The organism is Providencia sp. PROV156 (assembly GCF_028480905.1).
In the GTDB taxonomy this organism is placed as follows: Bacteria; Pseudomonadota; Gammaproteobacteria; order Enterobacterales; family Enterobacteriaceae; genus Providencia; species Providencia hangzhouensis.
On sequence record NZ_JAMPPE010000016.1, the window covers coordinates 57,672 to 115,342 of the forward strand.

Genomic DNA, 57,671 nt, shown 5'->3' on the forward strand with positions numbered 1-57,671 from the left:
TCAATAAAAAAATTAAAGCAGAAGTAAAATCGAAAACCATCAACCATAAAATAGATGGGATTGATAAATATTTTTTAGAAATTAAATCTGAAATAAAAAGTTCGCATTTTATTATGGATGCTTTATCAAATGAATTAGTTAATTCAAAATTAATTTTGATTAAATTAAATATTCGCTCTTCCGTTACGCAATGTGAATATTTTAACCTTTATGGAGAAAATAATTATGACGATTTGCTTGAACTATCGCAACGGCTTGAAAAATTAGATTGTGTCAGCTACTGCTGCATCTGCCCCAACACAACAGGCTACCACCCCCCCAAACTCCCTATAAATAGCCAAACTATTGAAGAAAAGATTAGCAGTGATGAGATAACCCCCGATTTCACCGAGTTACAAAAATATTTAGATGCACCAATGGGCATGAATGTGAGAGAGGCATGGGCAAAAAATATTGATGGCTCGCTAGCGGTTGTTCGCCATATGGATTTTGGTGTATACCAAAACCACGAAGACTTTAAAGATGCAAACCTTGCTGTGGTAAGTAGTCGGCCTGAAACGCAAGATTGTAACCATGGTACCGCTTCAACAGGTTGCATAATTGCGACTAAAAATGAATTTGGTGTCACTGGCATTGCACATGGTTGCCAATTTTATTTCTATGATACCGACGACTTGGATCAACTTACGGATGATACTCAGCCGGGTGACATTGTTAGTTTCGACCTCCAATTTCGCATTGAGAATAAATTGCTTCCTATCACATCCATCCGTAATTGGTGGGAAAGAATTAAAATTATGGTCGATAAAGGTGCAACCGTTCTTCTAGCAGCAGGGAATGGTGGCTTGGATTTAAGCAAACCCGAGGTTATGGATGATTTCGGTGACAATGGCAGCATGTTAGTAGGCGCTTGCTACCACCATACAGGGAAACGTGCGCTTTTTTCAAATTATAATCAAACAAGCTCACTGATTAATTCATGGGGAGATTGGAGTGTGACCACCACAGGCTATGGAAAACTACAAAAACACCCCGGCAATGAACGCAATTATACCGACCGTTATTCAGGAACATCGAGTGCAACACCACTATGTTCAGGTGCACTCGCATTAATTCAAAGCTATGCTAAACAGCATCAAATTATTCTGTCAGCGTGGGGAATGCGCGAACTGATAAGAAAATCGACCTATACGGAAGGTGTTAACGATGGGATAGGCTATCGGCCCAATGTAAATCAGTTATTAAACGAAATTGATAAGCTTGCCCAAATTACTGAATAATTCTGTTATCGTTAAGCCATAATGTCGGCCTATTATTTGGCTAGTGAGATAACCCGGCTACACACTTTCTCTAATAACGCTTTGTTATGGCTAAAAATAACCATTGCGAGTGGTCGCTCTTCGGATAATTTCAGTAACAACTGCCAAATTTCTTTTTGCAAATTGGCGTCTAACTGTGCGGTGATTTCATCGGCAATTAAAATTTTCGTTCGCGGGTCAAGGGCTCGCAGTAACGCAATACGAGCAAGTTCACCACCCGATAACTCACTGGGAAGCCTTTCAAGCCAAGCAGGTTTAATCGAAAAGCGCTCTAACCAATGGGTTTCTGGCTGCCAAGCATCAAATAAACTCGCCCCCACCTTGCGATAGGGGTTAAAGCTTTTTTCGGGATGTTGGGGGACTAATTGAATTGGGCAATAACCTTGTTGAGGTAACGGTTGCCCTTCAAACAAAATGGTTCCTTGGGATGCCTTTTGCCACTGAGCTAATACTCGGCCCAACGTGGTTTTCCCAAAACCACTGGGCGCAGATATCCCAAGACGTTCACCGCTAGTCAGTGATAAGCTAAAGCCATCCCACAGCCGCTGCCCACCTTGTTCAATGCATAAATTATTTACTTGTAAAATAGGTTCAGTGATACTCATTTACTTGCCATAAATTGATGTTCCGGTAACGCATTCCACAACGATTGCAGCCATTTTCCACCGCCGCCTTGTTGTAGCTTTTGGCTGCTTAACACTTCTTCCAACGCTCCGTTACGCAATAAGGCAATACGGTCAGCAAAACGTACAGCCATGGATAAATCATGGGTGACCCATAAAACACCTCGGCCATCGTGGCAAAGCGATTTAATGTTTTCGAGCAGTTGTGTAGCATGGTCATCATCCAGCCATGATGAAATTTCATCCGCTAAAATATATTGCGCGCAAGAGAGTGTCGCACTGCTGGCGAGTACCCGCTTTGCCATTCCACCGGATAACTGGTTTGGGTAGCTATCCACTAGTGAGCTTTGCAAATTATATTGCTGTAAGTGCCGTGCAACATCGTGCATTTTAATATGCTGCCCACTTAACACTGCGGCACGTTCTAATTGTGGGCCGATACGAATTAATGGGTTAAGTGCGCTAACCCCTTGAGGTATATAGCATAATGTATTACCACGGTGTTGCGCTTTGCTTTGTTCGGTCAGTTTTTTACCATTAAGGTGAATACCACCACGACAGCGCATATTATGGGGAAGTAACCCCAAAACACTCTGTAATAACAAGCTTTTACCTTCCCCGCTCCCACCCACCAGTGCAACCATCTCACCGGGCTGAATATCCAATGAAATCCCTTGTAGTAACGGAGCCCAACGCTTGCGCCCTAACCAACGAAATTGCGCGACATCCACGGTGAGATTATCAAGACTCAACATACGGCCCCCTTCAACCAAAGCTGCTGCAAGGCTTTAGCAAATTGGTCAAATAATAACACTAGCCCAACTAAGGCAATGCCTGGAAAAACCACCAGCCACCAAGCTCCTGTGCTGAGATAACGCAATGCATCGGACAATAAAATACCCAATGAGGGCTCATGGGGCGATAAACCAAAGCCTAAGAAACTTAACGCCGCACTGTGTAAAACCGCATGGGGAAACATTAACAACGTTCCTACCATCCATTGAGGCAAAATCATCGGTAAATAGTGATAACGCCAGCGATAAAACGCACTGTTACCAATACGTTGAGATAACATAATATAATCTGACTGGCTAACTCGTTGTAACTCTGAACGTAAAATTAGGGCTAATTTTGGCCAATGTGTCAGTGCAACGGCCCAAATCACCCCCATTTTTCCACCACCCAACGTAAAACAAATCAATACCAGTAATAAAAGATGTGGCAATGCCAACATGGCATCAATAACGCCACGCACTATATAGTCCATCACTTTGCTTATTGAAGATAAACCGGCCATGACAAGTGCAATAAAACCACTGGTAATCGCTGCCATAAGGCCGATTTGCAAGCTAGTTGCCACCCCTTGAAAGGTTCTGGCAAATAAATCACGCCCTAAATTATCTGTACCAAATAGATGCGCCCACGAAGGTGGCAAACGCCTATCGAGCAAATTCATTTCAATATCATTGAGGGAGAGACCAAACGCATAGATACTGACAACAACCAGCAAAAGCAACGAAAAAGCTAACTTAAATAAAGCGCGATTAGGGTTATATGTCATGACGCTCTCATCACTCCCTTATTCACTTTTTTTAGTAGGCTGTCAGCTACCGTATTGCTAAAAAATATTATCGCGGCACATAACATGACAATCCCCATCAATAACGGAATATCTCCACGCAACCCTGCATCAATCGTCGCCTGACCTAAGCCTGGATAGGCAAATACTTTTTCTGCTAATAATGCCCCACTTAGTAATTCACCAATAGAAGCAAACTGTAAACAAATTGCCGGGGTAATAGCATGTTTTAGTACATGAAACCCAATCATCGACCAACCATTATCCCCTTGAGCCTGTGCGTAATGAATAAATTCACTGCTCATCACTTCAACAACTTTGGCACGTGTATGCAATGCGATATTACCCACGCCTAACATACCCAACGCAATGACAGGTAAAACTAGGTGATGAAGTTTCTGTGAAAATGTTGCCGTTTGCTCATCCAAGCCTATCGGCCAAGCACAGCATATCGGAGCCCACTGTAATGTCACCGCAAACAAAGACAACAACAGCAAACCTACCCAAAAAACAGGAATTGAAGCCAGTAAATAGCATAATGTTGAGATGAGTTTGTCTGGCCAGCGGTTTAAATAACGCCCAGCCACTAAACCCAATGCAAAACCAACAACTCCAGAGAACAGCCAAGAACTAATAAGTAGAGCTAAAGAAGGCGCAAGGCGGTCAGCAATCACTTGAATTACTGGGGTGTTATAGAGCATGGAATAACCAAAATCCCCCTGTAACACTTGTGAAAACCAACGCCAGAACTGTACCCATAATGGCTGATCAAGCCCCCATCGCGCGGCAATTAGCGCATATTGCTCAGGGGGAACATGCAGTAAGTCATTGCCAATATAGGCTTTTATTGGGTCGATAGGCGAGTAACTCAGCAGGATAAAAATTCCCGCTGCCGTTACGGTTAATAAACAAATAAATCGCAATAAAAGCCCGAGTGCGGTTCGCATTACTGACAGGTCCACGCCCATTCATCGACATTATTTAATACTGACCAAGAACCATGAATTTCAGGGGCACTAGTACCTAAATCAACACAATTATTCAGCAAATAAATATGTTGCAGGTTCATTAACCAAGCCCATGGAGCATCACCTTTAATACCAACACCCGTGTTACCATTCCAATCCACTTGTTGCCATAATGGAATCGCTGCCTCTTGGTCAGCTTGTGCTAACGCTTTTTCGATTAGTTCATCAACTGCTGCATTTTTATAATAACCGGGGTTATAAAAACCAACACCAGCTGCTTTGCTGCTGTAATTATGGACAATTTCCATCGGGTCTAAGCTTCCCCAACCAAACAATGTTGGGTTAGCATGCATCTGTAGCTCAACGGTTTCCCAACTTCCCGATTTTAAATCCATTTCGATACCAATCGGTTTTAAGCTTGAACGGATTGCCTGAGCAAGGTCACGACGTGTGGTATCACCACTGGCATACCATAATGTCAGTTTCGCCACTTTACCATTTTTCTCACGTAGACCTTCTTTATTCAGCTTCCACCCTGCCTCTTCTAAAATAGATTTGGCTTTCTCAAGGTCACCATCTTTAAAAGCGGAGTCTGGGTTATTCCATGGCAGCCCTGCGACGCCAGTATAAGCCGGTACGGCAAAGCCTTCTAATACGGATTCTGCCAATAGTTTACGGTCAAGTGCATAGTTAATCGCTTTACGGACAGCAACATCAGAAGTGATGTCGTTACCGATAGGGTTACCTTGAGCATCTTTCTCACCCGCGGGTGGAATCGGGAAAGAGATACCGCGGTTTTCCACGCTATAGCGCTCAACCAATTTCATGTTTTTCACATCATTAGCATTCGCTGCTACTGCGGCAGGGATACGAACGATTTCCAGTTGATTGCTTTGTGCCGCAGCAAAGGCCGCATCTTCATCAAGGAAGACAAAGACCATTTTACCAAAGTCATTTTTTGGCCCTGCATAATACGGATTTTGCTCGACAATCAATTGCTGCCCCGGCTGGAATGCGACTAAGCGATAAGGGCCTGCGCCAATCGGGTTATGTGCATAGGTTTTCGCATCATATTTATCTGCACAAACAATCCCTAGCGAGCCTAGTACATTAACAAAGGTACTTTGTGGGGAAGATAACGTGATCTTCACGGTTAGCAGGTCAACTTCTTCTGCTTTGGCAAAGTTGCCCATATCCACCTTACCGCCACTTGCCGCGGCATTGTTATAAGTAAAAACCACATCTTTGGCGGTCAATGGTGAGCCATCGGAAAATTTTAAGCCTTTTTTCAGCTTAAGTGTCCACTGTTTACCATCGGCATTATGTTGATAACTTTCAAGCATATAGCTATGCCATGAGAGGTCAGCCTTTTGTTTCAATAATGGGCTATGCAACAGTAGATAGCTGCCATGGCTCCACCCAAGCATAGGGTCAAATCCTTCAGTGGGCTCTGAACCAATAGCTAAACGTAAGGTTTGTGATTGAGTAGGTTCCACGGCTTGAGCTTGCAGTGTGAGCCCCATCAGGCACATTGCTGCAACGATATTTTTAATCATACATCCCTCTATAGATAGGTTTTATTTTTATTTCAAACCACCAATGCCGTTATTTTCATTGGTGTCGCTATCGGTGAGATATTCGCTATGTGTAGAGTAACCAATATGAGTTATATTAAATTTAATGCCCTGATTGCTAGGCGCTACATCAATAGAACAGCGAATTTATTAGAGAAACCGTCAAAATTAAGTGGTTATTTGACCTATCTTAACAACTACTCATCAATTTCTTTGTCAAATTCAATTGGGTTAGATCGCAAGGACAAATTAGTAATAAAATTAGGGTCGTTCGACTGCCTTGATTGCAACCGAAACTGAGAAGGTGTCATATTATATTTTCGCTTAAAGACATCACAAAAATAAGCATTGCTACCAAAACCGCAGCGATGACTAATTTGAAAAACAGAATAATTCGAAAACGTTAAATAATTCAATGCCATCCCCATGCGAACATCTAACAATAATTGGCGAAAAGACACCCCTTCGCGGTTCAAATGGCGGCGCAACGTTGAAGGGGTCGTAAATAACGCTTTCGCAACATCGTCTAAATGCCATTTTTTTTGCGGTTCTTGGGTTATCAAATGGGTGATCGCTTGGTTTTTCGGTTCATCGTAATTGAAACGAAAAAGATTCAGAATATCGATACCTTCTTGATATATCGCCATTAAAATAAAATATAGGCTCTGTTTCATTAACAATGCTTCTTGGGATGCACTCTGTTTTTTTAATGGTAAGCATTGTTTTAGCAAACTAAAGTTATCTCTCACAGTTTCTGGGGGAGAAATATGGTAGATGGGTTGGTGGCTAGTCAGAGGCGCACCGGACTTCATCAATGTTTTCAGTAATAAAAATACCGCTTGTAATTCTTCTGCTGACATCGACAACGTGTGCAACTCAAGCGGCTGCTTCACGGTATTACACACAATATTGCAGGAAACTTGGCTGTATTTAGGAATAATTAAGGTGACATCGCTTTCAATTTCAATGGATTGGCCATTGATCACGATATTTCCTTTCGCGCCAGTTAGCATGGCTATCATCGCGCTTTCAATATAAAACGCTTTTAACACCATCTGGCTTTCTGAAAGAAAGAATTTATATTCCATAATCTCTATAAACTGCTGTTAATGTCAGAATGACTTCCCAAGAAAAGGGATTGTTGAATAGATATAAAGTAATGAAACAAAACATATCAGCTCTATATCAGTGCGGCTGAGAATATAGTCCGGTTGCGTTGAAATCGCAATATAGATATACGCTCATTTTTTACTGTTATTTTGATGGTTGTTATATTTTCTAAATAAAATGCTGTTTAATTGAAAGGCAATTTTCGATATAAGGTGTAGAATCGCGCGGCATACACATGCAGCCTACGACACTGCATAATAATAATGATTTTTGGCGTTCATTCACATCCTACCCTACTTGCATTAGCTTTTACATCACAAATACCCAATTTTGGCTGGGGTATAGCTAAACATGTTCGCGTATTTTTAGTTGACTGAGTTGCAGGAGAAAGTATGTCTGATTTTTCAGGATCAGGCTGGTTAGCTGAAATCTTCTTACGATATGAACTAAAACGTGGCGTCACCCGCTTAACGGATAAACAACATATCGGCCCTTTAATGGTTCAGCGGCCATTCTACCCCGAGCAAGGAATTGCACACACCTATTTACTTCATCCACCCGGTGGCGTTGTCGGGGGGGATAAACTCCTTATTAATATTGATGTTCAACCACACGCCCATGCGTTATTGACCACGCCCGGTGCGACAAAATTTTATCGCAGTGCGGGCGGTATTGCACGACAAGTACAAACATTAACTGTTGCGCCCAATGGGTTCTTAGAATGGCTACCTCAAGAAAATATTTTTTTCCCTGAGGCTCAAGTTCGCTTAGAGACCCACGTTCGAATCGCTAGTTCATCAAAATTTATCAGCTGGGAAATACAATGTTTAGGGCGCCCAGTATTAAACGAGCAATTCGACAACGGTGATATTCGGGGCCGCTTTCAGTTTTATATTGATGACAAACTCACCTTGGCGGAATCCATATTTATCGAAGGTTCGCAAAAACAATCAGCGGTCATGCGTGAATTTCCTATGGTCGGCTCCTTGTATATCTCCCCCGCCAGCGATGAGTTAAAAGCTGAACTTCACGAGAGTTTGGCCGTGTTTTTCTCTACGGAAGTGAGACCGCTTGAATATGGGCTAACTGATGTAGACGGCATTTTAGTATTACGGTTATTAGGTTCTCAAACCGAGCCAATGATGGCTTGCTTTGCCCATATTTGGCAGGCAACAAGACAATATTGGTTAGGTTATTGCCCAGAACCACCGCGTATTTGGGCAACTTAAACGTTTTTTAGGAGCAAAAAATGGAATTAACCCCAAGAGAAAAAGATAAATTATTGCTTTTTACAGCAGGCCTCGTTGCTGAAAGGCGTTTAGCCCGTGGGCTAAAGCTCAATTACCCTGAAGCCGTCGCGCTGATCAGTTGTGCGATTATGGAAGGCGCACGTGATGGTAAAACTGTCGCCCAATTAATGAGCGAAGGCCGAACCCTATTAACCGCAGAGCAGGTAATGGAAGGCGTGCCAGAAATGATCAAAGACATCCAAGTGGAATGTACATTTCCTGATGGCACAAAACTGGTTTCTATTCACGACCCGATTGTATAGGTAACAAAATGATCCCCGGTGAAATTAAAGTCAACCACGCTTTGGGTGATATCGAACTAAATGCAGGCCGAGAAACCCAAACGATACAAGTTGCCAACCATGGTGACCGCCCGATTCAAATTGGCTCTCACTATCATTTTTATGAAGTCAACGACGCCCTAAAATTTGAACGCGAAAATACACTCGGTTTTCGTTTGAATATCCCTGCGGGCATGGCAGTACGTTTTGAACCAGGACAAAGCCGCACAGTTGAACTCGTGGCTTTTAGCGGCAAGCGAGAAATATATGGTTTCCATGGCAAAGTCATGGGTAAATTAGAGAGTGAGAATTAATAATGAAAACAATCTCTCGTCAAGCGTATGCAGATATGTTTGGTCCAACAACAGGTGACCGTTTACGCTTAGCTGATACAGAATTATTTCTAGAGATCGAAAAAGATTTCACCACGTATGGTGAAGAGGTCAAATTTGGTGGCGGTAAAGTTATTCGTGACGGCATGGGCCAAAGCCAAGTCACCAGTGACCTGTGTGTCGATGTGCTAATCACCAACGCCATTATTTTAGACCATTGGGGCATTGTTAAAGCGGATATCGGGATCAAAAATGGCCGTATTGCGGGAATTGGTAAAGCAGGTAACCCTGATGTTCAACCCAATGTCGATATCGTTATCGGCCCCGGTACCGAAGTGGTTGCAGGCGAAGGTAAAATTATCACCGCGGGCGGCGTTGATACCCACATCCATTTTATTTGCCCACAACAAGCAGAAGAAGGTCTTGTTTCCGGTGTTACCACCTTTATAGGCGGTGGAACTGGCCCTGTGGCTGGCACTAATGCCACTACCGTCACCCCCGGTATTTGGAATATGTACCGCATGTTAGAAGCTGTTGATGAACTGCCGATCAACGTCGGGCTATTTGGTAAAGGCTGCGTCAGTAGGCCCGAAGCGATTCGCGAACAAATTGAAGCGGGTGCCATTGGCTTAAAAATTCACGAGGACTGGGGCGCTACCCCAATGGCTATTCACAACTGCTTGAATGTGGCTGATGAAATGGATGTGCAAGTGGCTATCCATTCAGATACGTTAAATGAAGGCGGTTTTTATGAAGAAACCGTGAAAGCCATTGCAGGACGAGTGATCCACGTGTTCCATACGGAAGGTGCTGGCGGTGGCCATGCCCCTGACGTCATCAAATCCGTCGGAGAACCGAATATTCTGCCTGCATCGACCAACCCAACTATGCCATACACCATCAATACCGTTGATGAGCACTTGGATATGTTAATGGTTTGCCACCATCTCGACCCATCAATTCCAGAAGATGTGGCTTTTGCGGAATCTCGTATTCGCCGTGAAACCATTGCTGCGGAAGATATTTTGCACGATATGGGCGCAATTTCTGTGATGTCTTCAGACTCACAAGCCATGGGTCGCGTTGGTGAAGTTATCACTCGCACTTGGCAGTGCGCCCATAAAATGAAATTACAGCGCGGAACTTTAGAAGGTGACACACCAGAAAGCGATAATAACCGTATCAAACGTTATGTGGCGAAATACACCATTAACCCCGCTATCGCTCACGGTATCGCCCATGAAGTCGGTTCGATAGAAATAGGCAAGTTAGCTGATATCGTATTATGGGACCCTGCATTTTTTGGCATCAAACCCGCCCTAATTATGAAAGGGGGAATGGTCGCCTATGCGCCAATGGGAGATATTAACGCCGCAATCCCAACACCACAGCCTGTACATTACCGCCCGATGTTTGGAGCGTTAGGTAAAGCGAAATACCATACCTCAATGATTTTTATGTCAAAAGCAGGTATTGAAGCAGGTGTTCCTGAAAAATTAGGCTTACAGAGCCAAATAGGCCGAGTTGAAGGCTGCCGAAATATTAGCAAAGCCTCTATGGTGCACAACAGTTATGTGCCACATATCGAACTTGACCCGCAAACTTATATCGTCAAAGCCGATGGTATCCCACTGGTATGCGAACCTGCGACTGAGTTACCGATGGCACAACGTTACTTTTTATTCTGACCCCTAATTAAAAGAGCCAGAAAATGAAAAAATTTATTAAAGTGGTTGCCCCACAACCCCATTCACCAAGTGCATTAACCCTGTGCTTAACCATGGATGAACGCACCAAAAGCCGTTTAAAAGTTACCTTAAGTGATGGGCAAGAAGCGGGGCTATTTTTGCCGCGCGGAACCATCCTGAAGGAAGGCGACGTTTTATCCACTGAAGATGGTGAGTTAGTCACAATCGAAGCCGCGAAAGAGCAAGTTTCTACCGTTTACAGCGATGACGCTCTGTTGCTCGCCCGCGTTTGCTATCACTTAGGCAACCGCCATGTTCCTTTGCAAATTGAAGCGGGTTGGTGCCGTTATTTTCATGATCATGTGTTAGATGATATGGCGCGTGGGTTAGGTGCCACGGTTAGTGTCGGTTTAGAAAAATACCAACCGGAACCGGGGGCTTATGGCGGCTCATCAGGTGGTCACCACCACCATCACGGCCACGATGATCACCATCACTAATCAGGTTCAGGGAGTGTGCCTATGTTAGCAGATCTGCGCTTATACCAGTTAGTTAGTCCTTCTTTACCTGTTGGCTCGTTTACCTATTCACAAGGCTTAGAATGGGCGATTGAAAAAGGCTGGGTAACAACACCAAATACCCTTGCAGGCTGGCTAACCGCACAAATGACGCATGCCATTGCAACATTAGAGCTTCCCGTTTTACGGCAAATTCAGACTTCCCTTTCCCTTGGTGATATTGAAGCGGTGAAATATTGGTGTGAATTTATGATTGCCAGCCGTGAAACCAAAGAACTACGCCAAGAAGAGCGGCAACGAGGAATTGCTTTTGCACGGTTGCTGCCTCAACTAGGCATTGAACTGGATGCTAACCTGCAAACCTGCGTGAAACAAACCCAGCTAATGGCCTTCGCCCTCGCCGCGGTAAATTGGCAAATTGACGTTGAAAAATTGTGCACCGCGTATGCATGGGGTTGGCTAGAAAACACGGTGATGTCAGGTGTTAAGCTTATCCCTTTAGGGCAAAGCGCGGGGCAAAATATTTTATTTACCCTTGCTGAGCGCATATCCGAAGTGGTTGCGCAATCGGCAATCTGGCCAATAGACGATATTGGTAGTTTTACACCTGCACAAATTATTGCCAGTAGTCGGCATGAAACCCAATACACACGACTTTTTCGTTCATGAGAAAATGCTATGCAAGAATATAATCAACCCTTAAGAATTGGTGTCGGTGGGCCGGTTGGCTCAGGAAAAACCGCATTATTAGAAGTGTTATGTAAAGCCATGCGCGACACTTACCAAATTGCCGTTGTCACCAATGATATTTACACCCAAGAAGATGCCAAAATTTTAACCCGTGCCGAAGCACTAGATGCAGACCGCATTATTGGTGTTGAAACTGGCGGCTGCCCTCATACCGCTATTCGTGAAGATGCATCAATGAATTTAGCGGCAGTTGAAGAGTTAGCCATCCGCCATAAAAACCTTGATATCGTATTTGTGGAAAGCGGCGGCGATAACCTCAGCGCGACGTTTAGCCCAGAGCTGGCAGACTTAACCATTTATGTTATTGATGTTGCTGAAGGCGAAAAAATTCCACGTAAAGGTGGGCCAGGGATCACCCATTCCGATTTACTGGTGATAAACAAAATTGACCTTGCTCCGTATGTCGGCGCTTCATTAGAAGTGATGGAAGCCGATACCGCAAGAATGCGACCAGTAAAGCCCTATGTGTTTACTAACTTAAAGAAAAAAGTCGGCTTAGAGACCATTATCGAATTTATCATCGATAAAGGCATGTTAAGACGTTAATAAATTTGGACGCCCTATAGGTTTTATCTATAGGGCGTTTTCAATTAACAAATACGGGGTAAAGGCTCGCTGTGAGGCAAATCTAATAACCTTGATGTACCGAAGATCCCAACTAATTTGACTTGTTTTTGCTCAGTCACACAGCCAATCGTGGCGGCATCTTTCCCTAATGGGTGTTGGTGTAGTGCAGCAAGCACTGCATTTTCCGCTTCAGGTTTCACCACAATCACTAGTTTACCTTCATTGGCAAAGTTTAACGGCTCTAAACCCAATAGCTCGCACACGCCCCTAACTGCAGAAGAAACTGGTAAATCCCCCTCATTTACGGCAATTCCATAACCACTGGCTTGGGCAAATTCATGTAGGATTGCCGTTACGCCACCACGAGTTGCGTCTCGTAATGCCCGAATGCCGTCAATTTCACGCAGCGGAGCTATCAATGGCGTTAATACCGCACAATCACTGCAAAGCTCCGCTTCTAACCCGAGTTGTTCGCGCAGGTTTAAGATAGTCGCGCCATGGTCACCCAACGTACCACTAACAATCACTTTATCCCCCGCTTGAATATGCTGAGCTCCCCACTGGATATTGCTCGGGATCACACCAATACCGGCCGTATTGATAAAGATTTTATCTGCGGCCCCGCGCTGCACTACCTTGGTATCGCCTGTCACAATATCCACACCGGCCGCTTTTGCCGTTGCCGCCATAGATTCGACAATGACCTGTAATTCAGTCAGGGAAAAACCTTCTTCCAAGATAAAACCGCAAGAAAGGTATTTTGGGGTAGCCCCACTAACTGCAACGTCATTCACTGTGCCGCAAACAGCTAATTTACCTATATTGCCTCCCGGGAAAAAAATCGGGTCGATGACATAGCTATCGGTACTAAATGCCAAACGGTCACCCAATGCGGTCATTTCCGACAAGGCAAGTCGAGCTTGGTCCTCCCTCTCATTCAACGCTGGGTTTGCAAACGCCTGCAAAAACAACTGTTCAATCAATTGCTGCATCGCCTGCCCACCACTTCCGTGGGCCATCGTCACCACATTGTTAGCATCACGACTCATTTATGCCTCCCGACGATATTGGTAATAAGCTGCACAGGCACCTTCAGAAGAAACCATTAATGCGCCAAAAGCCGTTTGTGGCGTACAACGGCGCCCAAACAACGTACATTCGTTCGGTTTACAGCGCCCTGTTAACACCTCACCGCAACGTGCTTGCGGGTCATCAGCCACTTTATGGGGTTGTACCTGAAAACGCTTCTCAGCATCAAAAAATTGGTAAGCTTGAGTTAATTGAACCCCTGAACCTGCAATTTCCCCCAACCCGCGCCATTCACTGGCTTGTTTAAGTTCAAAAACTTCCTCTAACGCTTTAAGTGCCAACAGGTTACCTTCATCGGCCACAACGCGTTTATATTGGTTTTCTACCTCACAACGACCATCAGCGATTTGGTCAACTAGCATGGCTAACGACTGCAAAATATCTAAGGGTTCGAACCCTGTGACCACCAAGGGTTTATGGAAGTCTTCGCTAATAAACTGGTAGGGATGCGCCCCGATCACCATACTCACGTGTCCCGGTGCTAAAAAGCCGTCAATACGCACATCTGGTTGTTCGAGTAAGCTGCGCAAGGTGGGAATAATCGTAATGTGTTGGCAAAATACACTAAAGTTTGTCAACTGGCGGCGCTTTGCTTGCTGCAAGGTGATTGCCGTGCTTGGCATAGTGGTTTCAAAGCCTAAGCCAAAGAAAACCACTTGGCGATGGGGATGCTGCTCTGCCAATGCCAAGGCATCTAGTGGTGAATAAACGATACGGACATCCGCTCCATTACGCTTGGCGTCAAGTAAAGAGCCCTTTTCCCCCGGAACACGCATTGCATCGCCATAAGTACAAAAGATAACCTCAGGGTGCTGTGCAATTTCAATACAACTATCAATTCGTCCCATTGGCAAAACGCACACAGGGCAACCGGGCCCATGAACAAATTCAATGTCAGCGGGTAATAACTGGTCAATACCAAATTTAAAAATCGCGTGGGTGTGGCCACCACAGACTTCCATGAGTTGTAATGGGCGTCGTTTCGCTTGGGGTATTTCATTCACCCGTTGATGAATATGCGCCAACAGCGCTTTTGCAAGAACAGGGTCGCGAAATTCATCGACGTACTGCATCTGCCGCTCCTGCATTTAAACCACTAAAATCGCTGACCTCGTGGTCTAGCTGGCTCATCGCGGTTAACGCATCCAAGGTAGATTGCGCTTCTTCTTCATTGATGATACTCATGGCAAACCCGACGTGTACCAATACCCATTGGCCTAATAAATCGGCGGTTTCCCCTTCACAAATGAGGCCAATATTCACATCGCGTTTTACACCACAAACATCCACTTGAGCGAGTTGGTGAATGTCTTCACCAACGGCAACTATTTTGCCCGGAATACCTAAGCACATAGCTGTGTCTCCAACCATGCCAGCCATGCATCCATCCCTTCGCCGCATGTCGCAGACACTTGGATAACTTGGATATTGGGGTTCACTTGCTTAGCATTGGCGATACAAGCATCAACATCAAAATTCAGGTATGGCAGTAAGTCGATTTTGTTCAATAACATGATATCTGCTGCCGCAAACATATGTGGATATTTGAGAGGTTTATCTTCCCCTTCCGTGACTGACAGTACCGCTACTTTATGGCGTTCCCCTAAGTCAAAACTGGCAGGGCACACGAGATTCCCGACATTTTCAATAAATAACAAACTGTTATCGGCTAACTCTAAACGTGCTGTTGCATCGTGGACCATTTGTGCATCTAAGTGACAGCCTTTTCCTGTGTTCACTTGAATCGCAGGCACACCCGTTTCGCGGATCCGTTGTGCATCATTAGTGGTTTGTTGGTCACCTTCAATCACTGCGCAATTAATTTTGTCACGCAGTCTTAACAACGTTTCTGTTAACAAAGTGGTTTTTCCTGAACCGGGGCTAGAAACGAGGTTTAACGCTAAAATATTCTTCTGGTTAAAATCCTCACGGTTATGTTCCGCCAGATGATTATTTTTATCTAACACATCCATCTCAATTTGTAGCATGCGTTTTTGGCTAATCCCCGGTGCATGGGTACCTGCTTCACCGTGGCCATAATCAAGGTCATGGTGTTCCCCAGCTGGTTTAAAACTTGCCTCAGCCGTTTGATAAATATGTTTATGCTTATGTTTGTGTTTATGCTTTTTAGACTTGCTTTCAGCAGGTGCGGGTTCATATTGGTGATAATGGTTGTGGACATCACCTTGATGATAATAATGGTGATGAATGATCACCGTTTGCCCATTAGGTTCATGATCATGGTGATGGTCGTGATCATGATTGTTGTGACCTTGGTGGTGATCATGGCCGTGATGGTGGTCATGGTGATGATCGTGGTCATCCCCCTCAATTTTGCGCTCTCCCGACGCACATCCACAAGTACTACACATAAGTTTCACTCCCAACCGCTAAATTGTTAAATTAGATTAATACATAGTCCATTGAGTCTAGTTGATACACCTCAAGCTCAGCTCAAAAAGCTACTCCACTTCCAACTCTTTGATGCGCAAACTATCCCCACTTTCCACTTTCAGGTTCAACCCCTGACAGCATGGACAAACCGATTGGTGGCTGTCTATTTCCACTATTTCACTGCAATCCCAACACCATGCTTGTGCGGGCTGGTAAATAATGTGGAGCTGGCAGCCTTCTGCAACCGTACCTCGGCAAACGACATCAAAACTGAAGCGAAACGCACCCTCTTCAACACAAGAGAGTGCGCCGATTTCAAGCCAAACACCGGTGACTCGGTTAACTGCATTTTTTTTCGCCTGCTGTTCAATAATTTCTATCGTACTTTGGCATAACGAAACCTCATGCATCCTGCCCCCTTAAGTGGCGGGCAAACAATGCTCTACGTTCAGGTGCTTGAGGAATATTCGGGTCACTAACTGGGAGCGATAACAATATTCGCTGGCAATCATCCGTTAGGTGAATACCTTGTTCTGGTGTCATTTTTTTTTCTAATGGCGACATTAATGAGCAAGCAAAATATTGAGTTAAGCCGTCTAATTCACCTACGGTATAAGTCATTTCACCATAGGGGAGGATTAACCCAACCTTGTCACCGACCACGCGGCGAGGCCAATATTGCTCAGGCCCCGGTAGAATAATCGCGCTGAGCATCCATGGCGTAATCACCGCACCCACCCATTGCCCTTCAAACAGGGCAAACTCACTGGCGTGCACAGGCACCGTTGGATGCAAAAATGACAAATCATGCATCGATTGTTCAGCAACGCGCGTAAATGCGGCCTCAACCTGAGGCCGAGGGTTAGTTTCATAACCTAATATGTCATCCGGCATGCAAACTCTCTTCTTTCGCTATGATTTCCAAGCCTTCGCTTCGCAAAACCTCAATAACCTTTTGTAAAGCTGGCTCTAAAGCGGCCAGCCCTGTTGCCGTCAAACCGATATGCGGCTCGAGGGATTCAGGCACAACGCCAACTAATGTTAGCCGCTGTGGGAATTCATCGGTTAAATGCAAAGCGGATAGCACATCTGATAAACCGAGTTGATGTGGGGAAATTTTACGTGTAAACAGCGCAGGGACTTCGTCATCACGCAAGACTAAAATCGAGCCAGCCTTCTGGCTCGATAACACAACATCGGCAATGATCAAATGGTCTCTATCTGCCATTGGGCCAATTAACTCCATTCCAGCAGTTCCACCATCAAGCACTTCTACGCATTCAGGTAGGTGATAGCGCTGTTCTAAAGCCTCAACGATGCGTACCCCAATCCCTTCATCGCTCAACAGTATATTGCCAACACCTAAGACTAAAATACGCATTACAGCACCTTAACCTTAGTGACTTCGCCACCTTCAGGGTCAACAATGTGCACTGCACAAGACATACAAGGGTCAAATGAGTGAATGGTCCGCACCACTTCAAGGGGTTTAGATGGGTCAGCGACAGGAGTTCCTACCAATGCTTGCTCATAAGGGCCTGGCTCATCATTGAAATTACGTGGGCCTGAATTCCAAGTAGAAGGCACTACCGCTTGGTAATTTTCAATTTTACCGTCTTTGATCACGACCCAGTGAGATAATAAACCTCGAGGTACTTCACCAAAACCGACACCTTTAATGGTGGCATTTTCTGGGAATACGGGTTTTACAAAGGTGGTGTGATCCCCTTTTGCGATGTTGTCCACCAGCGCTTGCCATTGAATTGACAAGGTTTCATTCAGTACACAACAACGAACACTACGTCCGATAATCCGCCCCAATGTGGAATGCAGTTGGTCCACACTAATACTATTACCTGTCAGTGTTTGATACAGGTTTACCACATCATTAAAGTGTTTTTCTGTCGGTTCATGTTTTGCCGCTAATTTACACAACAAATCAGCGAGCGGCCCGACCTCAACGGTTTTATCATAGAAAGTTGGTGCTTTTACCCATGAATATTTACCGTCATCATCCCAGCCGGTGTAATCCGGGTTCGTGGTGCCTTCCCACGGTGCTTGTGGCTCATTTTCTTTGTACCATGCATGTTTGCTACTTTCTTTGATACCGTTGATCAAATACTCATCTGTATGGCTAGTAATGGGGCGATAAGTACTAAAGTCACTGTTCTCTAGATACCCGCCAGGTAATAGGAAACTCCCATTTTTACCGTCCATTGGCATTTCAGGCATACACATGTAATGTTTCGCACCTTGACCGACTTCGAGCCATTCAGGGTAGCCTGCTGCAATCACCGCTGCGTCAATCTTATACACTTGCTCGATAAAATCCCCTAAACGGTCAATAAAGGATTTTACATACATCAAGCGTTCAAGGTTCAGAACCCCAACACCATCAAGGTTGATAGGGTTTGCGACACCACCAACAGCAAGGTTTTGAATATGCGGCGTTTTACCTCCTAATAACGCCACAATACGGTTAGCATCACGCTGACATTCGAGGGCTTGTAAGTAGTGAGCTACAGCAATTAAGTTCACCTCAGGCGATAGTTTCATCGCTGGGTGCCCCCAATATCCATTAGCAAAAATACCCAATTGCCCACTGGCAACCAGTTTTTTAATTTTATCTTGAACTCGCGTGAACTCTTCTGGGCTATTCAGTGGCCACGTCGAAACGCCTCTCAAAATTTCTGCTGCTTTATTTGGGTCTGCATTCAGCGCAGAGGTGATATCCACCCAATCTAACGCCGATAATTGATAAAAATGGACAATATGGTCTTGAATAGTATGCGCGGCTAAAATCATATTACGGATATACTGCGCATTCACTGGCACATCAATATTTAAGGCGCTCTCAATCGTGCGTACCGACACAATACCGTGCACGGTGGTACAAACCCCACAAATACGCTGCATGATCATCCATGCATCACGAGGGTCTTTTCCTTTGACTATCTCTTCCATACCACGCCACATCGTGCCTGAAGCCCAAGCCTTGGTGACTTTTCCATCTTCAATTTCACAATCAATGCGTAAGTGACCTTCGATACGAGTGACTGGGTCTATTGTTATACGTTGGCTCATGCTTTACCTCGGGCCTCTGAATGGCTCATCGTTGTTTTTTTCAATGCTGGAATAACAGGTAATAAGCGGATCAATAAGATATAAGCGCATACCTCTATTGCCACGAAACCTATTGAAATTAAAAGTTCTTCTGTTGTTGGGAAGTAGTCGTATCCGCCCCCTGGGTTGAATGCAACGAGGGAATAGCTCATCCGCCACATGGCAGCACCAATCAACATGCTTAAACCGCTTGCATATAACCACCGTGAATCATTCCTCAGTGATGGCATGCGGAAAATAACCAATGGGAAAACCATTAATGCGGTTTCTATCCAAAACATCATGGCGTAGAAATCGGTGTTGAAGATATGGTGCAACTTATCTCGATAAATCAGCTCACCAAAACGACAGACCAAAAACAGCACTAACAGTACCTGCAAGATCCGAGTGATACGAACAAACAGTGGTCGTTCATCAGCACCCTGCCCACGTAATGCGGCTTGAAGTAATGACCCTTCAAAAATGACGATAGAAAAGCCCATAATAAATGCGGTCAACAATGAGAGTAGAGGTAGCATTTCATAGCTTTGCCAAATAGGATGGACTTTATATCCTGCTGAAATCATCAATGACCCCATTGATGACTGGTGCATCATCGGCAATAACGCCCCTAGCGCAATGATAAAAAACATCACTTTATTTAAGCGTTTTAATGAAACCTTCCAACCAAAACGTTCACACAGTGCAGGAGCAAATTCCAGTGCCATCACACCAATATAAATCGTCATACACACTGCCGTTTCAAATAGCACCGAATTGGTGTTAAAGAAACCGGGGATGTAAAAGTAAGGCAAGTTCCAGTAACGACCTACGTCAATGGTAATGGATAAACCACCGAGGGAGTAACCGAACAAACTGGCTAATAACGCAGGGCGCACTAACGGGTGATATTCACCGCGGTTAAATACATACACCGCCCAAGCCAGCGCCCAACCGCCACAAGCAAAACCGGTACCAATTAGTAAGTCAAAAGCAATCCAGATCCCCCAAGGATAGCCACCATTTAGGTCAGAAACTGAACCTAAGCCGAAGACCAAACGTTTAACAATCAAGATGACACAAATCAGCACTAATGGCCCAAATACCATAATTGGCCAACTGACTAAACGCCCGCCTAACGGCTGCTCTTTATGATGCGTCGTCATTTGAGTCGTCTCCTTCGTGTTTATCATTCTTGGTATTGCGATACACCAAGAAACTCAACCCTGCCAACGCCGCGAGCGGCAATACCATCCCTTTATAAAGGGTGTGCTGGACATATTCAGAACGTGCCCCTGTAGACAACTGCTCCAATTCAGGCAACCCAAGATTTTGATAGGGCACACCTGAAAGAACAATGACTTGTGTGCCACCGCCTTCAAGTTCTCCATAAACATGAGACTCATATTTCGGCACTTTAATCACATTCGGGTCATTGCTATGTAAGGTTTGTCTTGGGTAACCGTACTCATCCCCCACTTTGAGTGTTAAGCGTTTTTTGGCTTCCGCGAGCAATTCTTCCCGCGTCCCGAAAATTACCGCTCCCGTTGGGCAAACTTCGACACAACCGGGCAAGCCACCCTTGTCTAAACGTTCGACACCTTTTTGGTTGCATAACTCGCATTTATGAATCGCACCAAATTTGTCATCGTAAGCATATTTCGGAATATTAAAGGGACACGCCACCATGCAATAGCGGCAGCCAGTACATACGCTGGCATCGTAATGAACAATGCCGGTTTTTGGGTCTTTTTTCAGCGCTTGAACAGGGCAAACCGACACGCAATTAGGGTCAACACAGTGCATACACTGCTTTTTAATGTAGGCATAGCCATCTTTTTCTTGGTCTTTATGAACACCTGTTCCACTACTCCAAACCTGAATAATATTGTTGGTATAAGGAGTGAGTTTGTCATTATTTGACCAAGTTTGTTCCCCGACCGGGTTACGCTCTGGGTGGTTAATATCTTGGCATTTTGTCACACACGCCTGACACCCAATACACAGGGTCGAGTCATATAGCATCCCCAAAGAATTGGGAATCGGCGGACGGTTTTCAGGCCCCGCCAAACTGGGTGAACTTCCCGCAAGTAATGCTCCCCCTGCGGAGAGTTTAAGAAAATTTCGTCTATTCACGGTTATTCTCCCCGTGAGTCAGTATCTTGTTGGCGTTTTTGACGACCTAATTCACGTACTGCCATCACGCTAACTCCAGCCACTAACCCGACAACACCACCAATTAACCCCACAGCTGTAGATGAAATTTGGCCACCTTCGCGATTATTGACATCCGGTTTATCCACCCGTGGTGTTGGGTTTTCCACGCTCGCCAACTGATGTATCGCTTTGTGAAAGCCGACATTTTCCTCATTACAGCCATAACAAGGGTGACCAATCGCCACAGGCCAAACGCCGCCGACATCACAGAATTGCAATGTGGAGCAGTTCCCGTAAGTTTCAGGCCCCTTACAGCCTAAATGGTATAAACACCAACCTTCACGATGACCATCATCACCGAACTCTTTTGCGAAGCGGCCCGCATCAAAATGAGGGCGACGCTCGCAGTGTTCATGAATTAATCGACCGTACGCGAACATTGGACGATTTTTGCTATCCAGTTTTGGTGGACGATTAAACGTAATTAAGTGCGCGACCGTCGCAAGGAAGTTATGTGGATTAGGCGGGCAACCTGGAATATTGATAACGGTTTTATCTTTAATGACTTGATCTAAACCCACGGCTCCTGTTGGGTTATCTCCTGCCGCAGCAACACCGCCCCACGAAGCACAAGAACCAATCGCAATCACGGCCGCGGCGTGTTCAGCCACTTCACGAATATGCTCAACAATCGGTTTCCCCGCCACCATGCAATAAATACCGTTATCTTTTAGTGGGATAGAACCATCGACGACTAAAACATATTTTCCTTTGTACTTTTCAATTGCATCATGTTTATTTTGCTCAACTTGCTCACCAAAGGCGGCAGACAACACCTCGTGGTATTCCAATGAAATAGTATCGAGAATTAAATTTTCCAAAGTTGGATGGGTTGAACACAGCAAAGATTCCGTACACCCCGTACACTCTTGGGCACCAATCCAAATGACAGGAGGTCGAGCTGGATCACTAATAGATTCAGCTATTTGGGCAGCAGCCTTCCCGCTTAATCCCATTGTCGCTGCTAATGCTGTACATAACTTCATAAAATCACGGCGGTTAATGCCATGCGAAGAAATAATAGAGTTATCTCCTATCATTCTTTTTTCCTATTATTATGGGTGGCTTAAAACCTATTCATTAGAAGGAAATTTTTGTTTATTATCTTAAGGTTATAAATACCACAAGGCCCTATACACAAATGATGCATACGCTTTTTGTTTGTATTTATCTATTTAAGAAGCCAACAAAACCAACTCTAATGAAATAAATTCTTATTTAAGTAACCTGATGCATAAATATAAAATAAGATCCTATTCCTACCGCTCCTAAATCATTTGATCTTCATCAATAGGCAATAAGAAATTTTATTTTTTTTATATATTTGCTAGAAAAATCGATTCAGTAACCTGTGTTAAAACAAGAGGAAAAATATAAAAAAATAGATTTGATTTTCAATACTGCGTTATACATCACATCATTTAAAATAAAAAACTATTTATTTTTCATTATGATACTTAGATTCATTGTCGTAATATAATTAATTAAGCAGAATAGGTGTATTAATAACAATCCAACTATTAATATAAAAACAAATATGTCAAATAAGAATCAATATCAAAAAGACAATATAATCTATTAAAATGAAAATCTGAAAAATAGGTAGATATACAATCCTATAAATATAATACTGCCCATCAGTAATAGATTAATTTTTCAACATCGCAGAAGCGATAGCGACTTGCCCCAATGATAGCCCACCATCTCCCATAGGAAATTGTTTTGCATATAACACATCGAACTCAGATAGATTATTCATTAATAGTTCTCGCAATAGTTGGTTATGAATCACACCACCTGACAAAACAATTTTCTTAGTACCATATTGGTTCGCTGATTTCCTTGCTAGCTCAGCAAAACCTTCCGCTAACGCTACATGAAATGCATGTGCGCGTTGTGGTTTAGGCGCACAGTACGCCATCCATTGCTGCCAAAATGTATGTAAATCTAATTGTTGACCAACTAACGGCATAGTGACCGGATGTACGCTCACGGGAGATTTCATTGCAATCGCTTCCAGTTGGCAAGCGGCCTCCCCTTCCCAACTAGTTTGTGCCGTACAAATACCTAACGCCGCAGCAACCGCATCAAAAAGCCGCCCAGTAGATGAAGCCGTTGGGCTATTAATTCCTTTATCAATCGCCTTTTGTAAGCCTTGCCAAGGAAATGACATTAAATAAGCAGCGCTCTCTTGCTTTTGCCACTGGGGGACAAATTGTAAACAATGCGCAAGGAAATTACGCCATGGCTGCCGAGAAGCTAATTCCCCTCCCGGCAGTGCAACTGGGGGCAAGCCTCCTAGGTATTGACTGGATTTATAATCCACTAGTAAGCATTCACCTCCCCATAGCCGGTGGTCATCACCATACCCCAAACCATCCAAAGCTAACCCAATGACTTTACTTCCATTTAGTGGTAAACCATGCTCAACCATTACCGCTGCGATATGCGCATGATGATGCTGCACTTTTATCAATGGGATTCGTAATTGCTGTGATAACGCCTCGCCATAGCGCATACTCACATAATTAGGATGCATATCAGAAACTATAGCGGTTGGCGTAAAACGATAAATAGATTCAAATAATGCAATCGCAGACTGGTATTGTTCAAAAATATCCATGTCATCAAGGTCGCCTAGGTGTTGGCTCATTACTGCACTTTTGTCTCGCAATAAACAAAAGGTATTTTTAAGATCCGCCCCTAAGGCCAGTATTGATGGCGAATTCTCAAACCCTTCAGGTAAGTCAATGGCATCAGGAACATAGCCCCGCGCACGGCGGAGCATTTCCGCTTGCCCATCATGATAACGCACCAGTGAGTCATCTGCGCGTTGGACAATATCACGGTTATGAGTGAGGAAAAAATCAGCAATATCCGTTAAATCAGCCAGAGCAGCTTGCTCACTCAATACAGGGGGCTTTCCTGATACATTTCCTGATGTCATCACTAATGGGCAATTAACTTGTGCCATCAATAGGTGTTGCAACGGATTAGAAGGTAACATAACACCTATTTCTGCTAGCTTTGGCGCAATATATTGGCTTAATACATGATTTTTCCAATTTTTAATCAACACAATCGGTGCGGCAGGGCTTTTCAATAATGCACATAGGCCATCACTAAGCGGCATATTGTGCAACTCTAACCAATTCAGTGATGGAACCATTACCGCAAGTGGCTTAGTTGGGCGGCATTTACGTACGCGCAAAGCTTCTACCGCCTGATCATTACTCGCATCACAAGCAAGGTGAAAACCCCCGATCCCCTTAATGGCAACAATTTTACCTGCCAATAACTGCTGAGCTGCCAAGACTAATGCGTTCTCTTTATTTGCAATCGTTTTTCCTGATGGGTCGCACAATTTAATTTCAGGGCCACACACCGCGCACGCATTAGGTTGCGCATGAAATCGTCTATCTGCGGGGGATTGATATTCCTCTAAGCAATTAGGACACAAAGGAAAATCGGCCATTGCGGTATTGGGTCTATCATAAGGCATATGACGAATAATAGTGAAACGGGGGCCGCAATGCGTACAGTTTGTAAACGGGTAATGAAAACGCCGATTTGATAGGGCAAAAAGCTCTTGTTGGCACGCATCACAAGTGGCAGCATCTGGAATGACTTGCGTGTCCATTTTACCTTCACCACTACGGCGAATAGTAAAAGCATCGGGTAATTTATCCCATTGAAAAGGTTGCGGTTCAATACTTTCTATATGGGCTAATGGCGGACAATGTTGGTACAATAACTGAGTAAATTCAGTGAGATCCGAACCAATACATAAACGCACTAGCACCCCTTCACCATCATTACAAACATCACCTAATAATTTGCATTGGTGGGCTAACTGCCAAATATAGGGGCGAAACCCCACACCTTGCACTTTCCCTTTGATGCGTAACTGTATACCACTTTTCACTGAGATATCCTCTTACCACTGTAAGGATATTTTCGCGCTAAAACATAAAAAAAGCTTCACTTGAGATCAAGAAAAGTCGTGGAAGTACAATTGACCGATTCATTTTTCAAAAACCGATTCATTAATTAGCAATACAATAATGATTACATTAAAAAATAGTGCCCATTGTTTACTAATTAAGAATTCTGAACAATCTTAAATATAAACTTAAAATCCAATTTAACTTGAATGCGTAAACAATATAACTTTCTCTATTAAATACTATTAGAATTATAGCCAGTTTGATTAATTATTTTCAGAATTATTCTCTATAAATCGACATAAATAACCTTTCTAAATCATTCACCTAGTCCATAAGAACGATAGTATCCCGTCAGACATAAACGTAGACTCATTTATATATTAACAATATAGCAACATCTTGTGATGCATGAATATTATTCATAAAAAAACTCAATCTATTAATAATATAAAGAGGTGATATTTTGATATTAAAACAACTTTTCGTTTCTCTTTCTATCGGTGCAGTACTATTTGGTGCTAGCCATCTTGCTAGTGCTGATGAAATTATTACGCTTGGAACAAAAGGCGGCCCTTCCTTATTAAATGAAAAACGCTTGCCGCAATCTACAGCATTTATCAAGAACGACAAAATATACCTATTTGATGCGGGATACGGAGCAAGTTTGCGATTAGTTCAATCAAAAGCCCCATTAAAAAACCTTGATTCTATCTTTATTACCCACCTCCACAGTGATCATGTTGCCGATTACCCAGCCCTACTGTTAAATGCATGGAACAGTGGTTTAAATCATAATATCGCTGTTTATGGCCCTGTTGGAACGGAAAGTATGACAAAAGGTGTTTGGGATACTTTTAGTCGCGATATTGATTTACGCGTTAAAGATGAAGGTAAACCTGATTTGCGTCAAATGGTTACAGCAAAAGATATTCAAGAAGGCCCTGTACTCAAAAATGATGATGTCGAAATTAGTGCCTTATTTGTTCCACACCCACCTTTTAACTCAGACGAAGCTCTCGCTTATAAAATACAATCTGGCGGAAAAACTATCGTTATTACTGGTGATATGATTGATAATAGCCAAATTATTGAATTTGCTAAAGATGCTGATTACTTAATTAGTGAAGTCGTCTTAGTCTCTGGTGTGGAAAATTTAGCCAACCGTATCGGCAACGGTTCGACGCTGGCAAAAGCGATTATTTCTCACCATACAACAGCAGAAGATGTCGGAAAAATAGCCAAGCAAGCTAATGTAAAACACCTTGTCCTAACCCACTTAGTCCCCGCGGATGACCCATCGATTACTGATGATGTGTGGATTAATGAAGTCAGAAAACAATACTCAGGTCCAGTAACGGTCAGTAAAGACTTACAACGTTTTGAGGTGAAATAAGTTATTTCAATAATAAAAAGGTATTGAATATCAATACCTTTTTATATCTATTTATTCAAATATTAGCGTACATAATAATAGTAACGAAATTTAATCACTAATAAAACCATCTTCCATACGATTAAAGTTGTAGAAGAACTCAGAAGGATCCACGACAGCTGGGTCGCTATATTTTCTGGCTTCATCCCACCACAATTGCTGTAATTCCTTCAGCTTTTCCGGGTATTTCTGCGCTAAATCCGTTGATTCAGAAAAATCTTCTGCTGTATTGAACAATTGCCATTGGTCATCATCATAGCTGGTGTTATAACGGTGCAATGCAACTGCTCTCCAGTCACCCTGAGTAATTGCTCGCTGACTACGCAGTTGAAAATACTGCACATCACGGGTTTTTGCGTCATCTGAATTTAAAGTTCCTAAGAAAGATTTACCCGCCACAGGAATTTGTTTTACTCCATCAACCTCTGTTGCAAATGACGTTCCCGCCGCATCTAAAATTGTAGGGGCAATATCAATAACACTAACATATTGAGAGCGAATACTATTTGGTTGCTGTATATGACTGGGCCATGACACAATCAGAGGAGTTCTAACACCACCTAAATAAGGCCACAGTTTATAACGCTTAAAGGGTGTTGCCCCCGCATACGCCCAAGGGCGCTGATATAACATGTCCGTTTTTGGTCCACCAGCATCATCAAGGTTATCGTACATTTCTTTAACTGTTGTTTTATCCATATATGCCGTTCTAAAACCACCGTTTACCCCGCCTTCTGGCGCAGCACCGTTATCTGACAATAAAATAATTAACGTATCATCATATTGGCCTGTTTCTTTCAAGTGTTCGACTAAACGGCCAATTTGTTCATCTGTATGAGTCATAAAACCGGCATAGGTTTCCATAAATCTCGCGTACACTTTTTTCTGCTCAGTATCGAGTGAATCCCAAGCAGCGTCCCCTTTCTCCCTTGGAGGTAAAAGGGTATTTTGCGGAATAATGCCTAACTTCTTCTGTTTTTCAAACCTATCCAAGCGAAGTTGATCCCAACCTTGGTCATATTTGCCACTGTAATTTTTAATATAGGATTGTGGCACATGATAAGGTGAATGGGCCGCACCTAAAGCCAAATAAATAAATTTCGGTTGTTCTGATTCTTGGTCAATACGTTGAATTGCATGATCAACTAAATCAACCGACAAATGATATTCAGGATTATTAGGTGGTGTAATCTTTTGATTATTTTCAACTAGTGCAGGTTTATACTGATTTGTATGGCCACTTAAAAAACCATAAAAATAATCAAATCCCCGCTGCCTTGGCCAAAAACTTTGGCTACGCGCTAAATCATCTTTATAGTTTGGTGCTAAATGCCACTTGCCTAGTGCATAGGTATCGTAGCCTGCGGACTTCAGCGCTTGAGCAATATTTTGAGCATTTTCAGGTATTTCCCCACTCGTTGCTGGCCCTGTACCATGAGGTGTTTCTTTCGATGGCGCATTCACATTATCAGGTGGCAAATCTTCCATATTGACAGTTTGATTGTTTCGTCCTGTAACGATAGCCGCTCGAGTTGGCGCACTAATCGCACTTGTATCAAAGCGGTTATAACGTACCCCGGATTCTGCCAGCGCATCAATATTTGGTGTTTTTATCTCTGAACCAAAAGATCCAAAATCAGCAAAACCAACATCATCAAGCACAATTAAGATCACGTTCGGTGGCTTTGCATTCGCCGCAGTATTGTCAGCTGCGGCATGTGTAGCAAAAGATGCCGATAGCATCAATGCGCCACTTAATGCTGTACTCATACACTGCCTAAGCAGATTTGGCTTGTGTGACAATTGTAAAAAATACCGTTTTTTAGTTTTTCTTATTTCTTTATTCGACCGCTCTTTATTAGACATAGTGCCTCGCTTATAAAATACGAGTTAGTAAAAAACAACTCACATTCCGGATTAAAAGGACAAAAACAAAAAAACCTGAGACCTATAACATCCAATGCTATAAGTCTCAGGTTTTTGCCTAGTCAAGCTAGTAACACACCTAGAATGCCACTATCTAATCAAAATAAATTAAATTCACAATCTATTATTTATATATTTGTGAACAACATCAAAACTATCATATCAACCAAATTCCCATATATTAAACAAATTCATAGTGTTGCAGTTAATTTTACTCATATCTATTTTATTTACCTCAGGAGCTCTATTTATTAAAATCAGTGGCAGCTCACAATTTCAATTATTATATATTGTAATAAAAAATAAACCCGTTTTAAATATGTAGCAACTGGTGTGTTACTAGCTTGACTAGGCAAGAACCTGAATTTTTATACGTTTTATCAAATCGTATAAAAATTCAGGTTTTTTTTTGCTTAACCCTCTTGCTCCGTAACAAAATAAAATTAAAACCATAAAAAGTAACAATTTAAATAACATTGCTAATAATCAAGAATAAAGGTTGGTATATGAAAAAAGTTAGACTACTTAATTACCTAAAAGGGTCCATGCTCATTCCTATATTATTCTCTTCTATAATAGAAGCTAGGGAATATAAATTCATTGATAGCCTAAGCAATGAACCGTTAATAAAAGACAGTAAAATGGATTTATTTCTCAGGAATAGATTAAAATATTTAAATGAAAATGAAGTTGGCCCAACCTATATACATACTGCATGGGCACAAACGATTGGATTAAATTATCAATCAGGTTTATGGAAAGAAACTCTGGGTTTTGACGTTTCTTATACGAGCGTCACCAAATTAGGAGCAAGTGATTATTTTGCAAGCCGAGATTTGCTCTGGAATGATGGTTCTGGATTTAAATCATCAAATGCGAAAGGGTTCACAAAATTTAATAACCGCTATATTAAGCTGCATTTAGGTGATGAACAAGGTCTGCAATATAATGCGAAATATGGCTGGCAAGCAGCCCATATGTATACCGTTCTAAAAAGCCCTTATGAATCATCTCAAAATAGTTATTTAGGTTATACTGGCACATTGAAATATCAAGATTTTTCAATCGATACGCTATATGTCGATAGCGTAATGGAACGATTTACACCGAATAAAGAAAAATTCCGGAGTGCAAATAAAACGCCTGTTGAATATATTGCTGCAGGTGGTATCAATTATAAAACAAAAGAACTTAATGCAAGTTATAACTATGGCTATGCAAAAGATTTTATTGACCGCCATGTGCTTGAACTAAGCTATATGCCTTATTCTAATATTACGCTTGGGTTCCAAGCCTTTGGTAATGTTCCCTTAGAGTTATATAAAGATATGCCTTCCGCACAACAAGCCGCTAATGGCAGTTCTTGGGTTTATGAAGGTACTGTTAGATGGCAACATGATACCTTAGGTATGAAACTGGGTGTTGGCTATACTGACGCATCAAAAAATGACGGGTCACTTGGCTATTTCGATAGGCACCCTTTGAGAAATGCACGTTGGCGTATAGAACCTATGTCATCTGCCGCTTATCACTATCAACGTGATGGTGAATTAGCGCTAACAGGGCTCATTGATTATAAATATGCTGAAGATTTTTACTCCGCAATACAATTAAATTACGGCCAATTTGACTTCAAAAATAACAAAATTAAAACGGGGGAAGTTAACCTTATTAATGCGTGGCAACCCAGTGATCCTCGTTTAAAAAACTTTACTGTCTTTACTAAATTAACTAAGGCCTGGCTTTATCAGACACAAGGGAATCGCGTACAACCTGTTTTTGATGATAATGGCCATTATATTCGAAGGAACTCTATCGCCGCAGATATTATTTTTGATTACAAATTTAATATCTTTTAATTTCATAAAATAATTAATTGAGGCATAAATGAAAAAAACAATTTTAGCTGTCAGCTTATTCGCTTTATTTGGGCTTCAAGCCCAAGCATCCACAGACAAAATGCGAATTTTATTGGTAAATGATGATGGTTGTGATGCATTTGGTATCGCTGAATTAAAATCACAATTAGATGCTAAAGGTTATGATGTTTGGCTTGTCGGCCCAGCAACAAATCAAAGTGGAATAGGGACTGCTATTACATTCAAAGCAGGGAAAGAATTCGATGTTAAAAAAGTCGATGAGCGTACTTATTGTTTTCCTGGTACACCGGCTGATTCTCTCGATTTCGGTTTACAGGGGTTATTACGGGAAACACCACCAGACCTTGTAATTTCAGGGGTCAACGATGGTCCAAACACCGGAACGTCACAACTTAATTCAGGAACAGTTTCAGCTGCTGCACGTGCTGTACGTCTTGGCTACCCAGCGATAGCCGCCAGTATTGGCTATATTATGAATGAAGAGGAAATGAAATCTGGCTGGCCAAGTACCCATAAGTATTGGCCTGATTCCGTTAATTATGTTGTTGAGCTAGTTGATGACCTAAATAAAAATTGGGTTTCAGGGCAAGCCGTACTCCCGGCTAAATCGGGGGTCAGTATAAATTACCCTGCTTTAGCTAAAGATAAAATTAAAGGTATTAAATTTGTGGAGAATGAATATACCGTATCCCCACAAATTTTATATGTAATAACGCCAGAAGGAAAAGCAAAACAAATTATCAATCCAGAGGCATTAAAAATAAGAAATGATGATTCTGATACAGGATATCTTGATAAAGGCTACATTACTTATACTATATTTGATGGTGACTGGAATGCTCCAGATGAAAAAGTTAAAGAGTATCAAAAAATTATTAATATAAAATAGTATTACAATTCTAATAAATAGAGGCATAAGTATGAGCAATACAAACCCAAATTTTCAATTGATGGCTAAACCTTCGAGTTCAGTATGCAATATTGATTGTACTTATTGCTTCTATTTAGAGAAATCGAAACTATACCCGAATAGAAAAAATCAATGGCGAATGAGCGATGAGGTTCTAGAACAATACATTCGCAGCAATATCGAGCAACAACCAGCGGACACAATTGAGTTTGTTTGGCAAGGTGGAGAACCCACATTACTTGGGTTAGGGTTCTATAAAAAAGCAGTCACACTTCAACAAAAATATGCAGGCAAGAAGAGAATTACAAATTCATTTCAAACTAATGCGCTAAACCTTGATGATGACTGGTGCCAATTTTTCAAAGAGCACCATTTTTTATTGGGCGTTTCAATCGATGGTGACCGCTCTGTTAATGATCAACACCGTTTAACTCGCTCAGGAAAAAGTACTTTCGAACGTTTACTGGTAAGTATTGAGCGGCTCAAAAAATACCAAGTTGATTTTAATACACTGACGGTTGTCAATAATTTCAATGTGGATAAACCGATTGAAATTTATGAATTTTTAAAAAGCATTGGTAGTTATTATATGCAGTTTATCCCTGTGGTTGAACGCCAAGCACAGCAAGCAACAACGGAGGGGCTATCATTAATTTCCCCTGAATTTAATGGAACTGCAAGGGTCACGGATTGGTCAGTCAGTGCAATAAAATATGGCCAATTTCTTAATGATATTTTTGACCATTGGCAAGAGAACGATATTGGTAAGGTATTTATCATGAATTTTGAACAGACCATGAGCCAAAGCCTTGGTTTGCCGAGTAGCTGCGTAACCAGTGAAAACTGTGGAGCTAATTTAGTTTTAGAAGCAAATGGCGATCTTTATTCTTGTGACCACTTTGTTTACCCTGAGAATAAAATTGGCAATTTGATGGTGGATGCGGTCTCTAATATGTTGGAATCAGATAATCATCAACGCTTTTCATCACTTAAAAAAGAAAAGATCAGCGCAGACTGCCTACCCTGTGAATTTAAATCGTTATGTCACGGCGGCTGCCCAAAACATCGTTTTTTACTTGATTCAAAAGGGTTACCAAGGAAAAATTATTTTTGTGATTCCTATAAAATTCACCTTTCTCACTCTTTAGGAAAAATGAAAGCTATCTTAGAAGGATTACAAAAAAACTAGTCCTCCTCTTCTATGTATTAGACAAAAAACCCAGTAAGCGCTACTGGGTAATTTAACGACTTACTTATCTTTAGGCGCTCTTATAATGCGTATTTCTCAATCGCCTTAGCGACGCCATCAGAATCATTACAACTCGTAACCCCCGTAGCACGCTGCTTTAATTCTTCCGTTGCATTCTCCATTGCAATACAAATTCCTGAGACATCAAACATAGGCAAATCATTATTTTGGTCACCAATGCACATGATTTCGTGCTTATACAAATCTAATTGTTGTGCAAGTGCTTGGATTGCTAGCCCTTTATTCGCATTTTTATTTAAAACTTCTAAAAAATAAGGCGTGCTTCTGACTAATGTATATTGCTGAAAATAATTGGATGGTATCTTTTTGATAATACTAGATAAATAGTTTTCTTCAGACGAAATCATCAATTTAGTAAATAAGATATCAGTAGGCATTTCATCCATTGGAACATAATGGATTAATGTATTCGAAAGATAAGCTTCATGTGTCGTATAAAAACCAATAACCTTATTTGCAGTGAAAATTTTATTGTCACCAAGAGCATGTAAAGAAAGAGCTAATTCTTCCGCTTGAGCATAAATTTTCTTATAGTCATCAATATCTAATAAAAAATCGATAAGATGATTGCCATTTGACGCATCATGAATAACGCTACCATTATTACTAATGCAGTAGTTTCCCGGTTTATCCAAACCCAACTGTTGTAAATAGGGTTGAATACCTGAATAAGGCCGACCAGAAGCAAGGATAATATGTATATTGTTTTCCTGTGCTTGATGAAGAACTAATTTAATATTATCGCTGATTTGATGATGCGTGTTCAATAGTGTGCCATCAAGGTCAATAGCAATTAATTTTACAGCCATACAATTTTCCTTTTCTATTCCCATTTAAAATAGCAATACAGCATTTTACAGAGGGAGAATATGACGTAGGTTAATGCCTAGTCTTGCCAGTTACACACCTATATTAAAAAAATTAAAGTAACGTTTAAACTGAGTGTAGCAGCCTTTCTATGTGTAATGCCAAATAGATAATCTCCTCACGAGAGACAGGAATAGCATATTCAGACTGTATCAATGCGGCTATTTTTTTTGCACATGCAAAATTTTTCAGTAATTCCTTTTCAACGAGTTCCTCTAGTACCGAATTAAATTGGCTACTTTTGTCATGATTTGCTTGGCAGCGGATCAATAAATATTTTAGATGGTTAATAAACCGAGAAAAACTATCGGTATCCGTATTAACTTGAATATGAAAAGAATAATTTATGATATTAATAATCTTATAAACCGTTTGCGTGAATTTTAACGTATCCCCTACGCTTTTATTATTTAACTTCGCATTGACAAAATGTAGCGCAATTAACGATGCTTCACCAGGTGGTAGGCTAACCCCTAGATTTTCATTAATATAATCAACGGCCACTTTCCCTGCAATAAATTCAAGGTGATAAAGATAGGGAACTTCATAGAGAGAGATACTCATTTCTCTATTTTTACTTCGCTCAATAGCAAATGTAATATGTTCAGATAATGTAATGACTAAACTGTCACTTAATTTTGCATTTAAAATCGGTTTACATTTATTAATCACTTCAAGTGTTAACTTTATTATCCCAATCGGAATATTATCGACAAAATTATGAATATCATAGTCATGGGGCTTACTAAAAAGCTCATCCCCCTCAGTGCAGTGGTAGTTTTGACCTGCCTTTGAATTAAACCCAATACCTTTACCAATTATAACGAATTCTTGTTGGGCATCATTATCCACAAGTATCACATTATTATTTATAACTTTTTTTATTATATACATATAGAGTACTTCCATTTTTATAAGTTATAAATGCAAAAAACCTGAAATGACATGAAGTAAACTTCAGCATCTTCAGGTTTTTGCCTAGTCGAGCTAGTAACACACCAACTACCTGTAGATATATCTTTTCTCCTTTTAAAAAGCAAGATACATCGCTGCTTTTTGTGATCGATAGCTGAGTAGAAGCCCCTAATTATTTTATAAAGATAGCTTTAACTATCAACTCGCTGTAAAGAATACCTTCATAATTAAATTTTCAGAAAAACTCAAGTTTAGATATGAGCATATCTCTGTCGCACGGATCACAAATTTATTAATCAAAGATTGTCTTTCATTCATAAAAATCTTATAACGTAATGGTAGGTCTGTAACTAGCTAGACTAGGCAATAACCTGAAACAGATTGAATTTAATTTATTCAATAGTTTCAGGTTTTTTTATTCCTAAATTTTGAGGTACAGACAACGACTTTATAAATAGTAATGATTATGAATAATAATGTTTTTTTCAGAACAAATGATAAAATTCATTATTATTTGTAAAAATGATAGAAATTAGCATTACTCATTAGGTTGTTTGTAAAAATAAAATGAGTCAGGCATAAACTTAAGCTTTAAATATAACAGGTGTGTAACTGGCAAGACTAGGCATTAACCTGAACAATACTTCCAATTAATTTTGGGGGACATTGTTCAGGTTTTTTTATAGGTATACTTATGGAAAGTAGACAAGTTGCAGAACAGATCATCACGCTTATTGGTGGTCAAAAAAATATTAGTCAGCATTGGCATTGCATTACACGCTTGCGGTTTAACCTGCACAATAATGATCTTGTCGAGATTGAAAAATTACGTGATATCCCTTGGGTATTGGGCGTTAACTTTCAAGGTAATCAACTGCAAGTCATATTGGGAAGCCACGTTACCCACGTATTTACCGAACTACATAAAATCGTTGAGCCAAATGGTTCTCCGCTCGAAGAAACTCAGCAAGAAGAAATAGTAGAACCGAAACAAAATATTATTAATACCTTTTTTGATTTTCTTTCAGGTATTTTTACCCCTATTTTACCCGCTATTATTGGAACTGGGTTATTGAAGGGATTACTTGCGCTTTTTGATATTTTTGGCTTTATACCTAATGGCAGTTCAGAATACCGAATTCTCTACACAATTTCTGATTCAGCATTTTACTTTTTACCTATTTTACTTGCATTCTCTGTTGCTAAAAAATTTAAAACTAATGAGTATATCGCCGTCACATTGGCATTCATCCTTGTTTATCCGATGTTTCAAGGCGAGCCCACAATGTCTTTCTTTGGCATTAATATCCCTAACATTACTTATAACTTCACCGTTATTCCGATTATTTTAGGTGTATGGTTATTAAGCTATATCAGTAAATGGGTTGAAAAAATAATCCCTACCAGTGTAAAAATTATTTTTGCGCCACTACTTGTTTTAATTATCTCATCAATTATCACTCTGTCATTATTAGCACCGTTGGGCTACTACATTGGCGAATATTTACAACAAACATTCTCGTATTTATTTGATGTTGCAGGGCCTATCGCTGGTTTCATCATGGGAGGATGCCTATCACTGCTAGTGATCACAGGGATGCATTATGCCTTTTTCCCAGCTACATTTTCTAATTTTAAAACATTGGGTTATGACTTTGTCTTATTACCAATTAGTTTATCCAGCAACCTCGCACAAGCAGGAGCAACATTAGCTGTCGCGATTAAGAGCAAAAATACTAAATTAAAGTCCATCGCTTACTCCTCATCCCTTTCTGCGGTTTTTGGTATCACAGAGCCTGCAATTTATGGCGTTACCATGCGTTTGAAAAAACCATTTTATGCGGCATTAATTGGAGGGGCAGTGGGAGGTGGAATTATCGGTACATTTGCAGTCAAAGCGTTTGCTTTTAGTATTCCTGGAATTACGGCCTTACCCACTTATGTTGAAGCGGGAACCAATAACTTCCTGTTTGTTTGTCTCGCTGTCATCGTCAGTTTTTCTTTAGCATTTATTATTACACTTTCATTAAAACTTGATGAAACGGGACTCTCTCCAAATAAAGAGTCGACTTCACCCCATAACCTAGTTTCATCAAATAAGAATAATAGTGAAGAAAATACTCTATCAACACACTCTCAAAGCGATAAAAAATTAATCAATCTTAACTTATTCGCGCCAATTTCAGGGGAAACACTGGCACTAGAACAAGTCCCAGATACTGTTTTTGCCAATAAAATCATTGGAGATGGTATTGCCATCCTTCCTTCAGATAACAAAGTTTATGCTCCCACGGATGGCATTATTTCCATGGTCACCCCGAGCAAACATGCCATCGGTCTAACGACCCATGAGGGGTTAGACATCCTAATTCATGTAGGTATCGATACCGTTTCATTAAATGGTGAAGGTTTCATTCTCCATGTTAATGAAAAAGACAGCGTTAAAGCTGGAGACCTACTCATCGAGTTCGATATTGAAAATATAACTAAACATTCATTATCAACAATCACCCCGGTTTTGATAACCAACTTTGACGAGTTCAGTGAATTACAGGTGACAAATCAGAAACATGTCACAAGTAATACCACAACACTGCTCACCGTTAATTGATTTAGTAAGAGGATATTATGAAATTAGATACCAAAAACATTAGCACAATTGGTTTTCCAAAAGGCTTCTTATGGGGCGGCGCAACAGCGGCTAACCAAATCGAAGGGGCTTTTGACCAAGGTGGTAAAGGATTATCAACTTCAGACGTTGCCGCCTATAAAGACCCTTATGCAGATGGTTCCGTCAATAACTTTACGTTTAACGTTACCTCAAAAGAGCTGGAAGAATATTTAAAACCCGAGTGTAAAGCCTTATTCCCGAAACGCTGGGGGATCGACTTCTATCATCGTTATGAAGAAGATATCGCATTATTTGCTGAAATGGGCTTTAAAGTATTCCGTTTATCTATTTCTTGGGCGCGTATATTTCCAAATGGAATTGATGAGCAGCCAAATGAAGAAGGTTTAGCCTTTTACGACCGCGTATTTGATGAGTTAGCGAAATATAACATCGAACCACTCGTCACACTTTCTCATTACGAAATGCCACTAACTCTGACACAAAAATTCAATGGCTGGCAAGATCGTCGCCTAATTGATTTATTCGTAAAATTCGCAACTACTTGTTATAAGCGATATGAATCAAAAGTAAAATATTGGATCACGTTCAATGAAATGAACATGAACCTGAACAGCTTATATACAGGTGCAGGTACATTACCTGATACCGTTAAAAATGTTGAAGAAGCCGCATACCAAGCGTCGCATAACCAGTTTGTTGCCAGTGCTATTTCTATCAAACTGGGTAAACAAATGATGCCTAACGCCCAAATTGGTTGCATGATTTGCCGCTTAGAAACTTACGCTGAAAGTTGCAACCCAGAAGACCAATTACAAGCGTTAAAAGAAGATCAAATCAACCTCTTCTACCCTGATGTTAGTGTTCGTGGGGAATATCCTGCCTATATGCTGCGTTATTTCGAAGAAAATAATATTAACATTCAAGTTGAACCTGAAGATTTTAAAGTATTAAAAGAAGGTATTGCTGATTTTATTTCACTTAGTTATTACATGACCTATGTCACCAAAGGGGGGCCTGACGCAAAAGAGTTATCAGGCCACTTAGTCAGTAAAATTAAAAACCCATACCTCAAATTGTCTGAATGGGGCTGGCCGATTGACCCAACTGGCCTTCGTATTACCCTGAATAAACTGTGGGATCGCTATGGTGTTCCTCTGTTTGTCGTCGAAAATGGTTTAGGGGCACGTGATACTCTAAACCCAGATGGTACGGTTTCTGACCCATATCGTATTGAGTATATTAAAGAGCACATTATTGCCATGAAAGAAGCTATTCGTGATGGAGTGCATTTAATGGGATATACCACTTGGGGCTGCATTGACCTGATCAGCTGCGGTACCTCACAAATGACCAAACGTTATGGCTTTATCTATGTAGAACAAGATGATGAAGGTAATGGCTCTTTAAAACGTATACCGAAAGAATCTTTTTACTGGTATCAGCGAGTCATTGCCTCTAATGGGGAAGACCTCGAGTAAGCCTTAAATTTAACTTATTTAACCGAATACGCCCTCGATAGCTTATCCTCTATTGAGGGCTATTTTATTGGTATGGCTGGCCTTCAACTATTTTTATTTTCTACACCAGATATGAGTGGCCACCTTAATGCCTCGCATTAACTGGTTTCTCATATGAAACCAAACTCCGCCATAACCTCGACACACCCCACATTTTGAAACGAATATTTTACATTTAACCAACATTTGATTGACTAATAATCACCCATACAATTAATCTGGTTTTAAATAAAAAACAATGTTTCGCATATGAAACAAAATGTTACAACACATTCAAAAGGAGAAAACCATGAGCTGGATTGCTGTCTGCGATGTCTCACAAGTTCAAGAAGAATTTCCTTTTTCAGCCAAAGTTGATGATGCCGAAATTGGGATCTTCTTAGTTGAAGACCAATATTATGCCTTAGAAGATGTTTGCCCACATGCCTATGCCCTGTTAAGCCAAGGTTTTGTTGAAGATGGCAAAGTGGAATGCCCATTACATGAAGCCGTTTTCGATATTAAAACGGGTAAATGTTTACGCGAACCTGGTGGGCGAGATCTCAAAACCTACCAGACACGCATTCACAACAACCGAATCGAAATCAGTTTGATTGAGGAGTAGAAATGGAACCTATTCAAAATATTAATCCGTATTTACCAGCAAATAATCAAATTATCCCAGCACGAGAAGGTGGTAAAGGCAGTATCCAAGCGCCAGGAAGTGCACCGAATATCGTTTGGCAAACACGTTCACGTATGCCTGATGAGTATGAAAACAAACTCATTTTTGCACTGGAAACGCTATTCGCTGCAGGCACTGAATCACTTGAAGAATTAGTTAGTGCATTAAATCAACAACAACTATATGACCGACAAGGGCAACCTTGGTCCACAAGCAGTTTCCGCGAATTTCTTCTCGTCAATGGTTACTAGCACATTGTCATACTAAGAAAAGAAAACAAAAACACCTTTGATAAACGGAAGCAAATGATGATGACAAATACACAACTTCAAAACTACCAAGATTATTTGGATGTCGGATTACGTGGGCAATGGTACCCCGTTTTATCCAGTTGGGAAGTCAGTAGTAACCCTATCGGTATTACTCGCTTAGAAGAACAAATCGTGCTTTGGCGTGATGATAAAGGCCAAATTCATGCTTTAGAAGATAGATGCCCTCACCGTGGTGCCCGTTTATCAATGGGTTGGAACTTAGGTGAACGCATTGCCTGCTGGTATCACGGTGTCGAAGTCGGTGGAGATGGCATCGTTAAAGATGTTCCAGCGGTCAGTCAATGCCCTCTTGAAGGTCAAAAATGTTTAAAAACCTATCCCGTTCAAGAAGTTCATGGTGCTATCTTTCTCTATTTTGCGGTAATTGATGGTGAAACACCTCCTGCCCTTGAATTCCCTGAAGAATTAGCTGATGACGAAAACCACAGCAATTTCCTCTGTACCGCATCGTGGAAGTGCAATTACCAATATGCACTCGAAAACGTGATGGACCCAATGCATGGTACCTATCTCCATTCATCATCACACTCAATGGCAGAAGGTGACAAACAATCAGAAATGATCCTAGAAGCAACAAAAAATGGCTTTATTTTCCGTAAAAATGACCAAATAGGTGTCAACTTTGACTGGGTGGAATTCGCGAGTACGGGTGCAAATTGGCTGCGTTTATCTATCCCATATCAAAAACGCTTCGGCCCTGGTGGGCACTTTTGGATTATCGGCATGGTCGTACCTGAAGACCGTCACCATACTCGTGTTTTCTTTTGGCGTATTCGCAAAGTGAAAGACTGGCAACGTGATTTATGGCGCTTTATGTACCGCAACCGCCTAGAAGGACTGCATTGGGATGTTTTAGAACAAGATCGCATTATTTTAGAAAACCTCACACCAAATGCACGCGATAAAGAATTTCTTTATCAGCACGATGTGGGTTTATCCCGCCTACGCCGCATTATGCAACGCGAAGCGAAGAAACAGTTTGACTTAATCAACAATAAGGAAACTGAAAATGCATGATATCTTGGCAGGAAAACGCATTGTAATCACAGGAGCCGCAAGAGGGCTTGGCTTGAGTTTTGCGCAAGCTGCTGCAGAACAAGGTGCTCAAGTTATCTTGTGTGACATCCTAGAGCAACGATTACAAGAAAGTGTCGAGTCCTTACAACAACAAGGGTTTGAAGCCCAAGGTGTTTCTCTCGACTTAGCGGATCCTGACTCAATCACTCATGCATTCAACAGTATTGGTCAACAAGGTGCAATTGATGGGCTGATTAATAATGCGGCTCTGGCAACCGGAGTGGGTGGGAAGCTGCTCGACGAATATGACTTGGCGCTATGGGATAAGGTCATGACAGTGAACGTCAGAGGAACGTGGCTAGTCACCAAAGCCGCTCTCCCCTTTTTAAAGCAGAGTTCCCGCGGCAAAATTATCAATATTGCCTCTGATACCGCACTTTGGGGAGCCCCTAAGCTCATGGCTTATGTCGCCAGTAAAGGCGCAATCATCAGTATGACCCGCTCAATGGCACGTGAACTCGGCGTTCACCGTATTTGTGTCAACGCGATTGCCCCTGGGCTCACTAAAGTCGAAGCGACCGAATACGTTCCCGCTGAGCGCCACCAGCTATATGAAAATGGCAGAGCATTACAAGGAGAGCAGATGCCCGAAGACGTTACGGGAACCGCTTTGTATTTGCTTTCGCCCATGGCCGATTTTGTCACAGGCCAGCTAATCCCAGTTAATGGTGGCTTTATTTTTAACTAATTTCGCCATTCAGTCGGTAAAGAGGTGAGGACCATGAATTCAACGTGTAAATATCTAGTACCCGGTTTGGAAAAAGGGCTACAGCTTCTTCTGTTACTCGCTCAACAGCATCGCGAATTGACATTTGCAGAGATCCTCCGCTTAGTCGATATGCCCAAAGCAACGGCTTACCGTGCGATCCAAACCTTAGTGCACTTGGATTTCCTCGTCCAACATCCACGTACTGGAGCATTTTCATTAGGCCGCAAAGTACTCAGCCTTGGTCTTGGCTATATTGCATCACTCGATTTAACCCAGTTAGGCCAGCCCATTATCGAGCAACTCAGAGACCGAAGCCAATGTAACAGCCATTTAGTCATTCGAGATGGTCGGGACATTATTTATATCGCCAGAGTCAGTGGCGCAGAATCAAAGATTAACCATGTTAGCGTAGGCACGCGTTTATCAGCGCACCGAACCTCACTGGGTCGAATGCTACTCAGCGGGTTAACTCGCGCTGAATTTGATGCGCTTTACCCTGATGATGAACTCCCCGATAACGCAGGCTTTAAGCAGGAATTTTGGCAAATGATCCAAGCTGACAAACTGCGAGGCTATGTGATTGGTGAATCATTTTACCGTCGGGGGATTTCATCCATTGTTTACCCTGTTTATAACCAAACGAATGGCGTAGAAGCGGTAATTAGCATCATGGTGCCAATGAGTAGCATCCCTGCACAAGAGTGCCGGCGATTACAAAATGAAGTGAGCTATGCAGCCCAAAAACTCACTGAATTTATTGGTGGTATGAGCCAAGCAAAAGCCGTTTAGCGTTAACCAAATATCATCCACACATTTTTAGGTTTATTGCCATAAGCCTCAGGTTCTTTTTGTCCAAAAAAACCTTTGGCAATAACACCAATCGATAGAGGACTTTACAATGTCAGTGATTGGAATAGAAAAATTAGAATTTGGTGTTGAAAATATCCCTAGCTGCCAGAAATTTTTACATGATTTTGGCCTCAAAGCGGCCTCTGATAACGCCTCGTTATTCACGACCTTATCTGGTGCAGAAATACAGTTATTTTCACACCAAGACCCAAATCTGCCAGCCCCTTTTGAAGCGGGTTCAACACTGCGCCGCATTACATGGGGTGTTGAAAACTCGGATAAACTCCAAGAGGTCATTGAGAAAATTAGGCCTTGTGATGGCTTTCAACTGACGCCAGATGGCGCACAATGCCGTGACCCAAATGGCATGACTGTCGCTTTCACCATCAGCAAACAAAAAACGGTTGAATTAGAAGTCACCGCTATCAACCAATGGGGGGATATTCGCCGCATTGATAAACCTAGCCCGGTTTACGAAAAAGCCCCCCCTATTAACGTCGGCCACGTGGTGTTCTTTGTTGATGACTTACCTTCTACAGAAGCGTTCTATTGCCAAAAACTGGGTTTTCAAGTTTCTGACCGTTATATCGACCGTGCCGTCTTTTTACGGACACAAATAAACGGTTGCCACCATAACCTGTTTTTGCTGAAGCTTCCTCATCGTAGCAGCGGCCTCAACCATGTCGCTTTTACGGTTCGTGATATCCATGAAGTGATTGGCGGCGGCCTAGCAATGAACCGCCATCAATGGAGCACCTTTATTGGCCCAGGCCGCCACCCTATCTCATCCGCTTACTTTTGGTATGTCAACAGCCCAACAGGTGGTGCTTTCGAATATTACACCAATGATGATTACCTTACCGATAAGTGGCACCCGCGCGAACTGGAACATTCCTTAGTTTCATTTACCGAATGGGCTGTAGAAGGCGGTCTCGATTATGAAACTCGCCGCCAAGTTAAGGAGTAACACCATGAGCTCATTAATCCAAGGCGGTATTGTCATTATCGGTGGGGGCCAGGCAGGTGGCTGGGCGGCAAAAACCCTACGAGATGAAGGCTATCAAGGCATTATTTCGGTGATTAGCGATGAAAACCATGATTTTTATGAGCGCCCACCGCTGTCTAAAGCGGCACTGACGCAGGAGAGTTTATCGTTATCACGTTTATTCAGCGAACAAGAAACTCACGCCTTAAATTTACAATGGTTTCGCCCACTACGTGCCACTAAAATTGATAGTCAAAACCAATACGTTCATTTAAGTGATGGCCGTGTCATTACGTTTGACAAATTACTGCTCGCGACAGGCGGCCGACCTCGCTACCTGTCAAGCCGCTGGCAGCAACACCCAAAAGTCTTTGCCTTACGTTCGTGGGATGACGCTCAGAAATTACGCACTGCACTACTATCAGCACAAAAAATTGCCATTATTGGTGGTGGTTGGATTGGCTTAGAAGTCGCTGCTTCCGCACGAAAAATGGGTATTGATGTCACAATTTTTGAGCGGCAAAGCCGATTGTGCGAACGCAGTGTGCCGCAAAATGTTTCAGAGGCTCTGGCACTACGTCATACACAAGCGGGCGTTCATGTCATAACCGATTGTGGAAATATCGAACTTGGCGAGCCGACAACAACTGGATTACAAATTAGTTGCCAAAAGCAGCCTTCGCAAAACTTCGATCTCGCTGTTATGGGGATTGGTGTTGAATTAAATCTCGAACTAGCCAAAGAAGCAGGGCTTGATGTCACCCACGGTATTGTGATTAATCACCAAGGGCAAACTTCTCACCCCAATATTTATGCTGCGGGGGACGTCGCTTGCCATCCCACACTGTCTTTATGTTTACAGTCATGGGCTTATGCGCAAAACCAAGCTATCACCACAGCAAAAGCCATGCTTAACCCACAATCTGAAGGGTTTAATGAACTCGCTTGGTTATGGTCAGATCAATACCAAGACAACATCCAAATTTTAGGTGTCCCAACCTCACAAAAATTAAATCATATTCAACGGCATACTCCTGATTCAGAGGTTCATTTTGCTTTAAATGAAAGCAATGAATTGGTGCAAATGATTGCATTTAATGATGCTCGTGCCATCAAGCTAGGTAAACGTTGGATACAAGGCCACCGCAAATTGAACCCTTCACAACTTGCTGATCCCACATTTTCACTAATGTCACTGAAATAGTGTTCAGCAAGGAGAAATCTCATGGCTAACCAGACTATAACCTTACGAAACTCAGAACCTGATCAAATCGAGCAAGATGTTCCTGAAAAGATCAATTGGTTGATCCCAATTGGCCTGTTTTCCTGTGTACTACTGGCTTTCTTCGATAAAATCAGTATTGCGGCTCTATTTTCTGACGAAAAATTTCAGCAAGCTCTGGGAATTGATTTTGACCCAACCCGTTTAGGGTTACTGATGAGCGCATTTTTATTCGCTTATGGTGTTTCTTCCATGCTGCTAAGCGGCATTGGTGATAAATTTCACCCCACCAAAATGCTGTTATTTATGGTCAGTAGCTGGTGTTTTCTCATGATTTTTATGGGATTCACACACCACTATGGCACGATGGTTTTTCTGCGTGTATTGCTAGGAATTGCCGAAGGGCCTTTGCTGGCAATCGCTTATGCCATTGTGCGCCGTACCTTTCCGCCAAAAATGCAAGCTCGAGCCACTATGATGTGGTTATTAGGCACACCGTTAGGCGCAGCGTTAGGCTTTCCTATCTCATTGTATTTACTTAATAACTATGGTTGGCAAAGTACATTTTTTGTCATGGCGGCCTTTACCGTTCCTGTTTGGTGGTTAGTGGTCATTGGTATCCGTCACCCTAATTTAGTCAACCGCCAAGCACAAACGAAAAATACAGCGGGTGAAGCACTGCCTGCCGAGCAACTGGCCGCGATACGAGCCCATAAAAAACGCTTATTCCAAAATAGCCATTTTTGGATTATCTGCATGTTTAATATCGCTTTTCTTATCTATCTTTGGGGGATGAATGGTTGGTTACCTAGCTATTTAATTAAAGGTAAGTCTATCCACTTGGAACATGCTGGGATCCTGTCATCCCTTCCCTTTATCGCCATGTTATTTGGTGAGGCTATCGGAGCATGGTTATCAGATCGCTACGATCGCCGCGCACTCGTTTGTTTTATTTCATTACTTGGTGCCGTCCTAGGTCTTGCTGGCGTGTTATTTCTCACTGGCACCTACAGCATCATTCTTATGATGGCGTTTAGCATGTTCATGTGGGGGGCAGGCGCACCAAATATCTTTGCCCTACTCGCAAAAGCCACACAAAAACAGGTCAGTGCATTAGCAGGCGGTATTTTCAATGGGTTAGGAAACCTGGCCGGCGCTGCTGCACCGCTGGCAATGGGAGTTCTTATTACCGTCACTCACACTATGGATAGCGGGCTGTTATTTATCGTCGTCATAGGTTTATTCGGCAGCTTATTACTAGTGCCTTTACTGAAAAAATATTAATTCATTTTTTATTGGAGATAACACCATGTCACAACCGCAAATCAAACCACAAGATATTCCAATGGCACAATGGATTGAGTCGCGCATTGCTCGCCTCGAGGGGCGTAAATATGACTGGAATGCTCTGAAATTCCAAGCGGATTACGACCCTAAATATCGCCGCGCACAAATGCGCTATATCGGCACTGGTGCGACTGGCGTTGCTAATGATGTCAACACCGTTCCCGCAGAGAACTTTACCTTCTCTACCATGGTTCTTCCTGCCAAGTGCGAAGGCCCATTACACCTGCACCCCGATGTTGAAGAAGTGTTCTTTATGTTGAAAGGCACCATCACGTTGTTTGTAAAAGATGGCAATGAGGAATATGAAACGGTTCTCAAAGAGCGTGACCTGATCTCAGTTCCTGCGGGCATTTATCGTGGCTTATTTAACCATGGGGAAGAAGAAGCCTTAATGTGCGTCATGATCGGCACACCAAAACCGGCGATCCCGACATATCCCAAAGATCACCCTTTATCAAAAGTTAAACGTAACTAACAGGAGTCGTCAGTGATGAATTTGCTCAATAAAAAACTCCCAGAACCACAGGTGGCAGACTTTGGGCCATATCGCCTAAGTTGGCGGGAAGCCGGCCAAGGGCACCCTGTCGTATTACTGCATGGTATCAGCTCTGGTTCTGCTTCATGGGTAAGCCAACTGATGAGCCCATCACTGACAGACCATTACCATCTCTATAGCTGGGATGCTCCCGGCTATTTAGAAAGCCGTGATCTAGAGACGACAACACCTACCGCAATTGATTACGCAAATGCATTAAATGCTTTTATTGATAAATTAGTCTTATCACCCATCGTGTTAGTGGGGCACTCCCTTGGCGCCATAATGGCAAGCGCTTTTGCAGCGCAATATCCCAATAAAGTGAAAGGCTTAATATTAGCGAACCCCGCACAAGGTTATGCCACAAAAAGCCCTGACCAACAAAAGCAAGTTTACCAACAGCGACAAGATATTGTTTTTAGCTCCGGTATTGAGGCATATGCGCAAAACCGTGCCGCAGCTTTGTTATCCGCCAACGCAACCACTGAAAAAGTCAATTGGGTTCAACAGAACATGAAGAAGCTAAACCCCACAGGTTTCTTAGCTGCTGCGTGGATGCTAGCTCATGATGACATCAGCCAATATTTAAATCGCTATGATGGCCCATTGGAAATACTGGTTGGCACAGAAGATACCATTACGCCACCAGCACAAGTAGAACGACTCGCACGACAAAAAAACTGCCCTTACTTTCTGATAAACCAAGCGGGACACGCCAGTTATTTAGATGCGCCAGACGCCTTTAACCACCACTTACAACAATTTTTAGAGACGCTCTATTGCCAAGCCGAATAAAGGAAGACTCATGAATTTACAGTTAAATAACCGTGTTGCTGTCGTGACAGGAGGAAGCTCCGGCATCGGCTTTGCAACCGTCAAACTCTTACTGGATGAAGGCTGTAAAGTGGCATTCTGCGGCCGTGATCAAGACAAACTCCAGCAAGCACTCACAACATTACAAGAGCTCTACCCCCAAGGGCATTTTATCGCACACTCTTGTGATGTTCTTGATAAAACACAAACCGAAGCCTTCGCAAAACAGGTTCATCAGCAATATGGCCAAGTCGATATATTGATTAACAACGCAGGACAAGGCTATGTCGCAAGCTATGCAGATACCCCTGAAGAAGCGTGGTTACATGAAGCCCAACTCAAACTATTTGGAGTCATTAACCCGGTGAATGCGTTTTTATCATTCTTAGAGCAATCCAATATTGCATCAATTACCTGCGTTAACTCGCTATTAGCATTACAGCCTGAGCCGCATATGGTCGCCACCTCGGCAGCTCGAGCTGCACTATTAAACATGACACTAAACTTGTCGAAAACACTGTTACCTAAAGGGATCCGCGTGAACTCTATTTTACTTGGCATGGTGGAGTCCGACCAATGGCGACGTCGCTTCGAAAATCGCACTGACAAGAATCTCGATTGGGAACAATGGATTGGCGATATCGCTAAAAAAAGAGGCATACCAATGCAACGTTTAGGAAAACCCGAAGAGCCCGCGCGTGCCTTAGTCTTTCTAGCCTCTCCCATGGCGTCGTTTACCTCGGGTGCCGCTTTAGATGTTTCAGGTGGCTTTAGCCATCATATTTAAAGGACTTAATGATGAAAACACTCATGTTGATTGGTTATGGTGCAATGGCGCAAGAAGTGATTACTCGCTTACCTGATGAGATAACACTGCGCTACATTATTGCTCGGCCTCATCACCACCAAGCTATCTTGGAACGCTTTAAAGGGGCTGTCACACCTATCGATAGCCTTGATAATAATATCGTTCCCCCTGATTTAGTGTTGGAGTGCGCGGGGCACCAAGCCGTTAAGCAATATGCACCAACGGTACTAGAAAGAGGCTGGACACTGGCCATTATCTCTACAGGTGCACTTGCAGACACGGACTTTGAACAACACTTGGTCGCCTTAACCCAACGCCACCACAGCCAGTTGATCCCACTGACTGGCGCTGTTGCAGGGCTTGATGGCTTACGTGCGGCAAAAGAAGCCAATATCACTCAGGTGACCTACCAGTCACGTAAAAGCCCCGCAAGTTGGCGCAATGGCGCGGCTGAGCGTTATGTCGATTTGTCACAAGTGACACAGCCTACGGTGTTCTTTAGTGGCAGTGCTCGTGAAGCAGCTCTGAATTTTCCCGCAAATGCCAATGTCGCTGCCACTGTCGCGCTGTATGGCATTGGGATGGATGCCACACAAGTTCAATTAGTTGTTGACCCAAACACCACACACAATTCACATCGCATTGATGTTACGGGTGATTTTGGCCATTTCTATATTGAACTCAATGGAAATCCTCTCCCTTCCAACCCAAAAACATCGATGTTAGCGGCCTTAAGTGCTGTTGAAATTTGTCGCCGTGTCGCTGGGCAGCAAGCTATTTAATAGGAGCCAAATAATGAACAACATGGATATTTTTGTTGGTGGCCAATGGCAGCAAGGTCGCGGGCCTGAAATGCAGTCGCGTTTTCCGGGAAATAACCAAGTGGTTGCCACCCTCAACAGTGCAAGTTTGGAAGATGTCGAAGACGCCGTGATTGCAGCCGATAAGGCCTGGCGAATGCCTTCTTGGCGCAACCTTCCCGCTCACCAACGGGCGGCTATCTTATACAAGGTTAGTCGCTTAATTGATGAAAACTGCGAAGCATTAACCCAATTACAAACCTTGGATAACGGTAAACCTTGGGCAGAAGCGCGTGGCTTAGTAATGAGCGCAGCAGCAACTGCTCGCTACTTTGCCGCGGTTTGTGAAATCTCAGGTGGCGAGCTTCCGCCTCGCCGCCAGCCAGAACTGATGACCATAAGTACTTACCAACCCATTGGCGTGATCGCCGCAATCACGCCATGGAACTCCCCAATTGCCAGTGATATGCAAAAAATTGCCCCAGCAATTGCTGCCGGTAACGCAGTCATCTTAAAACCTGCGGAAGCCACACCTCTAATTTCATTAAAATTAGCTGAGCTATTTGAGCAAGCAGGTTTACCCAGCGGCCTATTGAGCGTGCTCCCGGGTAAGGGGTCGATTGTCGGTGATGCACTGGTTCGCCACCCTCTGGTGAAAAAAATCTCCTTTACGGGTGGCACTAACACCGGACGACAACTGGCTCACATTGCGGCAGATAAACTTATCACCACGTCACTCGAACTTGGGGGTAAATCCCCAACTATCGTGTTGTCAGACGCTGACCTTGATATTGCTGCACACGGTGTTTGCTACGGTATCTTTAGTTCGATGGGGCAAGCCTGCATCGCGGGTTCGCGCCTGTTTGTGGCTAAAGATATCTACTCATCTTTTATGGAAAAATTAACGCAACTGACCCGCAACCTGATTATTGGTGACCCAAGGCAAGAGCGCGTTCATTTGGGGCCATTAATCTCCCCTTCGCACCGAGACAGCGTCAGAAACTATGTCGAACAAGCCGTACAACAAGGCGGGAAGATCCGTATTGGTGGAACTGCACCGGCTGACCCTGTACTCCAAGATGGCAACTATTTTTTACCGACGATTATCGAAGGCTTAAATAACCAATCTACTGTTTGCCAAGAAGAAATTTTCGGTCCCGTACTCGTCGTTATGCCATTTGATGATGAAGACGATTTAATTCAACAAGCTAATGATTCTGTTTATGGGCTTGCAGCAGGCATTTGGACAAAAGATTACACCCGGGCGTTTAAGCTCGCCGATGCGCTTGATGTCGGTACCGTTTGGGTTAATACCTATAAAGTTTTTTCTATTTCAACGCCATTTGGCGGCTTTAAAGAAAGTGGCATCGGTCGTGAAAAAGGCATTGAAAGCCTCAAAGCCTATATGCAACAAAAAAGCCTATTTCTAGCACTTAACCCACAACCAAACCGTTGGTGTGAATAGCAAATCCGTCACCGGATTATGACAGCATTGAGGAGAATAAAATGTCTGAAATGATTACAGTTGGCGAAGCTATCGCCAGAACACTCGAACAATACCAAGTCACAACGGTTTATGGGGTTATTTCAATTCATAATTTACCCATAGCAGATGCTATCGGGCGCCGAAAAGTGATTGATTTTACGCCAAGTCGTGGAGAGGCAGGAGCCGTTACCATGGCGGATGCACATAGCCGTTTTACTGGATTAGGGGTAGCGTTAACCAGTACGGGAGCAGGAGCTGGGAATGCTGTTGGCTCAATGATTGAAGCCATGAATGCATGCTCCCCCATGATCCATATTACTGGGCAAGTTGAAAAAGCTTATCTGGATATGGACGCAGGGTTTATTCATGAAACCCATGACCAACTCGGTTTTTTACGTTCGAGTTCTAAGCAAGCTTTTCGTGTTCATACCCCCGAACAAGCCGTTGCCACTCTACATAAAGCCATTCAGGTTGCTCAAACGATACCTTGCGGCCCTGTCTCTATCGAAATTCCAATTGATATTCAAAGTACGCAAGTGCCATTATCTGTGCTCAGTGTGCCACTTCCCCCTTCTACGCTGCCTGACTGTTGTACATCGCTAGTCAATGCAATTTGGGATAAACTTCAACATGCTACACAGCCTCTATTATGGGTTGGCGCAGGTGCTCTACAAGCAAAAGATGCTGTCAAACGCCTTGCTGATGCGGGGATTGCCGTCATCAGCAGCACCCATGGGCGAGGTATTCTATCGGATGACCACCCATTCAGCTTACGTGCTTTTCATAATGCAGATTCCATTGATGCATTACTGCGTTCATGCGATTTAACTATCGTCGCTGGCTCGCGTTTACGCAGTAATGAAACCAAAACATGGTCATTACCTTTGCCACATCCCATCATACAAATCGATATAAATCCACTCGCAGCCAATCGCAACTATTTAGCCGACTTAACCGTAACTGGGGATTGCAAAAGTTTACTTGAAGCACTTGCCGATAAAATCGAACAAGCCAAGCGCCCTATCTCTACTCAGTGGAAAAAACAAGTGCAAGAGGCCGTACAGCAGGCTGAAGAGCAACTCAGGCAACAATGTGGCCCTTATAGCCAACTCAGTGATGCCGTGGAGCAAGTCTTACCGAGTAACGGTATTTTTGTCCGAGACATTACGGTATCAGGGAGTTTATGGGGAAGCCGTTTACTCAAAGCTACCCAACCAATGCACAACATTCACTCATTAGCCGGTGCAATTGGTCTAGGACTCGCCATGGCAATTGGCAGTGCCAAAGCAAACCCGAATATGCCTATTATTGGCTTAGTGGGTGATGGTGGGTTAATGTTAGGCATAGGTGAATTGGCCACCATGGCACAAGAGCAGCTCCCCATTGTTCTGATTATTATGAATGACCAAGGTTATGGCGTAATGCGAGGTATTCAGGAAAAATATTTTTCAGACCGCCAATACTATAATGAGTTACTCACGCCTTCATTTAGCCAACTCGCTCAATCTATGGGGATTCAGGCATTTACGATAGATAAAGCTACAGATTTCGAATCAACACTACGCCAAGCCGTCGATTTGAAGCAACCTGTTGTCGTTGAAGTGTTAATGAATAGCATTGGCAAAATGAATTTCTCAGGCCCACCACAGAAAAAATTATTTTAACTTTCAAACTAATACGGGTGGCACAAGCCACCCTACTTCATTGATAGATAATGATGCAGTCAAGGCTATAAATTTGGCTTAAAATATTGCGTATAAATAGAAATAGCTTGCTCTTTTAAGACGCCTTTAACCACTTCAGGTTTAAAGGGGCTTTTGGCAAAAATCTCATCACTACCTAACATAATATTAAAACCTGCAATCTCTGCGAGTTCATCGTGAGAAAGGCTATAAACCATCCGACCTAATTGGCTCCATACCATTGCACCGGAACACATACAACATGGCTCACAGCTGGTATACAGCGTATAATCTGATAAATTCATGACTTTATGTTCAGAGCAATACTGGCGTATGAGACCTAACTCCGCATGATAGGTCGGGTCACTTTCAGTATGGATATGATTTTCACCTGTCATAACGACTTGGTTATTTTTAACCAATACCGCACCAAAGGGTTCATTACCATTTTTCGCCGCATCCGTAGCCAAAGCTAAAGCCTGAGTCATAAACTGAATATCCAATTCAAACTGTTGCGCATTGTTTTTCGATTTATTTTCCATATACACTACCTTCATGTGTGGATTTATATAATTTACAAATGGTTTAAATAGATATATCAAGTTTACTGGGCGAGTAAAACATAAAAAATGGCCATTCTCATTAATGCTAAAAAAACTGAGCTATTAGAGAGTCAACGTTAAAGAATGTACCTACTCTAATTTTCAAGTCAGATATTTAGTTTATCACTAACTGCAACTTTATATAAAACAGCTAATTATTGGTAAGAATATGTTAAGCCAATCATTGCATTTGCTGTTCCCGTTTTGAATTCTTCTTCTGGCTTACGTACATAGCCAAAACCCAAGCTAAAACTAATTGGGTTATTTTTTTCAGCGGTACCAGAACGCTGAATATAATATTTCTGTTGGCCTGGAATATTTGGAGCAGAGCCATCTGGGCCAAATTGTAATCGTTGTCCGCTTAAACCTATTACAGCATATCCAACACCTGATGCAGAAGAATCAGCTGTTAGCGTTGAAACCGTAGTTTTATTTGTTGTATCAGATAAATCAACAATTGATACATATACATTTATATTAGGGTCACATTGTAGTGAAAATGATTGTCTTTTTAGGCTTATATTTTCTGATGCGTCTGCCTTTTCAATAATACTTGCTGGAATTTTTTCCATTTCAACAGAGACAATTTTATTTGTTGGTGCACAGCTAGAAACAGTAGCATTAACAGTTATTGGGTTATATTGTACATTAACTATCTCTTGCAGATTTCCAACATCATCATAACACGCATATCGATACATTTTTTGACTTGGAATCACCACACTTCCAATAATTCTATCCGGTCCTTTGTAGATAAAAACACCTATAGTGACTTTAATAGGAGATGCTATTCGTGAATTATTACTTAAACTACCTTCCCAAACGACTGTATTTTTAACCGGTAACGGGACAAAACTTTCGTTAAATCCCCCAATAGGGGAAAATGAAAATCCAGAAATACCAGTTTCAAATAAATAAATCATCGGGTGAGAAGGTGATGCTTGATAAGATTGCCCATTCCAATGAGCTATTGGTTGGTACTCTATTCGACCAAGTGTATAGTTTATACTATTACTATTACATATGCTTATTCCTCTCCGAGAACCAGAGTTTTTAATAATCTCACCAAATGGTATTTGGTCGGCAGGCCCAGTGATCTCTATGTTAGTCATAGAATTAGTATTATACGTGTACTCAGGGATACCAAAAGCTTGACCCGATTGAAATAAAAAAGCAATAAAAAAAAACGTTGTACTACATTGTTTCATATTAATTCCTAATTTTTACTATATGATAAATCCAGTGATTTAATTACGTCATTACTCTCATCATAAAAATTAACCCATATATGGCATGTATTACCTTTACAAATATCGTTTAATTTCACCTTTTCCTCTGGAACTATATTTACTATCCGTTCATTATTATATTGCTTATCTTTTGAAACTGAAATTGTAAAAATAAACTTTGATTTATTAATCAAATAAAACTCTTTATTAAAATTGATTAAACTTATTTTATCATAATCACTTTCTCGTATTTTACGATGTCGATAAATAACTTTAAAATGTGAGCGAATCGCTAGAGAAATAGAATTTTCACCACTATTTAAATCTGACTTTGGAATTGATGTAACAGTTAAGTTAATTAATTCATCTGATATATTATCAATTGCTGTTGTTGGTAATATTGTTATAATACTATTACTGTTTCTAGGAAGTAAAAAAAGTGGTGGTGATATGATAAATCTTTTATCACTTAATTCACTTTTTATTAAATAATCACTATTTTCATCATTCATTATTTTTATATTTAATGATTTATTTTCGTTATTAATTAAAAACCGTGTACCAACAAGTGTTGTACCAGAAAATGCATTGGTAATAAAGAAAACAAAAAATATAGCCATTAATATTCTATTAATCATAAGACAACTCGAAATTTGCAATACAGAGCACTTTACCTGCAGAAGAAGTATTTCCTGTTTTAATGTAAGAAGCGTAAAAATTAAAAATATTATTCACTAAGTTATGGTCAATTTTTAAAGTTGTTTTATTATTACTTATATCTATAATTTTTTTATTGTTATCATAAATTCCTATTGCAATATTAATTGCACCAGCATCTGTTTCATCTAAATTTTTTAATAAATTAGTCATTATAGTATCATTTACACCTGTAAATATAATATGAGCAGAATTAATATTTTTAGGGCAATTTTCTAAAACAATTGAAAATGGTGTTTCAGTGAAAGGAATACCGACCTGCTTTCCATTCAAATCGTTAGGATTAAGTCCGACTAGTAAACTAGCTGTATCATTAGAAACAGTGCAGCTACGCTCCATAACATTTGCATTAATGTTAATTTTTATTTGTTCGCTAAAAACAACTCTAGGAAGAAGTAGGAATATTATTAAAAACCCAATAATTTTATTCATAATAAATATCCAAAAAAAGTAAAGATGACGCATCACCTGATCCTATATTTATTTGAGTTGACTTATATCTTAAATAGAAATTCAAGTCATAACTTGGGGTTGTGATAACTTCATTCAAAGCATACTTTGTATTTAATGAAATTTTTTTCCGGTATTTATCTAATATTTCAATAGCAAGTCCGGTAGCAATATCACCTTCAAGACTGTTTGCCTTTCCTAATATTTTCAATAAGGTTGGGTCGTTATCATCTTCCTCCCCAGAAAATTTATATGACATATTATTAACTTTACCAGAACAATTCTCGAGATGTATTGAAATAGGTTGCGTAGCACTAGTCGAGCCAATTTGATTAAAATCACTTGGATTTAAATCTAAAAAATTGATATTTTTAATTAAATCCTTACCCGTCACATTGCAGCTTTGTGTTAATATTTCACCATTAACATTAACTGTGACATCGACTGCGTACGCAAAAAAACCGATGAAGTATATAACTAAAAAAATAATATTTATTTTCATTATATAGTTCCTATTATTGGCACGCCACATTAACTTTGTTAATATTTTTCATTTTATCATTTTCATCATATTTAATAGAAAACTTACAAAGTTTATCTTTATCTATATTTACTGTATAGCTTGAATTAGGTTTAACACCAGTTAAATAAACTGTACTATCATCATTTACAATAGATATATTTTTTCCAGAATCATTAACTACTACTGTTCCAAATTTAATTGGTTTTTCTTGATACTGAAGTGAAACTAAAAAATTATACCCTTTACGTACATCGAAAATAACTTTACTGATAGCTCCTCGTGTCGGAGCTACTTTTATAACATTACCATCAATATCATAACCTGCCCCTAATGATTCAGGTGATAGACCTATATCATTATAGTGATATGCCGTTGCATAAGGAATTAAAGCGTAACCACTATTATTGATAGTAATATTTTCACCTGTTTTATCCACTTTAGCTCCAGCAGCCCCTTTGGCTTCAACTAAAATTGCAGTATCATTTGCCTCTCTAGCAAAAAGTAAACCACCAGAATGAACAAGGACAGAACCAGTGACTCCATAATCAAGCTCTTTTGAATTATTTGAAAATGATGTTCCAGCGCTAAGTTCTGTTACATCTGCTTTATAACGTAGATTTAAATTTGATTTATTATCATTATTATTATTTATAGTTTGATAAATATTATAATTTAATTTTTCATTTAATGCAGTACCATATAGACTTGTCATAGTGTTATACTTTGAGTCATTGAAAGTGGTACTATTTGTAATATACATTCTATTTTTGTCCATCGCATTTGACAATGGGATAGATAATGATAAGTAAAATATATTGTCTGTATTATGGCTATACGTATTTTTGTTATAGCTAGCTGATAGTATAATATTATTATACTGAGACAATGTCTTATTCCAGCCTATTTGAATATTTTTAGATTTTAAGTCGCTCCCCCAGTATGAATTAACATTTCCCCATGCATATAATTGTCCATAGTCACCTAAACTTTGAGAAATATTTACTTGAAAGCTGTTCTTTTTCCTTTCATTACTTGAATAAAATAAATAATCATTTATTTCACCTTTGTAACTATTTCTATAATTAGCTTCACTAAAAGTATAATAGTCAGATGTTGAGTATCTATATCCTGTCAACTGAATATTTGTACCGATATCACTAAATGATTTTGCATACAATATTCTATATGACCCACCACTATATTTTTTATCATGTATTTTAGCTTGTGCTTGTATTGTATCAATAGATAAAGCTCCAAATGCACCAATATCTTTACTTAAACCGATTCCAGTAGCTAGATAGCCACTCGCAATTTGATACCCCGTATAAAGAGTTGAATCTAGTGGTAAGCCAATTCCAATTGTCCCTTGAGCAAACTTATCTTTTTTGGCTGATGTTATATCTAGCTGACCAAAAGTAAGTGAATAATTATAACTACCTTTTCGTAGTAAATTCGGTAAAGAAGAATATGGAACAATATACTTTGTTACGACGCCTTCACCTGACGTTAGCTCAACTTCATAGTCACCGCTTGTACCAACAGAGTTTAAATTATCAATATTATATGGACCTGGATTAATATACTCTTGGTACAATATATTTCCATTTTGTTTAATTGTTATCTTTGATCTAGACTCTGCTATACCTTTAATTGTTGGGCTATATCCTTTTTCGCTATCTGGTAGCATTTCATTTGCAGTAGATAATGTGATACCTATATACGGATTTGAGTCAAAAATCATTGAACCTAAAACAGTTTGTCCTGCAATAAGTGTACTTTTAATTGAATTTATATTTCTTAAGATTGAAATATTATTTGACTTCCATTCATGATTTGATTTTGACCCTATTTTATTCTGATTATAGTATAAGTTTGAACTGATGCGCCAAGCACCTAAGTTCAACCTATTATTTAAATTCAAAAACAGAGAAGAATAGTTACTCGTTCTATTATTTCTTGAATATGACCCATTTAAATTGTAATTTGTCATTAGTGTAGAAATACCATCATCCCAATCATTTTCGCTTGCCAAGGTTGTTCTAATGGAATTAAGATATATTTGTGGTATTGAGAGTGTTAGTGTTAACTTTGACAAGTCAACATTATAGCTAAAATTATTTATGTATTTATCAATATCAATACACT

At 41.4% G+C, this 57,671-nt stretch carries 55 protein-coding genes (2 of these 55 cut by a window edge); 28 read left to right on the forward strand and 27 right to left on the reverse strand.

The features are described from left to right. Positions 1-1,280 carry the 3' portion of a S8 family serine peptidase gene (locus PSF31_RS13000; protein ID WP_096864053.1) on the forward strand. The gene continues 265 nt to the left of window position 1, outside the view, so only the last 1,280 of its 1,545 coding nucleotides appear in the window; its start codon lies off the left edge, out of view; it ends in the stop codon at positions 1,278-1,280. Positions 1,281-1,312: 32 nt separating this feature from the next. Here the strand turns inward: PSF31_RS13000 and PSF31_RS13005 are convergent, their stop codons facing one another. The 6 genes from PSF31_RS13005 to PSF31_RS13030 form a co-directional block, all read right to left on the reverse strand. Next, positions 1,313-1,906, reverse strand: coding sequence for an ATP-binding cassette domain-containing protein (locus PSF31_RS13005; protein WP_164561286.1), 594 nt, complete (start codon positions 1,904-1,906; stop codon positions 1,313-1,315). 14 nt (positions 1,907-1,920) lie between these two features. After that, the gene (locus tag PSF31_RS13010) at positions 1,921-2,697 is read right to left on the reverse strand and encodes an ATP-binding cassette domain-containing protein (protein ID WP_096864051.1); all 777 of its coding nucleotides are present in this window, start codon (positions 2,695-2,697) and stop codon (positions 1,921-1,923) included. Further along, positions 2,691-3,503, reverse strand: coding sequence for an ABC transporter permease (locus tag PSF31_RS13015; protein ID WP_096864050.1), 813 nt, complete (start codon positions 3,501-3,503; stop codon positions 2,691-2,693). Before PSF31_RS13015 ends, PSF31_RS13010 begins: the two co-directional genes overlap by 7 nt. Further along, the gene (locus PSF31_RS13020; RefSeq protein ID WP_072503031.1) at positions 3,500-4,468 is read right to left on the reverse strand and encodes an ABC transporter permease; all 969 of its coding nucleotides are present in this window, start codon (positions 4,466-4,468) and stop codon (positions 3,500-3,502) included. Before PSF31_RS13020 ends, PSF31_RS13015 begins: the two co-directional genes overlap by 4 nt. Then, positions 4,468-6,021, reverse strand: a complete 1,554-nt coding sequence (locus PSF31_RS13025) for an ABC transporter substrate-binding protein (protein WP_232062968.1) — start codon at positions 6,019-6,021, stop codon at positions 4,468-4,470. The genes PSF31_RS13020 and PSF31_RS13025 overlap by 1 nt, the downstream gene beginning before the upstream one ends. A gap of 239 nt (positions 6,022-6,260) precedes the next feature. Continuing rightward, positions 6,261-7,151, reverse strand: coding sequence for an AraC family transcriptional regulator (locus PSF31_RS13030; protein WP_004257901.1), 891 nt, complete (start codon positions 7,149-7,151; stop codon positions 6,261-6,263). A gap of 414 nt (positions 7,152-7,565) precedes the next feature. Between PSF31_RS13030 and PSF31_RS13035 the strand changes: the two genes are divergently transcribed. The 7 genes from PSF31_RS13035 to ureG are packed head-to-tail and all read left to right on the forward strand — an operon-like array spanning position 7,566 to position 12,577. Beyond that, positions 7,566-8,402 (forward strand): urease accessory protein UreD, encoded by an 837-nt coding sequence (locus PSF31_RS13035; RefSeq protein WP_164560934.1) that lies wholly within the window; start codon positions 7,566-7,568, stop codon positions 8,400-8,402. 20 nt (positions 8,403-8,422) lie between these two features. After that, positions 8,423-8,725 (forward strand): urease subunit gamma, encoded by a 303-nt coding sequence (locus PSF31_RS13040; RefSeq protein ID WP_004257904.1) that lies wholly within the window; start codon positions 8,423-8,425, stop codon positions 8,723-8,725. Positions 8,726-8,733: 8 nt separating this feature from the next. Then, positions 8,734-9,057 carry an urease subunit beta gene (locus PSF31_RS13045; RefSeq protein WP_004257906.1) on the forward strand — a complete coding sequence of 108 codons (324 nt, stop codon included), beginning with the start codon at positions 8,734-8,736 and terminating at the stop codon, positions 9,055-9,057. A gap of 2 nt (positions 9,058-9,059) precedes the next feature. Continuing rightward, positions 9,060-10,763 (forward strand): urease subunit alpha, encoded by a 1,704-nt coding sequence (ureC, locus tag PSF31_RS13050; RefSeq protein WP_072503028.1) that lies wholly within the window; start codon positions 9,060-9,062, stop codon positions 10,761-10,763. 23 nt (positions 10,764-10,786) lie between these two features. Beyond that, positions 10,787-11,263 (forward strand): urease accessory protein UreE, encoded by a 477-nt coding sequence (ureE, locus tag PSF31_RS13055; protein ID WP_072503027.1) that lies wholly within the window; start codon positions 10,787-10,789, stop codon positions 11,261-11,263. Positions 11,264-11,284: 21 nt separating this feature from the next. Further along, entirely contained in the window at positions 11,285-11,950 is a 666-nt protein-coding gene (locus tag PSF31_RS13060; RefSeq protein ID WP_096864048.1) for an urease accessory protein UreF, read from the forward strand. A 9-nt stretch (positions 11,951-11,959) separates the two neighbouring features. After that, a complete protein-coding gene (ureG, locus tag PSF31_RS13065) occupies positions 11,960-12,577 on the forward strand; it encodes an urease accessory protein UreG (RefSeq protein WP_004257918.1) in 618 nt (205 codons plus the stop codon). A gap of 44 nt (positions 12,578-12,621) precedes the next feature. Here the strand turns inward: ureG and hypE are convergent, their stop codons facing one another. From hypE to hypF, 12 genes are all read right to left on the reverse strand, one after another. Further along, a complete protein-coding gene (gene hypE, locus PSF31_RS13070; protein WP_004257922.1) occupies positions 12,622-13,647 on the reverse strand; it encodes a hydrogenase expression/formation protein HypE in 1,026 nt (341 codons plus the stop codon). Continuing rightward, positions 13,648-14,760: a hydrogenase formation protein HypD gene (gene hypD / locus PSF31_RS13075; RefSeq protein ID WP_096864047.1), complete on the reverse strand. Its 1,113-nt coding sequence runs from the start codon at positions 14,758-14,760 to the stop codon at positions 13,648-13,650. Then, a complete protein-coding gene (gene hybG, locus PSF31_RS13080; RefSeq protein ID WP_004257928.1) occupies positions 14,744-15,040 on the reverse strand; it encodes a hydrogenase maturation factor HybG in 297 nt (98 codons plus the stop codon). The genes hypD and hybG overlap by 17 nt, the downstream gene beginning before the upstream one ends. Next, positions 15,031-16,059, reverse strand: coding sequence for a hydrogenase nickel incorporation protein HypB (hypB, locus tag PSF31_RS13085; RefSeq protein ID WP_096864046.1), 1,029 nt, complete (start codon positions 16,057-16,059; stop codon positions 15,031-15,033). The genes hybG and hypB overlap by 10 nt, the downstream gene beginning before the upstream one ends. Positions 16,060-16,149: 90 nt before the next feature. Next, positions 16,150-16,491, reverse strand: coding sequence for a hydrogenase maturation nickel metallochaperone HypA (gene hypA, locus PSF31_RS13090; RefSeq protein ID WP_096864045.1), 342 nt, complete (start codon positions 16,489-16,491; stop codon positions 16,150-16,152). Further along, the gene (hybE, locus tag PSF31_RS13095) at positions 16,484-16,975 is read right to left on the reverse strand and encodes a hydrogenase-2 assembly chaperone (RefSeq protein ID WP_164560933.1); all 492 of its coding nucleotides are present in this window, start codon (positions 16,973-16,975) and stop codon (positions 16,484-16,486) included. Before hybE ends, hypA begins: the two co-directional genes overlap by 8 nt. Next, positions 16,965-17,462: a HyaD/HybD family hydrogenase maturation endopeptidase gene (locus tag PSF31_RS13100; protein WP_004257940.1), complete on the reverse strand. Its 498-nt coding sequence runs from the start codon at positions 17,460-17,462 to the stop codon at positions 16,965-16,967. The genes hybE and PSF31_RS13100 overlap by 11 nt, the downstream gene beginning before the upstream one ends. Next, positions 17,462-19,165: a hydrogenase 2 large subunit gene (hybC, locus tag PSF31_RS13105; protein WP_096864044.1), complete on the reverse strand. Its 1,704-nt coding sequence runs from the start codon at positions 19,163-19,165 to the stop codon at positions 17,462-17,464. Before hybC ends, PSF31_RS13100 begins: the two co-directional genes overlap by 1 nt. Then, on the reverse strand, positions 19,162-20,349 hold the full coding sequence (hybB, locus tag PSF31_RS13110; protein WP_004257947.1) for a Ni/Fe-hydrogenase cytochrome b subunit: 1,188 nt from the start codon (positions 20,347-20,349) through the stop codon (positions 19,162-19,164). The genes hybC and hybB overlap by 4 nt, the downstream gene beginning before the upstream one ends. Beyond that, positions 20,333-21,319 (reverse strand): hydrogenase 2 operon protein HybA, encoded by a 987-nt coding sequence (gene hybA, locus PSF31_RS13115; protein ID WP_094961065.1) that lies wholly within the window; start codon positions 21,317-21,319, stop codon positions 20,333-20,335. Before hybA ends, hybB begins: the two co-directional genes overlap by 17 nt. A 2-nt stretch (positions 21,320-21,321) precedes the next feature. After that, positions 21,322-22,440, reverse strand: coding sequence for a hydrogenase 2 small subunit (gene hybO / locus PSF31_RS13120; protein WP_004257951.1), 1,119 nt, complete (start codon positions 22,438-22,440; stop codon positions 21,322-21,324). A 608-nt stretch (positions 22,441-23,048) separates the two neighbouring features. Then, entirely contained in the window at positions 23,049-25,325 is a 2,277-nt protein-coding gene (hypF, locus tag PSF31_RS13125; protein WP_096864043.1) for a carbamoyltransferase HypF, read from the reverse strand. Between the two features lie 488 nt (positions 25,326-25,813). Here hypF and PSF31_RS13130 point away from each other — a divergent pair, with 488 nt between their 5' ends. Continuing rightward, positions 25,814-26,740, forward strand: a complete 927-nt coding sequence (locus PSF31_RS13130) for an MBL fold metallo-hydrolase (protein ID WP_442959849.1) — start codon at positions 25,814-25,816, stop codon at positions 26,738-26,740. A 90-nt stretch (positions 26,741-26,830) separates the two neighbouring features. Here the strand turns inward: PSF31_RS13130 and PSF31_RS13135 are convergent, their stop codons facing one another. Next, positions 26,831-28,549, reverse strand: coding sequence for an arylsulfatase (locus PSF31_RS13135; protein WP_232062944.1), 1,719 nt, complete (start codon positions 28,547-28,549; stop codon positions 26,831-26,833). Positions 28,550-29,211: 662 nt separating this feature from the next. Between PSF31_RS13135 and PSF31_RS13140 the strand changes: the two genes are divergently transcribed. From PSF31_RS13140 to PSF31_RS13150, 3 genes are read left to right on the forward strand one after another with little or no spacing between them, the layout of a single operon-like run. Beyond that, positions 29,212-30,564, forward strand: a complete 1,353-nt coding sequence (locus PSF31_RS13140; RefSeq protein ID WP_096864040.1) for a hypothetical protein — start codon at positions 29,212-29,214, stop codon at positions 30,562-30,564. A 28-nt stretch (positions 30,565-30,592) separates the two neighbouring features. After that, positions 30,593-31,474 (forward strand): 5'/3'-nucleotidase SurE, encoded by an 882-nt coding sequence (gene surE, locus PSF31_RS13145; protein ID WP_096864039.1) that lies wholly within the window; start codon positions 30,593-30,595, stop codon positions 31,472-31,474. 31 nt (positions 31,475-31,505) lie between these two features. Continuing rightward, a complete protein-coding gene (locus PSF31_RS13150) occupies positions 31,506-32,684 on the forward strand; it encodes an anaerobic sulfatase maturase (protein WP_096864038.1) in 1,179 nt (392 codons plus the stop codon). A gap of 80 nt (positions 32,685-32,764) precedes the next feature. On the opposite strand, the gene yidA is transcribed toward PSF31_RS13150, so the two are convergent. Both yidA and PSF31_RS13160 read right to left on the reverse strand, forming a co-directional pair. Then, positions 32,765-33,574, reverse strand: coding sequence for a sugar-phosphatase (yidA, locus tag PSF31_RS13155; RefSeq protein WP_164560931.1), 810 nt, complete (start codon positions 33,572-33,574; stop codon positions 32,765-32,767). A 124-nt stretch (positions 33,575-33,698) separates the two neighbouring features. Then, positions 33,699-34,526 (reverse strand): PRD domain-containing protein, encoded by an 828-nt coding sequence (locus PSF31_RS13160; RefSeq protein ID WP_164560930.1) that lies wholly within the window; start codon positions 34,524-34,526, stop codon positions 33,699-33,701. 715 nt (positions 34,527-35,241) lie between these two features. On the opposite strand from PSF31_RS13160, the gene PSF31_RS13165 reads away from it, so the two are divergent. The 16 genes from PSF31_RS13165 (at position 35,242) to PSF31_RS13240 (ending at position 51,987) form a co-directional block, all read left to right on the forward strand. After that, positions 35,242-37,158: a beta-glucoside-specific PTS transporter subunit IIABC gene (locus PSF31_RS13165; RefSeq protein ID WP_164560929.1), complete on the forward strand. Its 1,917-nt coding sequence runs from the start codon at positions 35,242-35,244 to the stop codon at positions 37,156-37,158. A gap of 17 nt (positions 37,159-37,175) precedes the next feature. Next, entirely contained in the window at positions 37,176-38,657 is a 1,482-nt protein-coding gene (locus tag PSF31_RS13170) for a glycoside hydrolase family 1 protein (RefSeq protein WP_096864034.1), read from the forward strand. A gap of 328 nt (positions 38,658-38,985) precedes the next feature. Continuing rightward, positions 38,986-39,300 (forward strand): nitrite reductase small subunit NirD, encoded by a 315-nt coding sequence (gene nirD, locus PSF31_RS13175; RefSeq protein WP_036958011.1) that lies wholly within the window; start codon positions 38,986-38,988, stop codon positions 39,298-39,300. A 2-nt stretch (positions 39,301-39,302) separates the two neighbouring features. Further along, positions 39,303-39,611 carry a recombinase-like helix-turn-helix domain-containing protein gene (locus PSF31_RS13180; RefSeq protein ID WP_004257971.1) on the forward strand — a complete coding sequence of 103 codons (309 nt, stop codon included), beginning with the start codon at positions 39,303-39,305 and terminating at the stop codon, positions 39,609-39,611. A 57-nt stretch (positions 39,612-39,668) separates the two neighbouring features. Then, positions 39,669-40,709, forward strand: coding sequence for an aromatic ring-hydroxylating oxygenase subunit alpha (locus PSF31_RS13185; RefSeq protein WP_096864033.1), 1,041 nt, complete (start codon positions 39,669-39,671; stop codon positions 40,707-40,709). Continuing rightward, positions 40,702-41,457, forward strand: a complete 756-nt coding sequence (locus PSF31_RS13190) for an SDR family oxidoreductase (RefSeq protein WP_096864032.1) — start codon at positions 40,702-40,704, stop codon at positions 41,455-41,457. The genes PSF31_RS13185 and PSF31_RS13190 overlap by 8 nt, the downstream gene beginning before the upstream one ends. Positions 41,458-41,490: 33 nt before the next feature. Next, the gene (locus tag PSF31_RS13195; RefSeq protein WP_096864031.1) at positions 41,491-42,267 is read left to right on the forward strand and encodes an IclR family transcriptional regulator; all 777 of its coding nucleotides are present in this window, start codon (positions 41,491-41,493) and stop codon (positions 42,265-42,267) included. Positions 42,268-42,376: 109 nt separating this feature from the next. Next, positions 42,377-43,294: a VOC family protein gene (locus PSF31_RS13200; protein ID WP_272683199.1), complete on the forward strand. Its 918-nt coding sequence runs from the start codon at positions 42,377-42,379 to the stop codon at positions 43,292-43,294. A gap of 4 nt (positions 43,295-43,298) precedes the next feature. After that, the gene (locus tag PSF31_RS13205) at positions 43,299-44,516 is read left to right on the forward strand and encodes an NAD(P)/FAD-dependent oxidoreductase (protein WP_096864029.1); all 1,218 of its coding nucleotides are present in this window, start codon (positions 43,299-43,301) and stop codon (positions 44,514-44,516) included. A gap of 21 nt (positions 44,517-44,537) precedes the next feature. Beyond that, positions 44,538-45,818: an MFS transporter gene (locus PSF31_RS13210; RefSeq protein WP_096864028.1), complete on the forward strand. Its 1,281-nt coding sequence runs from the start codon at positions 44,538-44,540 to the stop codon at positions 45,816-45,818. Positions 45,819-45,843: 25 nt separating this feature from the next. After that, positions 45,844-46,356: a cupin domain-containing protein gene (locus tag PSF31_RS13215; protein WP_257474476.1), complete on the forward strand. Its 513-nt coding sequence runs from the start codon at positions 45,844-45,846 to the stop codon at positions 46,354-46,356. Positions 46,357-46,371: 15 nt separating this feature from the next. Beyond that, on the forward strand, positions 46,372-47,211 hold the full coding sequence (locus tag PSF31_RS13220) for an alpha/beta fold hydrolase (protein ID WP_096864026.1): 840 nt from the start codon (positions 46,372-46,374) through the stop codon (positions 47,209-47,211). A gap of 10 nt (positions 47,212-47,221) precedes the next feature. Then, positions 47,222-48,016, forward strand: coding sequence for an SDR family oxidoreductase (locus PSF31_RS13225; protein ID WP_096864025.1), 795 nt, complete (start codon positions 47,222-47,224; stop codon positions 48,014-48,016). 11 nt (positions 48,017-48,027) lie between these two features. After that, positions 48,028-48,819, forward strand: a complete 792-nt coding sequence (locus PSF31_RS13230) for an aspartate dehydrogenase (protein ID WP_096864024.1) — start codon at positions 48,028-48,030, stop codon at positions 48,817-48,819. A gap of 13 nt (positions 48,820-48,832) precedes the next feature. Further along, the gene (locus tag PSF31_RS13235) at positions 48,833-50,302 is read left to right on the forward strand and encodes an aldehyde dehydrogenase (RefSeq protein WP_096864023.1); all 1,470 of its coding nucleotides are present in this window, start codon (positions 48,833-48,835) and stop codon (positions 50,300-50,302) included. Between the two features lie 41 nt (positions 50,303-50,343). Continuing rightward, on the forward strand, positions 50,344-51,987 hold the full coding sequence (locus PSF31_RS13240; RefSeq protein ID WP_096864022.1) for a thiamine pyrophosphate-binding protein: 1,644 nt from the start codon (positions 50,344-50,346) through the stop codon (positions 51,985-51,987). A 65-nt stretch (positions 51,988-52,052) separates the two neighbouring features. Here PSF31_RS13240 and PSF31_RS13245 read toward each other — a convergent pair whose 3' ends face one another. The 6 genes from PSF31_RS13245 to PSF31_RS13270 all read right to left on the reverse strand — a co-directional run. Then, the gene (locus PSF31_RS13245; protein ID WP_096864021.1) at positions 52,053-52,547 is read right to left on the reverse strand and encodes a nucleoside deaminase; all 495 of its coding nucleotides are present in this window, start codon (positions 52,545-52,547) and stop codon (positions 52,053-52,055) included. 215 nt (positions 52,548-52,762) lie between these two features. Further along, complete coding sequence (locus PSF31_RS13250; protein WP_094961051.1) at positions 52,763-53,815, reverse strand: fimbrial protein; 1,053 nt, start codon at positions 53,813-53,815, stop codon at positions 52,763-52,765. 8 nt (positions 53,816-53,823) lie between these two features. Further along, the gene (locus PSF31_RS13255; RefSeq protein WP_226617201.1) at positions 53,824-54,456 is read right to left on the reverse strand and encodes a fimbrial biogenesis chaperone; all 633 of its coding nucleotides are present in this window, start codon (positions 54,454-54,456) and stop codon (positions 53,824-53,826) included. Positions 54,457-54,466: 10 nt separating this feature from the next. Beyond that, entirely contained in the window at positions 54,467-54,985 is a 519-nt protein-coding gene (locus PSF31_RS13260) for a fimbrial protein (RefSeq protein ID WP_096864020.1), read from the reverse strand. Then, positions 54,978-55,505, reverse strand: coding sequence for a fimbrial protein (locus PSF31_RS13265; RefSeq protein ID WP_036958016.1), 528 nt, complete (start codon positions 55,503-55,505; stop codon positions 54,978-54,980). Before PSF31_RS13265 ends, PSF31_RS13260 begins: the two co-directional genes overlap by 8 nt. A 13-nt stretch (positions 55,506-55,518) precedes the next feature. Further along, positions 55,519-57,671 carry the 3' portion of a fimbria/pilus outer membrane usher protein gene (locus PSF31_RS13270; protein WP_197739771.1) on the reverse strand. It continues 331 nt past the right edge of the window, so only the last 2,153 of its 2,484 coding nucleotides appear in the window; its start codon lies beyond the right edge, outside the window; its stop codon occupies positions 55,519-55,521.

Bases quoted from the DNA above. Each gene is read 5' to 3' on its own strand.
- PSF31_RS13150 (WP_096864038.1), top strand. From the start codon at position 31,506: ATGAGCAATACAAACCCAAATTTTCAATTGATGGCTAAACCTTCGAGT.
- hybC (WP_096864044.1), bottom strand. From the start codon at position 19,165: ATGAGCCAACGTATAACAATAGACCCAGTCACTCGTATCGAAGGTCAC.
- hypB (WP_096864046.1), bottom strand. From the start codon at position 16,059: ATGTGTAGTACTTGTGGATGTGCGTCGGGAGAGCGCAAAATTGAGGGG.
- PSF31_RS13140 (WP_096864040.1), top strand. From the start codon at position 29,212: ATGAAAAAAGTTAGACTACTTAATTACCTAAAAGGGTCCATGCTCATT.
- hybE (WP_164560933.1), bottom strand. From the start codon at position 16,975: ATGCCGGATGACATATTAGGTTATGAAACTAACCCTCGGCCTCAGGTT.
- PSF31_RS13015 (WP_096864050.1), bottom strand. From the start codon at position 3,503: ATGACATATAACCCTAATCGCGCTTTATTTAAGTTAGCTTTTTCGTTG.
- PSF31_RS13040 (WP_004257904.1), top strand. From the start codon at position 8,423: ATGGAATTAACCCCAAGAGAAAAAGATAAATTATTGCTTTTTACAGCA.
- ureE (WP_072503027.1), top strand. From the start codon at position 10,787: ATGAAAAAATTTATTAAAGTGGTTGCCCCACAACCCCATTCACCAAGT.
- ureC (WP_072503028.1), top strand. From the start codon at position 9,060: ATGAAAACAATCTCTCGTCAAGCGTATGCAGATATGTTTGGTCCAACA.
- PSF31_RS13195 (WP_096864031.1), top strand. From the start codon at position 41,491: ATGAATTCAACGTGTAAATATCTAGTACCCGGTTTGGAAAAAGGGCTA.
- PSF31_RS13250 (WP_094961051.1), bottom strand. From the start codon at position 53,815: ATGAAACAATGTAGTACAACGTTTTTTTTTATTGCTTTTTTATTTCAA.
- PSF31_RS13180 (WP_004257971.1), top strand. From the start codon at position 39,303: ATGGAACCTATTCAAAATATTAATCCGTATTTACCAGCAAATAATCAA.
- PSF31_RS13265 (WP_036958016.1), bottom strand. From the start codon at position 55,505: ATGAAAATAAATATTATTTTTTTAGTTATATACTTCATCGGTTTTTTT.
- PSF31_RS13205 (WP_096864029.1), top strand. From the start codon at position 43,299: ATGAGCTCATTAATCCAAGGCGGTATTGTCATTATCGGTGGGGGCCAG.
- PSF31_RS13240 (WP_096864022.1), top strand. From the start codon at position 50,344: ATGTCTGAAATGATTACAGTTGGCGAAGCTATCGCCAGAACACTCGAA.
- PSF31_RS13045 (WP_004257906.1), top strand. From the start codon at position 8,734: ATGATCCCCGGTGAAATTAAAGTCAACCACGCTTTGGGTGATATCGAA.
- hybG (WP_004257928.1), bottom strand. From the start codon at position 15,040: ATGTGCTTAGGTATTCCGGGCAAAATAGTTGCCGTTGGTGAAGACATT.
- PSF31_RS13185 (WP_096864033.1), top strand. From the start codon at position 39,669: ATGATGACAAATACACAACTTCAAAACTACCAAGATTATTTGGATGTC.
- hybB (WP_004257947.1), bottom strand. From the start codon at position 20,349: ATGACGACGCATCATAAAGAGCAGCCGTTAGGCGGGCGTTTAGTCAGT.
- nirD (WP_036958011.1), top strand. From the start codon at position 38,986: ATGAGCTGGATTGCTGTCTGCGATGTCTCACAAGTTCAAGAAGAATTT.
- hybO (WP_004257951.1), bottom strand. From the start codon at position 22,440: ATGATAGGAGATAACTCTATTATTTCTTCGCATGGCATTAACCGCCGT.
- PSF31_RS13245 (WP_096864021.1), bottom strand. From the start codon at position 52,547: ATGGAAAATAAATCGAAAAACAATGCGCAACAGTTTGAATTGGATATT.
- PSF31_RS13220 (WP_096864026.1), top strand. From the start codon at position 46,372: ATGAATTTGCTCAATAAAAAACTCCCAGAACCACAGGTGGCAGACTTT.
- PSF31_RS13010 (WP_096864051.1), bottom strand. From the start codon at position 2,697: ATGTTGAGTCTTGATAATCTCACCGTGGATGTCGCGCAATTTCGTTGG.
- PSF31_RS13255 (WP_226617201.1), bottom strand. From the start codon at position 54,456: ATGGCTATATTTTTTGTTTTCTTTATTACCAATGCATTTTCTGGTACA.
- PSF31_RS13035 (WP_164560934.1), top strand. From the start codon at position 7,566: ATGTCTGATTTTTCAGGATCAGGCTGGTTAGCTGAAATCTTCTTACGA.
- hypE (WP_004257922.1), bottom strand. From the start codon at position 13,647: ATGAGTCGTGATGCTAACAATGTGGTGACGATGGCCCACGGAAGTGGT.
- PSF31_RS13060 (WP_096864048.1), top strand. From the start codon at position 11,285: ATGTTAGCAGATCTGCGCTTATACCAGTTAGTTAGTCCTTCTTTACCT.
- PSF31_RS13165 (WP_164560929.1), top strand. From the start codon at position 35,242: ATGGAAAGTAGACAAGTTGCAGAACAGATCATCACGCTTATTGGTGGT.
- PSF31_RS13230 (WP_096864024.1), top strand. From the start codon at position 48,028: ATGAAAACACTCATGTTGATTGGTTATGGTGCAATGGCGCAAGAAGTG.
- PSF31_RS13030 (WP_004257901.1), bottom strand. From the start codon at position 7,151: ATGGAATATAAATTCTTTCTTTCAGAAAGCCAGATGGTGTTAAAAGCG.
- PSF31_RS13200 (WP_272683199.1), top strand. From the start codon at position 42,377: ATGTCAGTGATTGGAATAGAAAAATTAGAATTTGGTGTTGAAAATATC.
- PSF31_RS13225 (WP_096864025.1), top strand. From the start codon at position 47,222: ATGAATTTACAGTTAAATAACCGTGTTGCTGTCGTGACAGGAGGAAGC.
- hypD (WP_096864047.1), bottom strand. From the start codon at position 14,760: ATGCAGTACGTCGATGAATTTCGCGACCCTGTTCTTGCAAAAGCGCTG.
- PSF31_RS13215 (WP_257474476.1), top strand. From the start codon at position 45,844: ATGTCACAACCGCAAATCAAACCACAAGATATTCCAATGGCACAATGG.
- yidA (WP_164560931.1), bottom strand. From the start codon at position 33,574: ATGGCTGTAAAATTAATTGCTATTGACCTTGATGGCACACTATTGAAC.
- surE (WP_096864039.1), top strand. From the start codon at position 30,593: ATGAAAAAAACAATTTTAGCTGTCAGCTTATTCGCTTTATTTGGGCTT.
- PSF31_RS13235 (WP_096864023.1), top strand. From the start codon at position 48,833: ATGAACAACATGGATATTTTTGTTGGTGGCCAATGGCAGCAAGGTCGC.
- PSF31_RS13260 (WP_096864020.1), bottom strand. From the start codon at position 54,985: ATGAATAAAATTATTGGGTTTTTAATAATATTCCTACTTCTTCCTAGA.
- hypA (WP_096864045.1), bottom strand. From the start codon at position 16,491: ATGCATGAGGTTTCGTTATGCCAAAGTACGATAGAAATTATTGAACAG.
- PSF31_RS13020 (WP_072503031.1), bottom strand. From the start codon at position 4,468: ATGCGAACCGCACTCGGGCTTTTATTGCGATTTATTTGTTTATTAACC.
- PSF31_RS13210 (WP_096864028.1), top strand. From the start codon at position 44,538: ATGGCTAACCAGACTATAACCTTACGAAACTCAGAACCTGATCAAATC.
- PSF31_RS13170 (WP_096864034.1), top strand. From the start codon at position 37,176: ATGAAATTAGATACCAAAAACATTAGCACAATTGGTTTTCCAAAAGGC.
- PSF31_RS13100 (WP_004257940.1), bottom strand. From the start codon at position 17,462: ATGCGTATTTTAGTCTTAGGTGTTGGCAATATACTGTTGAGCGATGAA.
- PSF31_RS13190 (WP_096864032.1), top strand. From the start codon at position 40,702: ATGCATGATATCTTGGCAGGAAAACGCATTGTAATCACAGGAGCCGCA.
- PSF31_RS13160 (WP_164560930.1), bottom strand. From the start codon at position 34,526: ATGTATATAATAAAAAAAGTTATAAATAATAATGTGATACTTGTGGAT.
- ureG (WP_004257918.1), top strand. From the start codon at position 11,960: ATGCAAGAATATAATCAACCCTTAAGAATTGGTGTCGGTGGGCCGGTT.
- PSF31_RS13025 (WP_232062968.1), bottom strand. From the start codon at position 6,021: ATGTGCCTGATGGGGCTCACACTGCAAGCTCAAGCCGTGGAACCTACT.
- PSF31_RS13135 (WP_232062944.1), bottom strand. From the start codon at position 28,549: ATGAGTACAGCATTAAGTGGCGCATTGATGCTATCGGCATCTTTTGCT.